The organism is Shewanella sp. ANA-3, from assembly GCF_000203935.1.
Lineage (GTDB): Bacteria > Pseudomonadota > Gammaproteobacteria > Enterobacterales > Shewanellaceae > Shewanella.
The window spans coordinates 4,262,188-4,319,858 of the sequence record NC_008577.1 but is presented as its reverse complement, the minus strand read 5'-3'; the positions used below and the strand labels follow the sequence as shown (position 1 = coordinate 4,319,858).

Here is a 57,671-nt window from a genome sequence, read left to right as displayed (position 1 = left end):
GCGGCATGACTTAGCCAGTGCTGGAAGTGTGGGGTTAAATAGGTCGGCTATCAGTACTAAAAAATCCATTTAGTGTCCTTAAGTTAGGCATCCATCGATTGACTATACCTGCTCGAAATATCAACTGGCCAGTGAAGTTTGAGTGATTTTAAGACAACAAAAAAGGAGCCTAGGCTCCTTTTTTAATGCGTTTGTTTAAATCTGCTTAACCTAACGGCTTAGGTTTGGCGATTACTCTTCGCGTGGTTTACGTGGTCTACGCTCGCCTGCAGGCTTGTCTGAACGTGGTTTGCGGTCTGCAAACGGCTTGTCACCAGAGGCTGAACGTGGTTTACGCTCGCCCATCGGACGATCACCACGTGGACGACGGTCGCTACGTGCGCCACGGCCAGAGTCTACAAATACTTGATCGCCAGCTTCACGGATGTTCAGTGGCTTGCCACATACGCGCACTTTCTTCAGGTGCTGCAGTACTTCTTTTGGCATGCCGTCTGGCAGGTCAACGGTAGTCACTGCGTCGTATAACTGGATAGCACCAATGTAACGGCTGTCGATGTTAGCTTCGTTTGCAATAGCGCCAACGATGTTGCCCACACCCACGCCATTGTCACGACCCACGTCGATAACATAACGGCACATCTTCAGATCTGGATTGTCTTTTAACGCTTCAGCGCTACCAAGGCTTGCTGGCATTGGGCGTGATTCACGGCTACGGCGTTCACCGCGCTCGCCACGTTCAGCACCACGTTCGCTGCGCTCATCGCGAGTACGTTCTTGAATCGCTGGCAACTGCAGTGGACGCTCTTGCTGAACTTGGTGTAGCAGGGCTGCGGCCAGCAGATCGGTATCCACTTCCAGTTGTTGACATAACTGGGCAACCGCTTCGCGCATAAAGTCCAGATCTTGAGTCATGGTTTGCGCTAACTGCTCACCTAAGCGAGACAGACGACGTTCTGCAACCGTCTCTGGGCTTGGCACTTTCATTGGCGAAATACGGCTATTAGTTGCGCGCTCGATGGTGCGCAGCATACGCATTTCTCGGCTGGTCACGAACAGAATCGCCATACCAGTACGGCCAGCCCGGCCAGTACGACCGATACGGTGTACGTAAGCTTCAGTATCGTAAGGGATATCGTAGTTCACTACGTGGCCGATACGCTCAACGTCCAGACCACGGGCCGCAACGTCGGTCGCGATCAGAATGTCTAACTTACCGCTTTTCAGCTGCTCAACCGCACGCTCACGGGCTTGCTGGTTCATATCACCGTGCAGTGGTGATGAGGCATAGCCACGGGCTTCGAGTTTTTCTGCTAATTCAACGCATGAGTTACGGGTACGAACGAAGATGATGATACCTTCAGTATTTTCAACTTCTAATACGCGAACTAAAGCTTCTAACTTGTTGTGCTGAGACACTTGCACGAAACGTTGCTCGATAGAGTCAACTGTGGTGTGGCTCGCAGCGATGCTGATGTTAGTCGCATCTTTTAAGTGCTTGTTAGCAACACGCTTGATTTGTTCTGGCATAGTGGCCGAGAACAGTGCCAGTTGGCGCTGCTCTGGTGTGTGTTCCAGAATCCATTCGATATCGTCGATAAAGCCCATTTTTAACATTTCGTCGGCTTCGTCGAGTACCAGCGCTTGCAGGGTTTCCAGCTTTAAAGTGCCACGGCGCATATGGTCCATAACACGGCCCGGTGTACCCACGATAACCTGTGGGCCACGCTTCAGGGCGTTTAATTGCTGATGCATGCTCTGACCGCCATAGATTGGCAGTACATGGAAACCTTTCATAAATTTCGCGTAGCTGCTGAAAGCTTCTGCGACTTGCACCGCTAATTCGCGGGTTGGCGCTAATACTAAAATTTGTGGGACAGCTTGGCTGGTCACTTTGTTGAGCAGGGGCAGGGCGAAGGCGCCAGTTTTACCTGTACCTGTTTGTGCCTGACCTAAAATATCTTTGCCAGCCATTAATGGGTCGATACTGGCTGATTGGATTGGCGTTGGGTTTTCGTAACCTAGCTCGTCAAGAGCACGCAACAAATTCTCGGACAAGCCGAGTTCACGGAAAGTTCTTTCACTGGATGACATTGGGTTGTAGCCTTGTGGATGCGCCCGGATTGGCGCTTAAGTTTCACAGACAGAAAATCAACCCCGTGTCGATTTCCCGCACCGAAAACGCCAGATTATAGCAGCATTTTAGCCGCTTTACCAAGTGACTCTCGGATAAATACAGGGTTTTGCGTGGATTTTTTTGCCAAAACTGAGCAAGAAACGCGCCACTTCGATTAATTTTTCAAAAAGTCGCCATTGAGTCGTAGGATTTCGAAGGCGGATTCCGTCACCGCCGCGAGAAACACATAATCCAAAGTGTCTGGGGTATCTTCCGGGGTATGGTATTGCGGATGAGTGGGAACGCCAAAATAGAGCCAAGGGATCTTAGCTTTATGGAAAGGATAATGATCCGAGGCTCTGAGCCAATCTGTGCTCTGGATGCTTCGTCCCACGGGTTTGGGATGACTTAACTTAATGCAGAGGCGATTATTCGCGTTTAGCATCGGCCTAAATTGCGGAAATTGATAGAAGTTGCGGCTACCCTCGAGGTAAATGGCGTAGGGGCGGCTCGGGTGGCCAATCATATCGAGATTGAGCATCAGTTCAAATTGCGCCTCGGGCATTCGCTGCTTGAGTTGCTCGACGAGGGCCGTACTGCCATACAGCCCAGGCTCTTCGGCATCGGTCGCGACAAACATTAAGTTAATGTTGGGCAGAGAATCGTGGGCGGCGTTTAGCTGCGCTTGCCAGTGGGCGGCGAGAGCCAACAGGGCGGCAACCCCTGAGGCGTTATCATCGGCGCCGTGGTAAATCTTGCTGCCACTCATGCCGAGATGATCGTAGTGAGCCACCACAATACGCCATCGATGAGTGGGTTGGCGTGCGGGGACTAACGCCACCATATTGCTTCCTGTCTCTTGGCTAAAAAGCGTGGCATATTCGAAGGGTACCTCGAAAGTCTCTCCCCAAGGAGTAAGCCCAAGTTGTTGAAACTGGCTGTGCAGATAGTCGCGTGCCTTGGCGGCACCTTCGGTTTGGGTTTTACGCCCCATTAATTCTGCGGCGCTGAGTGTTGCTACTGTTTGCTTAAGAGCTTCTGGTTCGGCCCAATTCAATCGAATTGCCTCAAGTGAGCAAGTGTATTCGGCGGGTTGATTGGCGCAGGCGGCAAGGCTTAAACATAAGCTAAGGATAAACAAGCGCAATAAGCTCAAGCCTATGCGGTGAGGCTGGGAGCGAGTGATTACTGTGAATGGGTGCGCCAAATTGCCCATGGCTATCCTTAAGGTTGGCAATAGGATGATCAATCCTAAGCCTAACAGGGATTTAGCTTGGCTGCATGGGCCGTAATGCTGAATCAGTCTAAGACGCGGATCTCGGGGGAGAGTGTCGCCTCCTGATGACGGCTTAAATGAAAGTGCTCCAAGCCAGAGACCAAATGGGTTCGTGAGCAAATAGTGACTTGGGCGTTTTTGGTGAGACCGCCTTGATCTAAGGTGGTGATCCGGCCATCGGGCAAGGCGAGCAGGCTGCTATTGGCTGAGCTGTCTAACACTGTCACTTGTAAACGTGTGGGTTGACCGATAAGCGGATCGACAGCGGCGACAACCAATGCCACAAGCGTTAACCCGAGGCAGGCGATGAGTAATAGATTGGCGCGACTTAAGCTCGTCAAACTCGGGCGATGCGTTGGCAACATGTTCTCCTCGATTGATAACGGCGAATGGCTTGCCTGAGAGGGTTTTATACCTCGATAGGGTGTAATTACAGCGCCTTGGAGATACCAAGGCACTACTGACACTTTATATTATGACTGCTTGGCTAGCTTAGCATCCCGCTCCAGCAGCGGCTTTAAGAAGCGCGCGGTATGGGATGTAGGATGCTGCGCCACATCTTCTGGCGTACCGGTTGCTAGGATAGTACCGCCGCCGCCTCCGCCTTCTGGGCCTAAGTCGATAATCCAGTCTGCGGTTTTAATCACATCCAGATTATGCTCAATCACCACGATAGTATTGCCGTGGGATTTGAGGCGATGCAGTACATCGAGCAGTAATTGGATATCGGCAAAGTGCAAGCCCGTTGTCGGTTCATCCAGAATATACAAGGTCTTACCCGTATCGCGCTTAGAGAGCTCCTTCGCAAGTTTCACCCGCTGGGCTTCACCGCCCGACAGCGTGGTCGCGCTCTGGCCTAAACGTACGTAGGACAAACCTACATCCATTAGGGTTTGCAGTTTGCGAGCAATGGCTGGCACTGCATCGAAAAACTCCCGCGCATCTTCCACTGTCATTTGCAGCACTTCGTGGATGTTCTTGCCTTTGTAGCGCACCTCTAAGGTTTCGCGGTTATAGCGTTTACCTTTACAGGCATCGCAGGGCACATACACATCGGGCAGGAAGTGCATTTCGACCTTAATTAAGCCATCGCCTTGGCAGGCCTCACAGCGACCGCCTTTCACGTTAAAGGAGAAGCGGCCCACCTGATAACCACGGGTACGGGATTCCTGCGTCGCGGCAAAAATCTCCCGAATAGGCGTAAAGATGCCAGTATAAGTGGCGGGGTTAGAGCGCGGAGTACGACCAATCGGGCTTTGGTCGATATCGACCACTTTATCGCATTGCTCCATGCCGACGATGCGATCGTAAGGTGCGGGCTCATCGACTGTGGCACCGTTGAGTTGCTTATGGGCAATTCTAAAAAAGGTGTCGTTAATCAGCGTCGATTTACCTGAACCCGATACTCCGGTCACGCAGGTGAACAGGCCTACGGGAACCGTTAAGTCGACGTTGCGTAGGTTATTGCCACGGGCGCCGTAAAGCTCAATCACTTGTTTGGGGTCGTAAGGCGTACGTGGGGTGCTGATATGGATATTGCGTTTGCCAGAAATATATTGACCTGTGACGGACTCGTCGCAGGCGACAATTTTCTCAATCGGACCGTCGCAAATCACTTCGCCGCCGTGTACACCAGCGCCGGGGCCGATATCGATAATATGATCCGCGATACGAATCGCATCTTCATCATGCTCCACCACGATCACTGTGTTACCTAAATCCCGCAAGTGGATTAAGGTCTGCAATAACCGCTCGTTATCCCGTTGGTGCAAGCCGATAGATGGCTCGTCGAGCACGTACATCACACCAACGAGTCCTGCGCCGATTTGGCTGGCGAGACGAATACGCTGCGCTTCACCGCCTGATAGAGTTTCGGCCGAACGCGACAGACTTAAATAGTTGAGGCCGACGTTAACGAGGAAGCCTAAGCGATCGCGTACTTCCTTCAGTACCTTCTCGGCGATCTGTGCCTTTTGGCCGCTGAACTCGAGTTTGTCGAAGTATTCGAGGGCTTCACCTATCGACCAAACGGTGAGTTTGGGCAGGTTAAGATCGCCAATAAACACGTTACGGGCTTCTTCACGCAGGCGCGAGCCGCCACAGCTTTGGCAGGCTTGAGTGTTGATAAACTTGGCTAATTCTTCGCGTACCGCGTTGCTTTCGGTCTCGCGGTAGCGCCGGTCCATATTATTTAAGATGCCTTCGAAGGGGTGATTACGCACCACCACATCGCCACGGTCGTTGATGTATTTGAAGGCGATACTGTCTTTGCCTGAGCCGTAGAGGACGATTTTTCTCACCTTATCCGACAGCTGTTCGAAGGGCACTTCGACATCGAACTTATAGTGGTCGGCGAGTGAACTCAGCATCTGGAAGTAATAAAAGTTACGTCTATCCCAGCCACGAATCGCGCCGCCCGCAAGGGATAACTCAGGGTTAGTGATCACTCTGTCTGGGTCGAAAAATTGTTGTACCCCTAAACCATCACAGGTTGGGCAAGCGCCCGCCGGATTGTTAAAGGAGAAAATCCGTGGCTCAAGCTCTGCCATCGAATAACCGCAGTGCGGACAGGCAAAATTTGCTGAGAAGATTAATTCTTCTGTGGTGCCTTCATCCATGCTGGCGACCACGGCAATCCCGCCAGAGAGTTCGAGCGCGGTTTCAAAGGATTCGGCGAGACGCTGCTGGATATCGCTGCGGACTTTAAAGCGGTCGACCACCACTTCGATAGTGTGCTTAACGTGTAAATCGAGTGCTGGTGGATCGGTTAAGTCGCAGACTTCACCGTCGATTCGGGCGCGGATATAGCCCTGCGCCGATAAGCCTTCGAGTAATTTTACGTGCTCACCCTTACGACCATTGACTACGGGCGCCAGCAGCATCAAGCGGCTGTCTTCGGGCATTTCTAACACTTTATCGACCATCTGACTCACGGTTTGCGCCGCAAGTGGTTGGCCGTGAGTTGGGCAGCGTGGTTCTCCCACGCGGGCAAACAACAGACGCAGATAGTCGTAAATTTCGGTAATAGTCCCGACGGTAGAGCGCGGGTTATGGGATGTCGATTTTTGTTCGATGGAAATCGCCGGGCTCAAGCCTTCGATATGGTCGACATCGGGCTTTTCCATCAAGCTTAAGAATTGGCGGGCATAGGCAGAAAGAGACTCAACATAACGTCGTTGGCCTTCGGCATATAAGGTATCAAATGCTAGGGAAGATTTGCCTGAACCCGATAACCCTGTGATAACGATTAACTTATCCCTTGGGATAGTCAGGTTGATATTTTTGAGATTGTGGGTCCGTGCGCCGCGTATTTCAATCTTATCCATCTATCGCTCAAGTCTTATGCTTAAAAAAAATGAGCCTAAGTATCGCACAGTTCGGCGGCCGAGTTTAGTCGATTCTGTGATCTTGCTGACACGCCCAATGGGCGCGGTTGTGGGGCCGGTATTGCTGATAAAGGTGATGCAGTTAGCGGATTAACGAAGATTAATCCGTCTATTGGCTGTGAACTTAGCCAAGTTCTGTAAGCATCGAGTTAACTATTTGTAGCCAATGGGCTTTTAGATAAGCCTTAAAAATAAAGGCCTAAGCGTACGCTAACGTGCGAGCATCAGCATTGGTGCGGGGCAAAACCTGCTGTTTTACACTCTCGGCGTGGGCGGTTTTTCCTTTTGAGCAAACGCTTTTGGGTGTGTTAACATGCGCCCCCTAAAAGACTTCAATCCAGGGCAAAATCATGGGTAACAACGGACTTTCAGGAACCGAGAAAAAAGTCGCGTTTTCTTTAGCCAGCGTATTTGGTTTACGTATGATGGGCTTGTTTATGATCATGCCCGTCTTTGCACTCTATGGTCAGCATTTAGAAGGTTTTTCTCCCCTTTGGGTGGGGATTGCCATTGGTGCCTATGGCTTGACTCAGGCCGTTTTGCAGATCCCTATGGGGATTTTATCCGACAAGTATGGTCGTAAACCTGTCATCCTCGCTGGCCTAGTATTGTTCGCCATCGGCAGCTTAATTGCCGCCAATGCCGATACGATTTACGGGGTGGTATTTGGCCGTGCCGTGCAAGGTATGGGGGCTATTGCCGCCGCCGTGTTGGCCTTAGCGGCGGACTTAACCCGAGATGAGCAGCGCACTAAGGTGATGGCCATTATCGGCATGTGTATCGGCGGCTCTTTTGCCCTGTCGTTACTCGTGGGCCCAATTGTGGCGCAGCATTTAGGCTTATCGGGTTTATTCCTGCTAACCGCAGGCCTTGCGGTACTTGGCATGTTGATTGTGCAGTTATTAGTGCCGAATCCGATTTCCCATGCACCTAAGGGCGATACCTTAGCGGCGCCCGCCAAGCTCAAGCGTATGTTGACCGATCCGCAGCTGTTTAGGCTCGATGCGGGTATTTTTATTCTGCACTTAGTGTTAACTGCGGTGTTTGTCGCCTTGCCACTCGATTTAGTCGATGCGGGTCTGGTGAAGGAAAAACATTGGATGCTGTATTTCCCCGCGTTTGTGGGCGCATTCTTCTTGATGGTGCCGTTAATCATCATCGGGGTGAAGCGTAAGAATACTAAGGCAATGTTCCAGATTGCTTTAGTGATCATGATGTTTGCCCTTGCGGCGATGGCGATTTTTTCGAACAACCTCTGGGTATTGAGCGTAGCGGTATTGCTGTTTTTTACCGGCTTTAACTACCTTGAAGCGTCGCTGCCGAGTTTGATTGCGAAATTCTGCCCCGTAGGCGAAAAAGGCTCGGCCATGGGGGTTTATTCGACTAGCCAATTCTTAGGCGCATTCTGTGGCGGTATGCTCGGTGGCGGTGCGTTCCAATTAGTCGGCGCCGTGGGCGTGTTTATCGTTGCGCTGGTATTGATGGGTGTTTGGTTATTATTGACCCTAGGGATGAAAAATCCTGTGCTGCTTAAGAGTTACACCTTAGAAGCAGCCGTAAAAGATAAGGCCCAAGCGCGGGATATGGCATCGCAGCTGTCACAATTGATGGGTGTGGTCGAAGCGATTGTGGTGCTAGATGAGAAAGTTGCTTACCTCAAAGTTGATGAGCATTTCGATTTAAGAGAAGCCCGAGCTGTGTTAGGCTCTGCTCAATAATATGTGTTATTGCCGCTAGTTTTAGGGAAGCGGATTTTCCCTTGCGGCAACAATTATAAACAACATACTGAATTAATAGATTATTTAAAGAATCGCAGGAGATTTCAATGGCCAGTCGTGGTGTTAACAAGGTAATTTTGGTTGGCAATTTGGGACAAGATCCAGAAGTACGTTACATGCCAAACGGTAACGCAGTCGCTAACATCACAGTAGCGACCAGCGAATCGTGGAAAGACCAACAAGGTCAACAGCAAGAGCGTACTGAATGGCACCGTGTGGTTCTGTTTGGCAAGTTGGCTGAAATTACGGGTGAGTACCTGCGTAAAGGTTCACAGGTTTACCTCGAAGGTAAACTGCAGACGCGTAAGTGGAAAGACCAAAGCGGTCAAGATCGTTACAGCACTGAAGTGGTTATCGACCAAAGCGGTAGCATGCAAATGTTAGGTGGTCGCAATCAAGGCCAAAGTCAAGGTCAAGGCCAAGGTGCACCTATGGGTGGCATGCAACAAAACGCGGGTTACCAAGCGGCTCCGGCTCAAACTGCGCCAGCGCAAAACCAATACGCGCCAGCACAGCAAAGTTACCAAGCACCTGCACAGCAGCCACAATCTGGCTACAATCAGCAGCCTGCTCAGCAAAGCTATGGCCAGCAACAGCAATCCCATGCTCAGCCACAGCAAAGTGGTTATGCGCCTAAGCCTGCTGCACCAGCCTATCAAGCACCAGCGGCACCTGCACAACGTCCAGCACCACAGCCACAACAAAACTTTACCCCAGATTTGGATGACGGTTGGGACGACGATATCCCGTTCTAATTTTCCTAGTTTTACAGTGTAAATAATCGTTTTTTAAAAGCCCTGCCATATTGTGCAGGGCTTTTTGTTTATATATGGCTTGTCTGTCCTTGAATAATTTTCTTTGCGTAGTTGTTAACAGTTGTTATGATTTAGGGTGGGTTGTTTGGGTTCACTAAAGGACTCTAACTTTTGGAAATAAATTAACGTTATGACAATTACTACTAAAAGAAAGGAATTCTTCCATGGAAGATGTAATAAGTCAGGAAAGTAATCCATTAAAAAGTGATGAAAAACAAATAACAGTAGATAGCAATATTCAGAGAATTCCACTGTTTCACGTTTCTCTTGCTAAATTGACAATTATGTTTGTTGCCACCTTTGGTCTATATCAAATTTATTGGTTTTATAAGCAATGGCAGGCATTAAAAGAGTATTATGATTTAGATGCATGGCCTATTGCTCGATGCATTTTTACGGTATTTTTTACGCACTCTTTGTTCGTTTATGTTAGTGAATATATTAAAGAAGATAATAGAAGCTATCGTTGGAATCATTCAGCTTTAGCGACAGCTTACGTTTTACTTATCGTAGTCTCTAGTATTCTTAATAAAATTGAAGTTTTACCAACATTTTTTATTTTAATTTCTATTTTTATACCTTTAGCAGTTTTGTATCCATTGTATGAAGCTCAAAAAGCAATTAACTTTGCGCTTGAACCTTTAGAATATGAGGATAATTCAAGTTTAACTTGGTTGAATTGGATCTGGATTGCTCTTTTTGGTTTCTATTGGGCTATGGTTATCTATGCATTAACTGTGTTAGTCAGACTTGCTTAATTTAGAATAAAACAGGCTTTAATTAAGCCTGTTCTGAATTGCCAATGTGCGGCAGTGTGACAGAGGAATATTTTTATAAAGTTAACAACGAGTTTTCCCTCATAAACTTTCAAGCTCTAATATTATTTTTTCTTATTGATTCATGGTTTTGATATTTTTGGTACGGTGTAAGGTATTGATTTTGTGACTTAAAGCTTTTTAGCGGCTATAGTAAAAAGTCAATTTATCAGTACTGAGGTAAGCATTTTCTCCGGTTAATGAACCCAATTGGGGGGAGAAAATGAATTTTTATGAATAATTTCAAGCGAATCCAGTTTAAACACCTGTGGCTATGGCTGCTATTTATCAGCGTGGCCTTCCCCTTAAGGGCGGTTGAAGCGCCTCTGTGGCCTGAGTCGGCCGATTTACCCTTAAGTCCGCGAGTACACACAGGCACCCTGGCTAATGGGTTGCACTATCTGTTGGTAAACAATAAAACCCCTGAACAGGCGGTTATCGTCCGTATGCGGGTGGATGTGGGATCTGTGATGGAAACGGATGCCGAGCAAGGTCTAGTGCATTTCTTAGAGCATATGGCCTTTAATGGCTCTACCGGACTCGCGGCGGAGGAGATGATCCCGACCTTACAACGCTTAGGTTTAAGTTTTGGAGCCGATACCAATGCGGTGACTGAATTCCAGCAGACGGTTTATCAGTTTAATTTACCGAGCAATAGCCAAGATAAAGTCGATACCGCTTTGTTTTTAATGCGCGAAATCGCCAGTAACCTGTTGCTGGATCCCACCCTTATCGAGCGTGAAAAGGCGGTGGTCTTGTCTGAACTGCGTGAGCGCAGTAGCGCCGATTTAGAAAACTATCGCCACCAGTTAACCTTTTTAATGCCGCAAACCTTGCTATCGCAGCGCTTTCCCGTGGGAGAGGCGACGAGCATTCAAAATGCGAATCGTGACAAGTTATTGTCCCTCTATCAGCGTTTTTATACGCCATCCCGCACCAGCTTAATTGTGGTGGGGGATATTGATGTCGGTCGTATCGAGCACAAGATCAAACAGCAATTTACCGACTGGCAAGCCGCGCCGCAGGCTGCTGGGGTGAAGGCCCAATCCATAGGCACGGTACAGGCTAAAACCGCTGTTGAGGCGGCGGCATTTTTTGACCCAAGCCTGCAAACCTCGGTTTCCCTCGGGCTGTTAAAACCGCAAACCCCTAAACCAGATACGATTGCGCTGCGTGAGCAGGAGATTTTATTAGAGCTTGCCCATGGTATTTTGTATCGCCGCCTAGAATCACAGTTGCTGCACAGCCAAGGCTTATACGGCGTAAGCTTACAAATCGGCCCACAATACGATATTGCCTACGGCACGCAAATGACCTTGGGGACGCAGGAAAACAACTGGCAGCAAGGACTTGCACTATTAGAGCAAACCTTGCGTCAGGCGCTGGAATTTGGTTTTAGCCAACAGGAAATTGACCAGCAACTTAAGCGGATGCACAAGGGCTATCAGCTTAGTGCCGCTGGCAGTAACACCATTCACAGCGTTAATATTGCCGAAAGTCTAGTGAATACAGTGGCGAGCCGACGTATGCCAGTGGAGCCCGCATGGCAATTGGCGCTGTTTGAAAAGCTGATGCCGAGTATCACGCCGCAAAAACTGCAGCAGTCGTTTAAACAGGCTTGGGAAGGGACGCCTTATCTGTATCTCACCAATAGCAAACCCATTGAAAATGTTGAAAAACAACTCTTAGCCGCCTACGGCGCGAGCCGAAAGCAAGCCGTAAAAGCACCCGAAACCAAGAGCATTGCCGAGTTTGCCTATAGTCAATTTGGTGAGCCGGGGCAGATTGTTGCCGATCAGCGCGATGCCACAACTGGGATCCGTAAGCTAGAGTTTGCTAACGGTGTGCGCCTCAATGTAAAACCCACCCCCTTTAATCAGGGGATGACGCTGGTAAGTCTCAATATCGGTTTTGGCGAGGTGCCATTCCCCGAGCTAGATGGTTTGTCTTACCTGTTTAATAGCGCCTTTGTGCAGGGCGGTTTAGGGCTGCACGATTGGGACAGTTTGCAGGATATTTTTGCTGGCCAAGATATCTCGGTGGGCTTGAGTTTGCGTGAACAGAGTTTTGGCGGCGAGATCAGCACCAATGCTGCCGAACTTCGCACTCAATTAGGCGTGCTAACGGCTTATCTTGTTGACCCGGGGATGGATCAACAGGCCGAGCAGTTATTCCGTGAGCAAGTGATAGCCGAGCAGCAGAGCATTCATAGCAATCCGCAACTGGAGTTTTCGAATCAGTTTGCCCGTATTGCTCACAATGGCGACAAACGTTATGGCTACGGTAATCCTGATGAAATCCTCAAACGTCAGTTTGCTGAACTCGCGCCTAGCTTCCATTCTGCCGTTCAGCAGGGGGTGATTGAACTGGCGATTGTTGGGGATTTTGATGAAAACAAAGCGATTGCTGAGGTTGCACAAACCCTAGGAGCCATTGCGCGACAGCCGATCCCTAAGGGGCAGACGATTGTGCCTGTATTTCCCAAAGTGCCGGCACAAATGAACCTGACCCATTATGGTCAAGTCGATATGGCGGCACTCGCGCAGGTATGGCCGACGACGGATATGAGCAATCCCCGTGAGCTGGTGGGTTTAGGTTTACTCGAGCAGGTACTCAATATCCTACTCACTGAAAATGTACGCGAAAAAGCCGGTGCGAGTTATTCACCCTCGGCATTTTCATACAGTGACTTAAATCCAACGGGTTATGGTTATCTTGGCTTATTTAGTGTGACAACTAAGCCTATGTTGCCGGAGGTGGCTAAGTATTACGCCGCCGCAGTTAAGCAGGTTAAAGCGCCTTCGGGTATCAGTGAGGATTTACTCAATCGCGCCCGCCAACCTGTGTTGGAGTGGATGCATATGGCGCCGCAAAGTAATAACTTTTGGTTAGATTTGGCCTCAACCGCCCAAAGCCAACCGGAGCGTTTTGCGGGCTTTAACCAACGATTGGCACTGGTACAGCAAATAACCCCCGCCGAGTTAAGCCAATTGGCGCAGAAATACCTCAAAGATGATAAGCGCTTAACCATCGAAACCTTACCTGCACCCATCACGGCTCAGTGAGCGATTAAACCATAATCCCTTTGAAGATCTCCCTCCTGTGATACTCGTTTCACAGGAGGTTTGGTTTTATTGATCATTGCAATATCTCTCGGTCGTAATTGGAAATCGCTGTTGTCGAAAATGCCACTCACGTTTAAGCCGCGCTCACATTAGGCTAAACGCAACTTTTTGCAGGGTGTTCATGTCATGTTTCGATATCTTTTATGTTGCTTTGGTTTGGTCCTAATGTACCCGACAGGGATAGATATGTACTTGGTGGGATTGCCACAAATCGCCAATCAACTTGGGGCGACTGAGGCGCAGCTGCACATTGCGTTTTCTGTATATCTTGCGGGCATGGCGACGACTATGCTGTTTGCGGGCAGTTTAGCCGATAGGATTGGGCGTAAACCTATCACGCTCTTTAGTGCCTTACTGTTTGCGTTAGCCTCCTACTTTGCAGCGCGCTCGCAAAGCAGTGATCTGTTTTTAGTCGCTCGCTTTGTGCAAGGAGTCGGGGCGGGTTGTTGTTATGTCGTCGCGTTTGCGATTTTGCGTGATGCCTTAGACGATAAGCGTCGCGCTAAAGTGCTCTCAATGGTGAATGGCGTGACCTGTATTATCCCGGTGATTGCGCCTGTAATTGGGCATTTGATCATGCTTAGGTTTCCATGGCCGAGTTTGTTTTACACTATGGCGGTAATGGGATTGCTGGTGTTTGGACTATGTCTGTTCGTCTTGCGTGAGACTTATTCTAAAGCGTCATTTCACAGTCAAACTTTGCCTAGAGTACAAACTGAATCCTTTAAACAAGGCTTTTTTATCAGCCGCGTGGTTATAACGACCTTAGGCGTAACCACGATTTTAAGCTATGTGAATGTGTCTCCCATGCTGATTATGGGGCAGATGGGGTTTGACCGAGGCCAATATTCCAACACTATGGCGATGACTGCATTGGTAAGTATGCTGGCCTCATTTTCGACGCCCTTTTTGCTTAACCAGTTTAAAGAAAAATCGCTAATTTTGTTCTCTCAGACATTATTTGCCGCAGCAGCGCTGGTGTTCATCTTGACCCAATTGGGCTGGTTGGGTCAGTTATTCAATCTGCTCGGTTTTGGTTTGGTATGTTCAGGGTTTGCGATTGGATTTGGGGTGACCATGAGTCAGGCGCTCAGTCCATTTGTGGCGCGGGCAGGGGTGGCTAGCTCATTACTGGGGATAGCCCAAGTCTGTACTTCGGCCTTGTATATTTGGGTGATGGGGCTGCTCGAAGTGAGTGCGATTAATATATTATTAGCTATCCTCGCCGTTGGAGCGCTGATAAGTATCACGCTAATGTTAGCTGTGCCTAAATTGTCGGAAATGGTAGCGAATGAGCAAATCCCTGAGTCGGCTTGACCTCAATCTGTTGTTTACTTTTCAGTTGTTATCGCAGGAGCGGAGCGTATCTAAGGCCGCCAAAAAGCTCAATGTGACGCCATCGACCGTGAGTAAATCGTTGGCGAAGTTGCGCGATTGGTTTGATGATCCGTTATTCATTAAAACGCCTCAAGGATTGCAGCTCACACCATTAGCCCAAAGCATGGAGCAAGACTTAGCCGATTGGTTGCAAATGGGCAAACAGCTCATGGGTAAGCGTGGGGATGATATGGCGAAAGGGCTCAGCTTCGAGCTGATGCTTGAGTCTCCTTTGTCGCTCATTATGCTTAATCAATTAACGCAAGCCATTTACCAGCACTACCCAGATGCAAAAGTGAAGGTGCGTAATTGGGATTATGATTCACTCGAGGCCATTGTTCGCGGTGAGGCCGACATGGGGTTTACTGGCCGAGAGAGTCATCCACGCTCCAAGGAATCCCTTGATTTACTGCCTTATTTTATCGATTTTGAGGTTTTATTTACCGATCTCCCTCGGGTGTACTTACGCCGCGATCATCCCGCCTTGCAAGAAGAGTGGAACATAGACACTTTTCTTAAATATCCGCATATCAATATCTTGTGGGAAAAGAGCGAAACCTGGGCCTTGGATGATGTACTTATCGAACTTGGGTTAACTCGCAATATAGTGCTGACCTTAGCCAGTTTTGAGCAGTCACTGTTTGTCGCGGCAGAGCCTCACCACAGCATGATGGCGGTAGCGCCGCAATATTGTGAGCAATATGCTCGTCAATTACACCCTGATTTAGTGAGTCGTTCCATCCCGATAAGTGGCGAATATCTTGATAAACTCGCCATTCCTTTTACCTTAATTTGGCATAAGAGAAACAGCCATAACCCCAAAATCACTTGGCTGCGAAACAGGATAAAAGCCATTTTTCAGCCACAGACGCAGGATTAAAGCTGATATTTACCGTGTTTACTTTATAGTGCAATGTCTAATTGCTGGCACAAAGGTTGTTTGGAGAGCATTCATTGTTGGTGTCGCAGACGGGGATAAATTCTATCTCGGTATGCAGCAGGCGTTTATAGATATCAATATCAAAAGTTCGCCCACAGCCCTGATTTGTCGATTAAATATTGTTCAATAGTGGCTAGCATCACAGCATATTCAATTCACATGCTGAACATAGGCACATCAGACGATACCGCCTTTGTCTTCAATCTTATTTGTATCAATTCAGCGCTTAAAAAATGTGATTTGTATCAACTTTGACGTTGTTATTGAAATGTTTGTTAAGTTGTTGAGTTTGTGAAATATTTGTTTTTGTTTTGAGTGGAAATTGCCATTGTTGTCATTGTATAACTGCGTAGACTGAACTGAATTTTTTGTCTGCTAATGAGGGATACGATGCTTAACAATAAACTAAAAGGATTCGCGGTTTTGACTTTCGCCTGTTTGGGCGTGACCGCTTGTGGTGGCTCCGATAATAAAAAGGATGAGGACACCTCGAAGACCGATACCTATGTGCAATTTTACAATGCTTCGGCTGGAAGTACGGCTACCGCACTGAAGATTGGTGATAAAACCTATGAGAGCGTGAGCTACGCCGATGCGATGCCAAGGTTCACTTCAACGCCAGGCGTCAGTGCCGTCGAGGTGATGGGTAAAGATGCATCGAACAAAGATATCTCACTCTATAAAGAGGATATCGATTTAAAAACCGCGACAGACCATTTCTTTGTCTTGCATGGGGATTTTGCCTCGCCATCGCTGCTGAATATCAATTACTCCCGTACTGAACTCGATAAACAAAACGCCGAAGCGGACAAGAGTAAAATGCAATTATTGATCGCCCATACGGCGATGAATGCGCCCGCCTACGATGCCTATATTGCTAAAGCCGACCAAGGCTTTGCCGATGCGGTGATGCTTGGCAGTGTCTCCTACGGTGAGGTCTCAACACCGCAGATTTTGGACACTGGGGATTACAAGGTTTACCTCGCTCCCGCGGGAACCACTAATGTGAGCTACACCACGGCAAGCATTAACTTTAAGACTAAGGTGCCCTATAAGTTGATTTTACGGGAAAGCTTTGGCGCTTCGGATGCCAAAATCAGCTTAGATAGCGTCGATTCGACCACCAATGTGCGTAATCATGTCGCCCTCGAAAGCAGCGTCGATTTTAGGGTATTCAATGGTTTGGCAACGCACAATGTCGATGTCAAAGTCGTGAGTAATAAACAAGAAGCTCTATTTAGCAATGTGGCTCCCTTTGGCGTGACTGCCTATCAAGGCGCTGAGTTTAATGACTTTGGCGTGAGCGTATTTGATCATACTAGCCAAGCCAAATTGCTCGACAATGTGTTGATTACCCTTAATCAGGACGATATCAAAACCATCTTCATCTACGAGCAAACTACCGAAGAAGGTAGCCAAGTGAAGGCGATGGAGATGAAGCAAACGCAAACGCCGAGTCCCTACAGCTTTAAGTTTGATATCGTCAGTTTTGCCGACAAGAGTAACCTGACGTTGTACTTCTTAAAGGCGAACGACACCATTGAAACTGCAGCCTATAAGATCAGTGCGGTTAATCCAACGGCGCCGCAGTCGTTAGTGGTGCCAAAAGGTGAGTATTCCATCAAGGTGATCGCGGTGGAAAATGGCACTAAGACCGTGGTTTATGCATCAGAGATGATGGATTTTAATAACGAAGATAATGTCACTATGGTGCTGAATAAGGACGCTTCAACCAGCTTTGGCTATAACCTCGTTAAGCTTTAATCGCTAAATAGATTAGGGCAATAAAAAAGCACTACCTTGGTAGTGCTTTTTCGTCTTAGCCGTCTTTATTCCGACAGTTTTAGCTCTTGGCCAGACTTAATAATGCTCTTGGCATTCAGCTGGTTCCATTTCATTAAATCCGCGAGTTTCACTTTGTTTTTACGCGCGATTTTATCTAACGAGTCACCGGACTTCACCTTGTAAGTACTGGCTTTCGCGGTGGGCTTGTCAGCGGTTTTACTGCTGGTTTTAGCCTTTGCCGCTTGAGACGTTGTTTGAGCTTTGCTCTGCTTTGGCGTCTCGGTCGAGGTGTTATCTTCGCTGCTCATCGGCGTTAACAGGGTCAACTCTTGGCCGATTTTGATTCTATCGGAGTTGAGGTTATTTGCCTGCTTTAACTCTTTGACTGAGATATCAAATTTCGCGGCAATTGTGCCTAGGCTATCGCCGGATTTCACAATATAGCTCTGGCTGTCGTAACGTGTTTGCGCGGACAACTGGTGCTGATTTTCTTGATATTGGCCGATGTTTTCAATCGGCAGGGCGATTTGGTATTTGCCCTTACTTGGGATCACGCTTTGGCGATAACCAGGGTTATAGGTTTTAAACTCCGCCTTAGTGAGTCCCGCAGCATTGGCGATTTGGCTGAGTTCAACCCCGTTAGGTGCAGGTAAACGCTCCAAAAATGGGCGGTTGGCAATCGGCATCACCTTGAGATTGTAATGGCTAGGTGCGCGGATAATTTGAATAAAGGCCAGCCATTTAGGCACGGTTTGCACTTGGCGAGCCGGAATATTCAGCGACCAGAAATCCGTGGGTTTGCCTTTAGCTTTGTTTCTATCGATAGCGGCTTTGATCACTAGCTCGCCACTGTTATAACCCGCAACGGCGTTGATCCAGTCGTTACCTAAGGTGTCATGCAAGTGTTGTAAATAGTCGAGCACGGCATCGGTCGAGGCCAGTGCATCTTTACGGCCATCGTAGGCCGAGTTGATGGTCAGGCCAAAATTACGTCCCGTCGCAGGGATCATTTGCCAGAGCCCTGCGGGGCCATTTGCCTGAGCTAGCGGGTTATAACCACTCTCAACAATCGGCAGGAGTGCCAGTTCGAGCGGCATGTTGCGGGCTTCGAGTTGGCTGACAATATAGTATAAAAATGGCTCGGCGCGCTGGGTCACCTGAGTCATAAACTTTTGCTTATCATCGAAAAAGTTACGCTGTTTGCGGACTTCGGCATCGTCATGCACATCAATGGTGCGGGCGTGTTGAATTTTTTCCCACACATCGGCGTAACGCTCGTCGATAACTTCCGTTTCAAAATGCTGAGGTTGTGCTGTCTCTTCACTATTGCCCTGGGCGTCAGGCAAGGTTGCAGCGTATTCCGTAGGCGACGTTTGCGCCGACGTGGTTGCGCAGCCGCTTAGCTGGCCCATCAAGATGGCGACCACGAGCGCAGCTAAGGCATGGGGTTGGCGAAAGGTTTTCCGCATGATTGTCCTGTAATCTGTGATGACTTGGTATTCCATGATTTGGCACATGCTAATCTGTTTTCGCATTTGTGAATAGCTTTGCTTAAAATTTGACCGCGTTAGTTACGTTTAGCTTTGGCGCTAAATACGCTAAGATAGCGGCGGTTTTTTATTGCAGTGGATGAGAGAGTGCAGACGTTAGCGCAGTTAAAAGCGGGACAATTACAAGGGGTTACCCGTTTACAGTTGGTTGAGAATTTAACCGAGTTTCCGCGGGAGATCTTCGATTTAGCCGATACCCTTGAGATCCTCGACTTATCCAATAACCAGCTCTGTTCACTGCCTGAAGATTTGCATCGCTTAACCCAGTTGAAGATCTTGTTTGCTTCCAATAACCGCTTTGAAGTGTTGCCAGAAGTGTTAGGTCAGTGCCCCAAACTGGAGATGATTGGCTTTAAGGCGAATCAAATTCGTTCGGTTCCTGAGGCGTCATTGCCCTTGCATACCCGCTGGTTGATCTTAACGGATAACCAAATAACCGCCTTGCCCGCACGTATGGGGCAGTTGTATCGCCTGCAAAAATTAGCCTTAGCGGGCAATCGCTTAACCTCGCTACCAGCATCCATGGCCCAATGCCATAACCTAGAGCTAGTGCGTTTATCGGCAAATGCTTTAGCCGCGCTGCCGAATTGGTTGCTTAAGCTGCCTAAACTCACTTGGCTGGCGTTTGCGGGCAATCCCTTTAGCCATACGCTAGTCGACCCCCATGCCGATGTGGCCAGTGTACCCAATGTGTCATTAGCGGATATTGCCCTCGGTGACAAATTGGGTGAGGGCGCCTCGGGTATTATTTATCAGGGGCGTTGGTTAAATCCTGCGATGGTTGCCGCCACGGGGACTGAGCAGATCGCGGTGAAGTTATTTAAGGGGGAGGTGACCAGTGACGGTTATCCAGCAGATGAGCTGGATTGTTGTTTAACCACGGGTGAGCACCCAAATCTTATCAAGGTCTTAGCGCATATCAGCCAGAAGGATCAGCTCGGGCTAGTGATGGCGTTAATTCCCCAAGGATTTTATAACTTAGGCTTACCGCCTTCCTTTGAAACCTGCACCCGCGACACCTTTAAGGCGGGGACCGAATTCAGCCTTAAGGGCATAGTTAAGATAGCCTTGCAGTTGTCTGAGACTCTCGCGCATATGCACGCCCAGCATATCAGCCATGGTGATGTGTATGCGCACAATATGATGATTAATCAGCAAATGTCACTGCTGTTCGGTGACTTCGGCGCCGCCTCAAACTTAGCAAAATTATCTACATCGGAGCGTAGTGCCATGCAGGCCATTGAGGTGCGGGCCCTAGGCTGCTTGATTGATGATTTATTGCCCTTTGCTGGCGCCGATAGAGCCGGCGCGCTGCGAGTTCAACTGCGACAGTTAACAGAGCTATGTATGCAACCTGAGTTATCTTGCCGTCCAGCTTTTAGCGATATCGCGAAGTTATTAGCCAGATTGTGGCAAGCTCAAGCATGCGAAGTGTAGGAAAACTCAAGGGGTGGTTCCATTGGTGAAAACCGATGCAGGGACATTACAGCAAGAGCGACTTAATCTCATCAGCAATGGAGAGCTGGCATTATGAGTTCGATTTCCAAACTGTTTTGGCTAAGCCTCTGCTTAAGCGCGTTGCTCTCTGTATCCGTTTGGGTGGGATTTGGGGATAAGTTATGGCAGCGGGAACTGCCCGCCGACCAAACTACACCGCCCAAAACAGCGCAGCGTTTCGAGTTTACAGGGACTTTACCCGCCCACACTCAGCTCGAATTAGTCGGCTATTACACTTCCTCCGTGTGTACCCGCAAAGAAATCCGTTTTCCGAGTGGTGATATTGCCAACCCCTATCGCGCTACGCTGAATAAGAGTTCGCTTCTGCGGCAATCCCTCGATACGACCGATAATACCAAGCCTTTCAGCCTGACTTTAGCCCTGCAAGGCGGTGGAGATTGCGATTGGCAGTTGGAGGATTTAGTCCTCGACCTTACCCTGCAGCCAAGTCATCCCATCTGGAAAAAGGTTAAGTCATTAAAAGACAAATATTTACAGACGTCACCGCTATTAACATCGAGCGAATCCGCGACTAAAGCCTCACCCCATGATGGGTTTTATTTGAGTCAGGAACTGACTATCGAGCCAGTGCTTGCTGGCAGCGAAGAAGATACCAATCTGGTTGCGGCGTTGCCGCTTAGCCTCAATCCCGTGTATTACCCTGTGGTGATTTACAGCCCTAAGACCGACAGCCCCTTTGAGGTAAAGCTTAAGAGTAATCTGCAGTCGACTAGCCGTTTATGGTCGAGCACTGTGACGCAAATGGTGCGTTTCGATAAAGAGGCCGTGCTGCGGGTGCAGTTTAATCCTGAAATTCTATCTGATTATCAAGTGAATGTGTGGCGACAGCCCGAGCATATCTCGGTTCATTATCCCGATGGCACTGAGTATCGTTATCCACGTAGGGATGTGCACCTCTATGCCTATGGTAAGCCTGAATCTATGCTCAATACCTTAAGCACAAGCACCAAGGCCGAAGATAAGCGATTGTTAGCACAAATTTATTGGGCAGGTAATGCGCTGGCAAAGGATGAAGAAAAAGCGCGCAAATTCTACCGAGAGGCGGCCGAGGGCGATGACTTGATTGCTATTCAGTGGATGCAATCACAGGCAGCCTATGCGGGCGAGGTTGAGCAAAGCCGTTATTGGCTACAACGCGCGGCAAGGCTTGGGGATGTCGAGGCCAAACTGGAGCTTATTCGTCAACCACTTGAGGATATCCTGCGTGGTAAATTGAATACTGCCGAAGCAAAAAGCGCGGAAGTTAAGGCTTGGGAACAATTAAATGTCTTAGTTAATCAAGGTGTGCCCGAGGCCATAAGTATGATGGCGCTGTACCAAGCATTGCCTTGGTCGCCCTACCATGATGCAACAGCGGCATTAGCCAATTACCGTTTGAGTGTGCAAGCAGACCACGCTTTGGCCCATAGCGCCGCCAGTGATTACTATTATTGGCTCGAGGATTTTGCGCAAAGTCAGGAGTTTTGGCAGATTGCCGCCGAGCGCGATCTCTATGTCGCCGCTGAGTATGCGGATATTCTGTTAAAACCCGATACGCGCGATGCGCACAAAGCGCGTACCTGGCTCGAAAAAGTGGTTTCGCAGGGTGATAAACAAGGCATGCAGCGGGACGTGTTGGGTCGTGCCTATTTTCAGCTTGCGAGCCTACTCGATGCGGGCGAAGGTGGCAGCGTTGAGCCAGAGCGTGCCCTTGTGTTCTATCAGCACAGCATTGAACTGGCTAAATCCTTTACGAATGATTACGAAGCTAAGGCCAAGGCTAGAGCACAAGCGTTGGAAAAGCTTTGAGAGTCATGTCTGTTTTAGTGTTTGAACTTGGGATAGTCTAGCCCGATCAAAGCTTTGATTATCGTTTATCCCCATATCCAGCTATGCATGAAATGGCCGCTAACCCGTGCAATGTAGACTGCTTTGTTAGCGGCAGTATTCTGTTCTATCGATAGGACCCGACTAGGAGCCCGTTATGTCCGAATTACCCCATGATTACACGCATATTTATCTTGAGCAGCCCGGTGAGCCTGAGGTGATGCAGCTGACACGCTCGCCATTGCCCGTACCGAGTGCAGGCCAAGTCTTAATTCGTAACCGCGCCGCCGGGGTGAATGGACCCGATATCAAACAAAGGATGGGAGTGTATCCGCCACCACCTGGGGCATCGCCGATTATTGGACTAGAAGTCGCGGGGGAGATCTGCGCCTTAGGCGAGGGTGTAACCCAATGGCAGCTGGGGGATAAGGTTTGCGCCTTAGTGCCCGGCGGCGGCTATGGCGAGTACAGCTTAACCTATGCCGAGCATTGTTTACCTATCCCAAAGGGCTTTTCTGAGGTGCAAGCGGCTGCGTTGCCCGAAACCTTTTTCACTGTGTGGGGCAACCTCTTTATGCGCGCGGGACTCAAGGCGGGTGAAACCGTGTTGGTCCACGGTGGTTCGGGTGGCATCGGCAGCACGGCGATTTCCCTTGCTAAGCACCTTGGCGCGACAGTGATTGCGACCACGGGACAAGATGCCAAGCGCGACTATTGCGCCGGATTAGGCGCCCATCTGGTAGTGAATTACAACACCCAGAACTTCGTTGAAGAAGTCATGGCCTTTACCCAAGGTAAGGGCGTCAACGTGGTGTTTGATATTGCTGGTGGCGACTTTATCAACTTGAATCTTCAAGCATTAGCGCTAGATGGTCGCATGGTGTCTGTATCGACCCAACGTAGCGGCAAGGCAGAGGTGAGCATTCTGCAGTTGATGGCCAAGCGTATTGTGTGGACAGGGTCGACCTTAAGGCCGCAGAGCGTTGCAGCAAAAGCCGAAATTGCCAAGCAATTACGTGAGCGTGTTTGGCCTTTGCTCGATAGCCAGCAAATCGTGCCGCATATCTGTGCCACCTTTCCACTGGCCGAGGCGGCCAAGGCCCATGCGTTGATGCAGTCGGGAGAACATAGAGGCAAAGTCGTATTAACCTTGTGATCCCGCCTAGCTACATCTGTGTAAACGCACTCGCCTCAATCCTTTGATGGAGGCGGGCAACCGAATTAAAACTTGTTGTGATGTTTTTTTAGACTAAAGTCGTTAATGACAAAATTTTTTAGAGACTTTGGCCGAAATTAATGCGTAATAAGTGAAAATTTCATGGTATGAGGCATTGATTATCGGAAATATTCTGTAAAAATACCCAGTTGAAAACGTCAGAGACTTTCCGGCGCGATTCGTGGATCAAAGCAAGCGACGCTTCGCTTATTCAGACTAAAAAACTCATAGTGTATGTGTTGATTTAAGGGTATTGGCATATATGTATAACACAGCAAAGAAACAGGTTTGGTATGGTGAGCTGAGAACATCGAAGGGCACCGCGATTGTCGTCCATGACAACCAGCTGCCAGAGGCTTCCCCTGGACGAATCTACCTCTACAATACCGAACGTGATGCTATTGTTGAGTATGTAGAAGACATCGTAAAAGTGAACCTACATGACTTAGATGATGCAGCGGTAAAAGCGGCTGAAGCTAAGTTTAGCGGCGCATGGAAAGCAGCTCGAGCTCAATTTATGGGTAAGCATCAAGCTCGTATCGACCTGAACAATGTGAAAGATTCAGGCCCTGTTCGTAAGGCTAAAGCCGAAGTTGAGCCTGAAATTGAAACCGATGCCATTGGCGCCGATTTTGATGAAGATTGGGGCGATGATTTCGACGATTAACACTGAGTTTGCCTAGTGCAAATTGGGTTAGGGTAAGGAATAAACCACTTTATTCCTTACCAGCTTTTCCTTCCTTTATTCGACAAACTTATCCCAAAACGCACTCATTTTAGCCTTCAATATCAAATTGATAGCGGCTGATATGATGGTAGATTTTCCCCGGTACTAACCAAGCGTCATCACCCAATTGGGGTTGATTCGGCGAGTCAGGCAATTTTTGCGGCTCAATACACACGCCTTGATACTGAGCCAAACTTTGCTGGTTTCGCCCTAAGGTTCCCGCTAAAAAGTTAGCGCAGTAGAGCTGCACGCCGGGCTGATTAGTAAAGACAGTCATGGCGCGGCCACTGACAGGGCTCGATAGGCAGCCAAAGCGGCGCAGCGCGCCATCGGGATTATCCAGCAGATAACAATGATCATAACCTTGGGTGCGGACCAGCGCCGGATCTTGGAGTTTGTCCCCAAAAGTAACGCCCTGAGTTAAATCGAAAATACTGTTTTTGACCTCAGCAATCCCCGTAGGCACGCCCACCTCATTCATGGTGAGGTAGCGCGTAGCATCGATTTGCATCCGATGCTGATGATTATTTGGTAAGCCATCGAGGTTGAAGTAGGAATGCTGCGTCAGACTGACGGGGCAGGGTTTATCCACCGAGGCGAGGATTTCCACATAGAGATTATTGGCGGCGAGGCGATAGTCTAACTGGACAGTGCAATTGCCGGGGAAACCCATGTCCCCATCTGGGCTGACTAACGATAAACGCACACCGTCGGGAAGTTGGCCTAAGTGCCAGTTCTTTCGATTAAAACCTTCGCGGCCACCGTGCAAGCAGTTGCTGGCCTGATTGATATCCAGTTGATACTCTTGCTCTTGATATTGCAGCTTGCCCATCGCAATACGGTTGGCAAAGCGCCCTGCGATAGCGCCAAGGTGGGCGTTTTGGGTTAGATAATCTTCGGCACTGTCGCAGCCAAGCACGATATTGGCGCGTTGCCCCTGTTTATCGGGCGTCCAAAGTGAGCGAATGATGCCACCTAAACTGAGCACTTCTAAGGCGATGATGCCATTGTCTATCCGCACACGTTCGATTTCACCGCCGCGGGGATCGGTCCAAGGATCTAGTACACTGAAACGCACCATTTAGCTTCCCTCTAATGTGATTTAACCGCTTGATTTTGCCTCTTAAAAACAACAAATACCATAGGATTCAAGGTTGAATTCGTATGGTATTTGTCTGGAAGAATGGATAGAGCGTGATTGACGGACTAGCTGTCGATGCGCCCCGCGCCAGCACTCGCCGAGCAGAGATACACAGTGGCATCGATTCCGGTCTGCTCATAAAATGCATGCTCGACCGCCGAGACCACGGCATCGGTGAGTTCGTGATCCACTAAGGCGACAACACAACCGTCGGTCATGCGAATGCCGCCACGCTCTCCAATCACTTGGCTGACTATGTCTACCAAGGTATCAAATTCGGGCAACGTCACCTCAAAATCATCCCGTAGAGATTGATGGGACTGTGCCATTAACAAACTGAATTTAGATAGATTATTTTGCTCTAGCGCTCGAGCGGCACTCTGGGTGCGCTTGTTTTCGGTGACAACGTGTTTGGCACGGCGATACAGGGTGTCATCCAATTGATCTTTAGCACTTTCGAGCTGACGCTGGTCGAGGTGACGCAGGGCATCGAGGCCAAAAAAGTCGGCGGCCTGTGCGCATTCTTCGCGGCGTTGTTGATTTATCGCCGCTAAGCGTTGTTTCTCGATATGGGCATCGATAATGATCAGGCTAAGGTTTTCAGGGATCGCAATAGGTTCGCTATCCAGATCCAGACAATCGATGAGCAAGGCATGATCCGGTTCGCCCATGGCGCAGACCATATGGTCCATAATGCTGCAAGCCGATGAGACATAGCGATATTCACCACGCTGAGCGAGTTGTGCCACCGCCATAGGAGACAGATGCAGTTGGCTGCTGTCGCTGATAGCAGTGCCAAAAGCGACGACTAAGGCGCCGGAGGAAGACAGACCCGCAGCTAATGGCACATCGCCGACGACCGCTAAGTCTAACCCTTTGGCGATAAGGCCAGTATTGGCCATGGCTACCGTCAGGCCCTTGAGATAATTGACCCAACCATCTTCGGGATTGATTTCAGTGTCTTTACCGAAGCTCCATTCCTTGATTTGCCCCGGAAAGGCGTCGGCAACGGCGCGAAACTTATTGTCCTCTCGGCGTTTTACTGCAATAACCGTATGAAAATTAATGGCGGCGGGCAGCACGAAGCCGTCGTTGTAATCCGTATATTCACCGATCAAATTCACCCGACCTGGGGCTTGGTATAAATCATCGGCTTTAGTGCCAAAGGTTTGGACAAATAACTTAGTGGCGCGCTGCGCAGGGTTCGACATGCTGGGAAGACTTCCAAAAAAGCTGGGCTAAATTGCGTTCTTGTCTTCGATTTATATCACGACTAACTCAGTGTTGTAACTGAGATTTTGTAGGGCATAGACGATAGTCTTGTCAGGGAAAATCGATACAGAACAAGCAACCAATTATCTACTTCTATCGCATACTTGCAATTGTTTGATTTTGATTGTTTTTAACATTTTGAGGTGAGAAATAAGTTGGCTCAGGAGGTTTGCTTTCCTGAGCCAACATTAGCTTAAATAAGATGAGTTTTATTCATCACTAAAATGAGTGACTGCTGAACTAAAGCCTATTCAGCAACGCCATTTTTAGGCGAGGGCAGAGCCTTGTTTTTGAGTCTCTTCCTGAGCTTCGGCATCGGCCTTAGTTTCAGAGTCTGGCAATAGCTCATGAACCACATGGTCGACGAAACCCGCACCCGCCGCTTCGTACAAGTTATACACACTGTGCACGCCTGAGCTTCTCAGTGACGCGGCATCATCGCCGTATTGCACTATGGCGCTGAGTTTGCCTTGATAATTCAGCTTCTTGAGCTGCTCAACGGCGAACAGATTCCCCGCATGGTGTGGCATCGCTAGCAGCACTAACTCAAGGTTTGGTGCTCTATCTAGCTTCTCCCAAAAGTCGGTGTCCGAAGCATCCCCTTGCACCACGTTGCGGCCATTGGCGCGGTGTAAATCGACCAATTCCTGCTTGTGTTCAATCCCGAGGATTTCACCGTCGAAACGAGCGCGCAGTTCATCGTAGGCACCGCTACCAATACGACCCATACCTAAGATTAAAAAGCGCGGATTGCCAATGGCAATCGGTCTGTCTTCTGGGTGCAGTGGTGGCTTCTCGAGTCGTACCAGACGTTGTTGGAATCGTTGGTAAATATTCCCCACTGCCGTATTGAGTGGCGCGGCAAATAGGAAGCTGAAACTTAAGGCAACGGCGATAATCACCAGCCATTGTGGTGGTAGCCAACCTTTGCTGGTGGCGACCGCTGCGACGATAAGGCCGAACTCAGAGAAGTTACCTAAGTTAAATGAGGCCAGCATAGAGGTGCGCGAACGCAGTTTAAATCGCGTCAGAAGGTAGACGAATAACAGGATTTTTAACGGCACTAACAGCACTAATAAGGCCGCGAGCACCACATCGGATACCGTAGGTAAACCATTGAGGCCAATGGTTAGGAAGAAGGCAACAAGGAAGAGTTCTTTAAAGTAGAACAAGGATTTAGCCAGCTCGGAGGCCTTTTTATGCCCAGCGAGTAAAATGCCTATGATAAGCGCGCCAAGATCCGGTTTGAGGCCGACGGACTCAAACAACCAAGCGCCGACAACCAGCGCCATCACTAATCCGAATAACACTAAGAGCTCGCCGTGACCAACACGGTCGAAGGCTTTGTAAATCAGTGGTTTTGCTAGAGGTAACAGCAATAACGCCAGTGCCCAAACCGATGGAACAGCGCCCTTAGAAATGGTTAAGAAGATGACGGCAAAAATATCCTGCATAATCAGGATACCAATGGCGACACGGCCATAGAGGGACTGCACGTCGCCTTTATCTTCCAATACCTTAATCGCGAATACCGTACTGGAGAAGCTGAGCGCAAAGGCGATTAAAGACAGTTGTGCAATGCCCAAACCATCGAGTTGGCTAAGGCCAATAAAGCCGAAGATTTTGAGGATAGGAATAAACAGCACCATAGAGAGCACTAAATGTATGCTCGACCCGGCCCAGACTTCGGCCTTAAAGAGGCTGCGAATATCCAGTTTAAGACCAATGGCAAAGAGTAATAAGGTGACCCCAAGGTTAGCGAGTTCTTGCAGCAGGGGCAGGCTTTCTTTCTCAATACCAAAAACAAAGAGTACAAAGCCTGCCACTAAGTAGCCGATCAGGGGAGGCAGCCCTATGCGGCTAACCAGCATGCCGCAGATAAGTGTAATGATAAGAATAGCCGGTTCCATAATGCTCCAATCTAAAAAGTCCACGTTAAACAGGGATTGTATAAGAAATCGATGACAGCGTGATAAAAAAGCGGACTTTTAATGAAAAAAGTCCGCTTTTTATTGGTTTTACGCTAAAACGGCGCAGAGATAAATTGGCGTTTTAGCTGAGATTATTTCACTAAGTGATCTAAATGGGCGGCAAATTCCTTCGGTCCCATAAAGCCAGTCACTCTTAAATCTTCCCTCTGCTCACCTTGCTCGTTAAACATCAGCAGCGTCGGTAGGCCCAGCACATTGTATTTCTCTAGCAGTGCCACATCCACGGCATCGCTCTTAGTCACGTCGGCCTGTAATAACACTATCTTGTTCATCCGCACTAGCACTTCGGCGTCCTTAAAGGTGATGGCCTCAAACTCTTTACAGGCCACACACCAATCGGCGTAGAGATCCAGCATCACAGGCTTACCCGCAGCGGTTGCGGCGGCGATTTCACGGTCTAAATCTTCAATAGATTTAATCCGTTTAAAGCCGTGCTCCTGCTCGGTTGTCGCCACAGTGCCCATTGGCGCATGGGTAAAGCCAAAGTGGCCCATGACCGCTTGGAAACCGTAGGAGAAACTGGCCAACAGCGTGAGTGTCAGCAGCACTGAGCGCACGGTTTGTTTCCAGTTGAAGGCGCTGAGTTTGTTTTGGTGCATCAGGTAACCGGTGAAGCTAATGCCCCAGAGTGACCAGAGCACATCGGAAACCACACCCGTCCAAATACGGCCAAGCATCACAATCGATACGGCAATCAGGAGGAAACCGAACACGGTTTTAATGATGTTCATCCAAGCGCCAGCGCGTGGCAGTAACTTACCACCCGAGGTACCAATGATAAGTAGCGGCACACCCATACCCATGCTCAGCACGTAGAGCGCGAGGAAACCTTGCAATAAATCACCGGTTTGCGCCACATAGACTAAGGCGCCTGAAAGTGGGGCCGTTGTACAAGGTGAGGCCACTAATCCCGATATCACCCCCATCAAAAACACGCCAACTAAATTGCCGCCCTTTTGATTGTTTGAAATCGAGTTCATCTTCTCCTGCCAGCTTGAAGGCAGTTTGAGATCGTACAAGCCAAACATGGATAAACTGAGTACAAAGAACAGGATAGCTAAAAAGATCAGCACGGCGGGATGTTGCAGCGCCGCTTGATATTTCATCCCCGCAGAGGCAACCACTAGACCTAAAATCGAGTAGGTGATCGCCATACCCTGCACATAGGCCATCGACAGGGTAAAGGCCTTAGCGGTCGAGAGTTTTTGCCCTTGGCCAACAATAATGCCCGATAGGATCGGGTACATAGGGAAGACGCAAGGCGTGAGCGCCAGACCAATCCCTAGGCCGAAGAAGATCACTAAGGTCCAGAGTAAACTGTCGTTAGACAGCATCTGGCTTAGGCTATCCTGCTGGGTAATAGGTTGGCTTGGGACGCTGCTAGTTTGCTTAGCGTCAGCAGTGGCGGCAGACTCAGAATTTTCGCTGCTGTCTGTACCAGTCGCGATTTGGCCATCATTGGCCGCGACAGCTTTTAGGGTGACATCGCGCTTGGTCGGTGGATAACAGAGTTTACCCTCGGCGCAGCCCATAAAGGTCACGGTTAAGGTGCCGTTATCATCGGCTTGTTTCAGGCCAACGGGAATATCGATATAGGTGTAGTACACCTCTTGCTCACCGAAATATTCGTCGTTGTGGGGTTTGCCCTTTGGCAGATCTATGGTGCCAAGTTCGGCGCCATTGACACTAAACTTAAGCTTATCCCGATACATATAGTAGCCGTCGGCAATGACCCAATTGAGGGTGACCTTATTGCCTTCCTGCTTAAAATCGAAGGCAAAGGCTTGATCGACAGGCATTAACTCTGGCTCACTTTTTAGAAAACCGAAGCTATTGGCGAAGGCATTGCTACTTTGAGTTAAGGGCGCAAGCAGCAGTAATGCGGTGAAGATAAAGCTAAGTAGTTTTTTCATGGCTGAGTGTTATCTTTTATCCAATCTAAATAGGCTGGTAGCCCGTGAGTGACGGGTACGGCAATAATTTCAGGCACTTGATAAGGGTGGAGTTGAAGCACAAGCTGTTCTAACTCGGCATAGCGGCTTTGTAAACATTTAATGTGTAAGCTAATTTCTTGCTCCTCACAGATTTTTCCTTCCCATGCATACACTGAGCGGATCGGCGCCGAGATATGCACGCAAGCGGCAATACGCGCTTCCACTAAGGCGTGGGCGATGCGCTTTGCCTGAACTTCATCTGGGCAACTGGTGCTGACCACTAAATACTGAGCTTGCATGGTGTGAGGTATCGTCCCTTAACAATCTTAAACTTCGCTTAAGCCTATTAGGCTAAGCTACTTTACGTGCTTTTATGGTCTCATACATTAACTGGGTAACAAAAGAGTGAACTAAATATCAGAAGTTTCACTCCTTTACAGACTGCTCCTGCCGAATGACTTGAATTAAGACCGGATAGCCCCCATTTAGTTTTCAAGTAAGCGAGATAAATCTGAGGTCGGTATGTTTTTAATCCTGTTTTTATTATTTGTGCTGATCCCAGTTGTCGAACTGTCAGTGTTAATCCGCGTGGGCGAAGTGCTCGGCACTTGGACCACCATTGGTCTGGTATTATTCACCGCCGTATTGGGTGTGTCCCTCGTGCGTAGCCAAGGGCTGAGCACGCTGATGCAAGTACAGCAAAAACTCACGCGAGGTGAGGCGCCTGGGCAGGAAATTGTCGAAGGCATGATGTTAGCCATGGCGGGGGTATTGCTGGTTATTCCAGGCTTTGTGACTGATTTTATTGGCCTATTATTACTCACACCCTTAACGCGCCGCCCGATTGCCGCCTTAGTGTTTAAGCGTATGCAGCTGCGGGTGGTATCCGGTTTACAGGGTGGTATGCACGGCGGTTTTGGTGCAGGCCCATTTGGTCCGCATTCTGGCTCGCAATCGAATCCATTTGGGCAGAATCCCTTCGAGCAACATACGCACTCCGACGGCAATGTGTACGAAGGGGACTTTGAGCATAAGGCTGATCCGAGCGATAAACGCCCCGAGAGTCATCAATTAACGGAGAAAGACTGTGACGCGAAAGTGCATGAGCCTAACGACACTCAGCCCAAAGATCCAAAATCTTAATCATTTATCCTGACAGATTAAGCCGTTACTCACGCAATATTCTACAAGCTCCCACTGGTGCAAACCTCTGGGAGCTTGTTTTTATGCGCGTTGTCGCATGGGTAGCTTAAGTCGGTTTGCTTCAACTTAACGACGTACTATAGTAAAGCTCGAACATATTATTCATGGAGGTTGAATATGAATCTGACTAAGTTAAAGCTGATTTCGGGATTGTTGTCTGTCGTAACTTGCTCGCTGATTACCTATAGCGCAGTCGCAGGGCCCTTAGATCCTAATTGCGACCCTGAAAAAGTCGCCAAGAATGCGGCGGTCAAGGCGACTACGGGCGTGAGTGGCCGCTGTACACCAGAAAAAGCCGCCGAACGTACGGCGAAAGATGCTAAAGATGCCGTTGGCGATGCTAAGGATAAAGTCACTGATTCGGTCAGTGATAAGGTCGATGATATCAAACCCGACGATAAGTTATCCGACAAAGCTGCCGATGCGCTTAAGCAAGACAAGCACGATAAAAAAGAGGGTGTCGATGCCAAGAAAGTGGTGAAAAAGGTCGTCAACTAATACCTAGCACTATGGTCATCCGCCCTTACTGCGCCTAGATTTTGTCGATAACCAAGATGAAATCTAGGCGTTTTTGTTTTTGAGGTTAAGTGGTTAATTGAAGGGAAGAAAGGGCCAATCGATGAGTCATACCACATCGATCGGCCACGCCGGGAAGCGTTTAGGGGGAGTGGCGGGCTAGTGCTGCTCGCTCGCCACCGCATTCGGTTTGATATTAAAGGCGAGGCTGTACATCACTGGCAGCACAATAAGGGTCAGCAGCGACGCAAAACCTAAACCAAAGATGATAGTGATCGCCATCGAGCCGAAAAAGGCGTCGGGGATCAGCGGGATCATCCCGAGCATGGTCGTGATCGCTGCCATCATCACGGGGCGTACACGGCTGACACTCGAATCGACTAAGGCGATATAGGCCGGCTTGCCTTCGTCAAGTTCTAGGTTGATTTGATCGACTAACACAATGCCGTTTTTAATCACCATGCCCGATAGACTCAGCAGCCCCAGCAGTGCCATAAAGCTAAAGGGCGCGTCGAAAATCAGTAATCCCGCCGAGACCCCAATCAAGGCCAGTGGTACGGTAAACCAAATCACTAAGGGTTGGCGTACCGAGTTAAACAGGAACACTGTGATTAAAAACATCGCCAAGTAGCCTAATGGAATCGAGCTAAATACCGCAGTTTGGGCTTCGCCAGCGGTCTCATACTCGCCGCCCCATTCGAGGTGATAACCCGCGGGGATACTGATGGCTTCAACCTTATCCTTCACTTTACGGAGCACAGAATCGGCGGTTTCATCGCTGCCAAGCTTTGGATCGGCCAGAACCGCTAACATCCGCATCCGGTCACGACGTTTCACTAAGGGGTTTTCCCACTGGGTTTCAAACTGGCTTACCACTTGGGTAGCTGGCACAAAGGTGCTGTGCTCGCTACTCCAGATTTGCAGTTTCCACAGGCTGTCCGCCTGCAAACGCTCTTCGGCGGGGGCACGGGCAACGATGGGCAGTAAATGGCTGGTTTCGCGGTAAAGGCCAATCTGTTTGCCGCTAAAGTTGATAAGCAGCGCATTATCCAGATCCTGCTTACTGATCCCGGTTTCCCTCGCCTGCGCATTTTGCAGCTGTGGACGAATTAAAGGCACTTGGTTGCGCCAATCATGGCGAACGCCATCCATACTCGGCTCAGCATGGAAAATCGCTTCGGCTTGAGCGCCCAGAGCACGCAGCACTTCAGGATCATCACCGTAGAAACGCGCCTCAATCTTCGCGGCCGGAGACGGGCCGTTTTCCATATTCTTGAATCGATATTGTGCCTGCGGGAACCGTTGATTTAGCTGTCTTTCTAACTCAGACATATAGACTTTGAGCGACGCTAGATCCTCCATCTCGATGATCAACTGGGCAAAGGCGGGGTAACCTTTTTCCGGTTGATAGGGCAGGACGAAACGCTGTGCACCTTGGCCAATCACTGTGGTTAAGTGTTTAAGGCCACTGTGTTGCTCCTCGGCTTGCTTGAGTAGCAGCTGCTCAATATCGGCGGTGAAACGTTCTGTACCTTTGATATCCGTGCCTTCAGGCATCCAAATATCGACAAAGAAGATGGGCGTGTTTGACGCTGGGAAGAACACATTTTTGATATGGCCAAAGCCAATTACCGCGGTAACAAGCATAGCGCCGACCAATAAAATGCTGGCTATTCTAAAACGTAGGGCAAAGGTTAAACTCGCGCGGTATAAGCTGAAGAACCAACCTTTGTAAGGATCCTGCTCTTCATCGTCTGCTGGGGCGTCTTTAAACAGCAAGTGACAGAAGAAAGGTGTCAGGGTGATCGCGGTAATCCAACTGATAAATAAAGAGATCATCAACACTTGGAACAGCGAGCGACAAAACTCACCCGCGGCATTTTGCGATAAACCAATCGGCGCGAAGGCGATAATCGCGATCACTGTGGCGCCAAGCAGCGGCCACTGGGTTTGCGTCACAATTTGTTTAGCGGCTTCGAGGCGAGTCTTACCCCGGCGCAGGCCAATCAAAATACCTTCCGTCACCACAATGGCGTTATCGACCAACATACCAAGTGCAATAATCAGGGCGCCGAGGGAGATCAGTTGCAGCTCAATACCCAGTACTTTCATCACGATAAAAGTGCCGAGAATCGTCAGCAGCAGGATTAAGCCCATCAGTAAGCCTGAGCGCAGGCCCATAAACAGCAGCAGTACGGCAATAACGATGGCGATTGATTCTAATAGGTTGATCAAAAAGCCATTTACAGTGTCATCCACCGCCAGGCTTTGGTTATAGACCGTATCTAAGTTCATCCCAATTGGGCGTTGTGACTCCAACTCGGCAAGGCGCTCACTAACGCTTTTACCTACTTCGACTACGTTGACGCCACTCGAAAACGAAATCCCCAAGGAGAGGGCGGCTTCGCCACGGTTGTGATAGAGCACATCTGGGGTTTCATCGTAATCTTTTTCTATATGGGCAATGTCGCCAAGATAGATAAGCTCGGTGCTGCCGGGCGGACTGACGATCAGACGCGCAAGATCCTGCACACTGCTAAATTCGCCCGTGGGATGAATGCGAATACGATTATCGCCAACCACTAAACTGCCCGCATTAGAAACCACGTTCTGATTGTTAATCAGGCCGTAGATATAGCTTTGATCTAACCCCAATGCAGAGAGTTTTTGTTGTGATATTTCAATCACTACCTGTTCGGTTACGCTGCCCGCGACAGAGACTTTTTTGACCCCAGGCACCAGTACCAGTTCGCGGCGCAAATAGTCGGCATAGTTGCTTAATTCGCGGTTGCTATAGTCAGGCCCTGAGAGATTAAACAAAATGCCGTACACGTCGCCAAAGTCGTCATAAACCTTGGGCGTACTAGTGCCGGGAGGCAGTTGTCCTGCGGTGTCGTTCACCTTACGACGCACCTCATCCCACACCTGTGGCAGGCTGGTTTTATCGTAGGTTTCTTTGATCTCTATTTGGATCTGCGACAGGCCCGCACTATTGATTGAGGTCACGTGCTTAACCGCATCGAGTTGCTGCAGTGCATCTTCGAGGGGAAGGGTGACTTCTTCTTCCACTTGCTCGGGTGAGGCCCCCGGATAGGCGGTGATCACTAGGGCTTCTTTAATGGTAAATTCTGGAAATTCTAATTGCCCAAGACCGGTAAAACTCACACCACCGCCCACGAGCAGCAGTAGCACAAACATCCAGCTAATCACTTTGTGGCGGATGGAATACTCAGCAATGTTCATGAATTACACTCCGCGTTGCCAGCGTAGTGGCTTCACTTTCATTCCGTCGGATAATTGGGATACCCCCGCGCTGACAATCAAGTCACCTTTGTTGATGCCGCCTAAGACTTCAATGCCTTCGGTGGTGACTCGGCCTAAGGTCACTGCCGTGGGTTTAACTTCGCCCGATTGCGCTTGATAGACCCAGACTTGAACTTGGCCATCCTGATCGCGTTTATCGATGGCGGTGACTGGCACTATGGCCGATGCGGTTTGATCTGGGGTTTTCACTAAGGCGAGGGTTAACTCGGCGCTCATGCCCGGAAGTAATTGAATATCTTTAGGTTGAGGTAAGGAAAACACCACTTCATAGGCCTGAGTACCCGGGGTCACTTGGGTCGAGTATTCTTTGAATTTCGCATCAAACTCCATCCCTGCTAATGCGCTAAAACGCACCTTAGCGGTAAAGTTTTGCTGCTGAATATAGTTGTTTAAGCTTGCCGCCATCGCCTCGGGAACTTGAATGCTAACATCGAGCAAGCTGTTGTTTTGCAGCGTTAAAATCCCTTGGTTGGCCTGTACGATTTGGTGGTTATCCACTAAACGTTTGGCCACAGTGCCACTAAAGGGAGCAATAAGCTTGGTATAACTTAACTGATCACGGGCGGCGGCCAAGGCCGCTTTGGCCGATTTAAGCTGCGCTTGGGCGCTATCAAACTCGGCTTGGGAGATTAACTTGCGCTTGAGGAGTTCGGTTTTACGCTGAAAATCCGCCGCCAAGAGTTCATGCTCGGCTTCGCGGGTCATTAAATTGTTATAGGCATCCCTGTCGTCGAGCTTAGCCAAGAGGCTGCCTTGGCGGATCTGTTGCCCTTCCACTAATGCGAGATCTGTCAGCTCGCCTGAAATCCTAAAGGATAACTCGGCGCGGCTATTGGCACTGACGCGGGCCGGAAATGTCCTAAAATCTCCCCCTTCGAGTTGCATCACCTCAAAGAGTTTTACCGGACGAATAGCACTCGCCTGTACTGAGCTTTCCGCGGGTGTACAGGCCGTCAGTAGGGCAGGCAACAAAGCCGCCAAGGGGAGCAGTCGATATGATTTCATGGTAGGGGAGTCCTCGATAACAATTTATCAGCATTTCAGGGGCGCGAAGATAACAGCTAAATTTGTTGCAATAAACGGGATACTTTTGGATTATGAATCCCACATAATGAGATTGAAATTAAGTTAAAGATGAAGACAGAGGACTTAGCGTTATTTCACCGCATAGCCGAAACCGGCAGTTTGATTGAAGCTGCTGATTTGCTTAACTTACCTAAATCGACCGTGAGTCGCCGCTTGCAGGCGTTGGAAGATGAACTGAATATCAAGCTATTCCACCGTCAGAGTCGTTCGATGACGCTCACCTCCGCGGGGAGCCATTTTTATCAACGCTCGTTAAATATCTTGGCGCAGCTCGATGAAACCCTGTTCGAGATGACCAATGATGATGCCGAGATCAGCGGTCATCTGCGGATCCAAATGTTCCCTATCCACAGTATGAATGTGTTGATGCGGGCGATTTTCCGCTTTATGGATTTACACCCAAGATTGACGGTGGAAGTGATCAACAGCGCCGAATCCGTGGATATGGTGAAGAACAACCTCGATGTGGCCTTTGTGGTGGAACCCGCGCTAGATACCTTAGATCTAGTAGTGCGGCCTATCTTCACCACGGATCTGCGCTTCTATGCCAGCCCTGAATACCTCGCCGAGCACGGCACGCCGAGAACTCCGCAGGAGATTGAGTCCCACAATGTGTCCTTGTTTAGACTCTCAAATGGCAAAATCTTCAATGAGTTATGGATTGGTGCCGAGCAGGAAGTGAGAGTGAGAGGCAATTTTTGCTCTAACAGCGTCGAAGTCGCGGTGGAGTTTGCCCTGCAAGGGCGCGGAATTGTCTATGCCCCGACCGAAGTGGTGGCCGAGTATGTGGCAGCAGGGCAGCTAGTTACCCTGCTACCCGAGATTGACCCACATCCTGGTGAATTTTATTTAGCTTATCCATCAAGACGTTATGTTAGTCTTGCCAGCCGTCGATTTATTGATTTTATCTTGCAAGAACTCGCGCCTGGCGGCGTGCCCACCAATATGAGTCAAGAGGGGATCGCCACTCGCCGAGTTTGTAAGGCCTCCGAAGAACCCTTCCTGCAAAATGATTTACGCTTTCGCCAAAAAAGCACTTCTTAAATAGCGTCGGCGGTCGTCACCTTAGCGGGTTCGCAAATGCGCTGCGCCAGATAATAACAAGCAATCCCCATCAAGAGGTTGGTGATGGGGAGCGCGAGCAACAAGCCTTTCACCCCATCGATATAAGACCCCAGCGCCGCCAACGGCAGCATCAGCAGCACTAAGCGGCACAGGTTAATCACTAACGAGCTCATGGGTCTGTGGTACGCATTCAGTGCCGTGGCAAAGATGATCACTATGCCGAGCGGGCCGTAGGCGCAGGGCAAGACCAGAATATAAAAACTTAACCACTCTAGCACCTGCGGATCGGTACTGAATAAATGGGCAAGTGGCTGGGCGAAAAATGCCAGCGGAATATAGAGTAAGGTTTGGAATACAAAGATAAATTTAAGCGATAACAGCAACGCCTGTTTCGCCCTTTGAGTTTGGCCTGCCCCGAGGTTTTGCGCGATAAACGGCATCAGGCTCGACGAGAGCGCCATCACCACAATCAAGAGCACAGATTCTAAACGGGTGCCCGCACCAAAGGCCGCGACGGCACTGTGGTCGATATGCGCCAGCATCGCCATAATCACCGCATTGGCGAGTGGGTTGATTAAATTCATCAGAGCTGCGGGCTGGGCGATATGGGCGAGTTTACTCCAGTTGGCGCGCATTCTATCGATATCAAATGCCGCCCATTCCAACATATTGCGCTTAATAATCAACAAATAACCCGAGAGCGACAGGGCTATCAGCCAAGAGAACAGGGTTGCAATCGCCGCGCCTTGGATCTCCAAGCGTGGGAAGGGCCCAATGCCGAAGATTAATAAGGGATCGAGTATTAAGTTAATGATCGCCGCCAGCGCCATAATCATCGCAGGGGAGCGAGTATCCCCAGTCGAGCGCAGGCCTTGATTACCCACCATCAATAGCACCAACAGCGGCGCGCCCACATACCAATACATCATATAGTCGTGGATCAGCGGCAAGCTGGTGTCATTGGCGCCAAGCAAACTAAAGAGCGGCTTAATAAAAATGCTACCTAGGGCGGATAAGCTGGCGATAAGGATAAAGGTTAGCAGCAGCGCATCGTGCAGAAACACCTTGGCGCGTGGGGCATTGCCCGAGCCTATCAGCCTGCCAAGGTTAGTGGAAACGCCGGCACCAATCCCAATGGCGATGCTGGAAATAATCAAAGTCACCGGAAAGGTAAAACTGATCGCCGCTAAGGCTTCGGTCCCTAACTGACTGATAAAAAAAGTGTCAGCGAGGCTAAAACCTAGAATGGTCATAATGCCAATCAAGTTGGGGAGGCTCATGTTGAGCAGTACACGACCAATTGGCGCGCTAAGCAGCCCGTGTCTGTCTTTCATGGGGAAAATGGTGCCTTGTTTGCGAGCGGAGGCCGAATTCTAGCAGGATTGTGCCCGCTTGAAAAAACTGACATCAAAAATTTGAATTTTTTTTTGTAAAGGCACTTGGATCTGGCAGGGGCTAACCCCATATCACAGACATCAAAGGGGACGCCGAAAACGCTTCCTCTTTTTCATCACAAAATCGCCTCGATTGTTGGGCATTAAATCATTAGGAGAGTTCATAGATGAATATTCGTCCATTACATGACCGCGTAATCGTTAAGCGTTTAGAAGTTGAATCAACTTCAGCGGGTGGCATTGTATTAACCGGTAGCGCCGCTGAAAAATCGACTCGCGGAGAAGTACTGGCAGTAGGCAACGGCCGTATTCTCGAAAATGGCACTGTAAGACCACTGGATGTGAAAGTAGGTGATGTAGTGATCTTCAATGAAGGTTACGGTGTGAAGAAAGAAAAAATCGACGGTCAAGAAGTCTTGATCCTGTCAGAAGCTGACCTGATGGCCATCGTAGGTTAATCCACGACATCAATTCGACATTCCAATTAATCATCAAAAATTTAAAGGATACTCAATATGGCAGCTAAAGAAGTTGTATTCGGTAATGACGCACGCGTAAAAATGCTGGCTGGTGTAAACATTCTGGCTAACGCAGTAAAAGTGACCCTAGGCCCTAAAGGCCGTAACGTGGTATTAGACAAGAGCTTTGGCTCACCACTGATCACTAAAGACGGTGTGTCTGTTGCAAAAGAAATCGAATTAGAAGACAAGTTCGAAAACATGGGCGCGCAAATGGTGAAAGAAGTTGCTTCTAAAGCCAACGACGCCGCCGGTGACGGTACCACTACTGCAACCGTTCTGGCACAAGCCATTGTGACTGAAGGTTTAAAAGCCGTTGCAGCGGGTATGAACCCAATGGATTTAAAGCGCGGTATCGATAAAGCTGTTGCTGCAGCCGTTATCGAGCTGAAAAACCTTTCTCAAGATTGCGCCGACTCAAAAGCTATCGCTCAAGTAGGTACTATCTCTGCTAACTCTGACGAGTCAATCGGCCAAATCATTGCTACTGCAATGGAAAAAGTCGGTAAAGAAGGCGTGATCACCGTTGAAGAAGGTCAAGCACTGGAAAACGAACTGGACGTAGTAGAAGGTATGCAGTTCGACCGTGGTTACCTGTCTCCATACTTCATCAACAAGCCAGAAACTGGCAGCGTTGAATTAGATCACCCATTCGTACTGTTAGTAGACAAGAAAATCTCTAACATTCGCGAACTGTTACCAATCCTTGAAGGTCTGGCAAAAACTGGTAAGCCATTACTGATCGTTGCCGAAGATGTTGAAGGCGAAGCCTTAGCAACCTTAGTTGTGAACAACATGCGCGGTATCGTGAAAGTGGCCGCGGTTAAAGCGCCAGGCTTTGGTGACCGTCGTAAGGCAATGCTGCAAGACGTGGCGATTTTAACTGGCGGTACTGTAATCGCTGAAGAAATCGGCTTAGAGCTTGAAAAAGCAACCTTAGAAGACTTAGGTACTGCTAAACGTGTTGTGATCACTAAAGACAACACCACCATCATCGATGGTAACGGTGAGCAAGCGCAAATCGAAGCGCGTGTTAGCCAAATCAAGCAACAAATCGAAGAATCAACTTCAGACTACGACAAAGAAAAACTGCAAGAGCGTATGGCTAAACTCGCTGGCGGTGTTGCGGTCATCAAAGTCGGTGCAGCGACCGAAGTTGAAATGAAAGAGAAAAAAGCTCGCGTAGAAGACGCGCTGCACGCAACTCGTGCTGCGGTTGAAGAAGGCGTGGTACCAGGCGGCGGTGTAGCGCTGGTACGTGTAGCTTCTAAGATTGCTGACGTTGAAGTGGCTAACGAAGACCAAAAACACGGTGTGGTTATTGCCCTACGTGCAATGGAAGCGCCACTGCGTCAAATCGCAACCAACGCAGGCGAAGAAGCCTCTGTTGTGGCTAACACTGTGAAGAACGGCAGCGGTAACTACGGTTACAACGCGGGTAACGACACCTACGGTGATATGTTAGAAATGGGTATCCTTGACCCAACTAAAGTAACCCGTAGCGCACTGCAATTCGCAGCGTCTATCGCAGGCCTGATGATCACCACCGAAGCTATGGTAGCTGAACTGCCAAAAGCTGATGCGCCAGATATGGGCGGAATGGGTGGAATGGGCGGAATGGGCGGTATGATGTAATTTTTGCTGGTTTAAATCGGTGATTACGGCGTTGCTGCTCGCTCACATACAAACAACGTATGCTACGCTCACAGCGCCTTGTACTAACACGATTTATCCTGCGCAAAAACATCTGCGGTCTTTAGCTTAATCGCTTAAAACCCAAATTCTTATAAATAAAAACCCCGATACTGGCAACAGTATCGGGGTTTTGTTTTTGGCGCTGATTGCGCCAGAGTGCCTGATAGTTTCTTTTTGTATTTGTGTTGCTAATAACGTGCAGCATCGCTGCTAAGGTCTGTGTCCCCTAATTGCTTGCCGCAGGCTCTCGCACTGTTACACCAGTGACACGCCGTAGATACGTCCGTGTAGGCTCTACTAAAACATCCATGTTTTAGAAGGTCACTGGTGCAACAATGCTAGTTTTGGTGTAACCATTGAATGAAGAGTTATACCTGCACATCTTTCATTGACCACGACATCTTTTAGAAGGGTTGCTTGTTAAATTTCTTTGAGTGAAATTTATCTCTTTTGATTATCATCGAGTAAATCTTTTTCGTCATTCAAAGAGTCTATAGCTTCATTAACTTTACTATCTTGTTCTTTTAGCTGATGTGTATTTTTTTCAACTAATTTTTGAGCTACCTTTCGTACTCCTGGTATTTTTGATAATTTTTCTATTGAAGTAGCTAACTGAGAGCTTCTATCTAAAACCTCCATCAAAGGATGGTCACTTTTGTCATAGTTTGATATTAGTTTTCCTGGGTTTTCTGCGTTTACATCTAATAAATTAAATAATAGTTTGTTTTTTAATTGAGAGTGAGATATTTCTTCTTTTATATTGTTTATTTGGGTTGATAAGCCTTCATATGTTTTACTTAACACTTCTTTATGGGTGTATTCTTCTATTAATCTTTTTGATAGATTTATTTTCTTGTTATTTGAAATAGCAAGCCACATAATAGGTAGGTAAGCTGGCAGTAAACCTAAAATGACCTGCGGTGTATCTTTTAATGCTTCAGTTAATTCCTTGCCATTTATTACCATGAAAATATTAATTCCTATAGGGATTAATGATATTGCCATTAGGCCTAAAATACATTTTACGAATGTTTTGCTTAAATTTAGGTAATTTTCCTCTTCCGCCTCTTTTTTAGCTTGATATGCAGAGCTTAGACCAGTTGTTAATGCTCTTGGCAGTAAAGAGTTTATCTTCCCCTCGATTGATTTTATTAACTCTTCTTTTTCTGTTATAAATTTATCAATTTTATTAATGCTTGTGCTTATAATCGAGTTTAGCTCTTCAGTGTTAGTCTTTTTATATTTTGATAACTCTGTGTCTAATGTTGAAATTTTTTCATTTAGTTCTTCATATACATTTTCGAGTAGTGCTAGTTTACCCTCATTAACCGAAATGTTTCCATCTTCATCTTCTTCCTCGAAACCATATATTTCAGTGTAAGCTTCATCAATCTTGTTTTTTAATTCCATAGAAGATGTAACAATGGATTTTACCTTGTTACTATTTGTTTGTATTAGATTAGCAGATGAGACTGTATTCTCTAAAATATTTTCAAGGTCTGTGTATTTTTCTAATATTTCTGATATTGATGAATACTTATCTTGACTGCATTCAATCCATTCATCCAATTCTTTTATTTTAATTTCTGCGCTGGAGTGAAGTTTTTCTGCGTCTGAGGCTAAAGAACTTGCGTTTGTTACCGTGTCTTGGAAAATTATAAACTCATTTGTTACTTTGTTTTTTATAATTAGAATTTCTTCGCTTGTTTTAATTGCTTCATTTTTTGATTCCAAAGCTCTATTTTTGTATTCAGTTACTTTTCTTGAGGAGTAATTTGCGTCTCTTTGGGCCTCTGAAGCTGATTTTAAAATTTCACTTTCTAGTGTTGAGAATTTTTCATCTATAAGTCTTTCAATGTCAGCAAATTTATTCCATATGTGCTTTTTTTCGTTGTCAAACTTATCCATTTAATTGCCTTTTTAAGGTGGTTTTGTTGTTTTGTAAGATTGGTTAATTTGCATTTAACCGACTTTCCGCACCTGATTTAGGAATAAATTTGCCGATACCGTTCGCCTAACACGTCGAGAATGATCTGCTGGTCCACTGTGAGTCCTGTGACTTGAGGTGGCGCCTCTCCCAACTGGTACTCGTGCACCCCGCCAAAGCGTAAAAAAATCCACCGCGCAGTCGGTTTTTGCGTGGGTTTCTTTTTCATGTCCGCCACACTCCGGTTCTGCTCTACTAAGCCCTGCCGGATCCGGTGCTCCAGCGCCGCATAAATCATCAGGCTACAGGTCATCACCATCAGCAACGCTTCGATACGTTCCGGTTTTTTAAGATATAACGAGGAGGTTAAAAATTCGGGACTTTTCAGAAACCTAAAACCACGCTCGACATTCTGCTGGGCTTTATAGGTAGCCAACAGCTCAGCCATGGTGAGCGTTTCACTGTGATCATTGGTCGCGAGGATGAACACCCCTGTCTGGTTGCGCGCCTCAGCCACCCGCGCCAAGCTACTTGCGGCTAACCCCTTGATGTGAAATTGGTAGTTCACCGGCATTTCACCCTTTTGGGGCCTTCCGCGCCCTGCATAGATAGGTTCACTCACGACTTCTGCTTCTAGTTGCAGCAGATTTAAGCTGACAGCAAAACGGGCTAATTCAGCCTGCGCATCGGTCTCGCAGGCAAAACGCTGGGCACATAATTTGTTGAAGGCTTTCAGTTCACGCGTGCTGTCTTTCAGTAGGTTTTTGGCTAATGTTTGCTGCTCACGGTGGCTGGCCTGTTCGCTGCGCACCAGCAACCAACGCTGCGCGACGTCGGCATAATTGGCGCTTTGCCAACAGCCATGATAGCCATTGCCCAGCGCAACCAGCGACTGGGTGCCAATGGTTGCCACGGCTCGCTTGGCTTCATTGAGGGTGACAGGCACACGAGTCACGAACAACTGTTGCTGTTGTGCCAGTAGTTGCAAGGTGTCGGCGCAATACAGCGCCGCATCGCCGACCAGATAACGACTCTCCTGCGCGGCCTTGAGACTGCTCAAGTGGCGCCGTACCGTCTGGGCAAAGGCCTTGGTATCATTAATATTACCACTCAAGGCTTGCATGTAGATGGGCAGGCCGGCCTGATTTTCACAGATAAGCTCCAGGATAACCTGGTTTAGCTCTGGCCGATGGTCGCGGCTATAGCCCCGTACCAATTGCAACTTACCGAGCTGCTCGCCATCGGCTTGGTCATAGGCGCCATCGACGTGGAAGCTGGTGATATCGAGGTGTACTGCAGTACTTTTGAGCCCCAATCGTTCAACGACCTGCTCCGCCATCACCTGATAAAGCGTGCTGACATCGGCCTCAAAGAGGGCATCAAGGCAGCGGCCGAGCACATCATCATTGAGGTCATCGGCACAGATCCCCGGGCCAATCAGGCGTTCTACAGGCTTGTTGGCAAAGAATTGCGGGAACATGTGCAAGGTCGAACTATGAAAGCCAAGACCGTTCAGTATCATCGCCACCAACGCTTCACCATGTGAGACTTTGTAGGGCGGCGTTTTGGGTAGCACCGCATCAATCATGCGAGCAATGCCGAGTTCTTGGCAAAGTGCAGCGACCAAACCAAGGTGGTCGAGGTTACGGATAGAGATAGCGGGAGCGGCCATGATGAATTACCTGCAAAAGAGAGTAATAGATCAGAATGACCGATCGCCGTCAAGTTTTTTAAATCGAAAATTAGGTGCGGAATGACGGATTTAATTTAATGGCAGGTTTCATCTTCCATTCTTCTTTGCGCGTTTGATATCTCTTACCCATAGCACTGAGCCGTGGGTTTTACGCATTTCGAAGAGATCGATTGCGGCAAAGAGATCGCTGAGTTTTTTAAATCCGTAGTTTCGCTGATCGAACGAGCTGTGATTGGAGATATGTGAACCAATTGGGCCGAGTTGTGCCCAGCCATCTTCCTCTTCGGTTGCTTCTATGGCCTGTCGCAACATATTGAGCAGTTTGGTGTCACTTTTTAAATTACATTTTTGTGGTGTGGCGATTTTGGGCTGAGCTTGCTCGGTTTTACTGATTGAGTCAGGTGCCGTTGGTGGAGGCTGAGTGGCTTCTGATATCACTTCAATTTCTTCTGCGACGACTACAGGTTCAGCGTCGAGGTAGAGGAAGCGAGAGCAGCTATTTACGAAAGCGGCTGGCGCTTTACGTTCTCCGAAACCAAAAACGGTTTTACCGTCGGCTAAGGCTCTGGTTACAAGGGGAGTAAAGTCGCAATCCGAAGAAATTAAGCAAATAATGTCTATATCCTTTGTGTAAAGAATATCCATAACATCAATAACTAAAGCGATATCACTGGCATTTTTACCTTTGGTTAAATCGAATTGTTGGATGGGCTGAATGGCATATTCATGGAGAATTTCTTCCCATGGCTTTAGGTTCGGGCTTTTCCAGTTGCCATAGGCCTTTCGAATACTGATGAGACCGTGTTTTGCAAGCTCAGCGAGTACCACGTCAAACTTTCTGGCTGGCGCATTATCGGCATCAATAAACACCGCAATTTTTTCTTTATTCTGCATGTGGGTTCCAACGAATGTAGTTGTTTTACTCGTTCATAAGCAGGGAGGTCGGTTTTAGCTTTGAGTTAATGACGGTGCTTTTATCCAAGTATGTAAGCACGCTACCGCCCATGGCACTTGCTACCAGACAGCAAATACAGACAATAAATTTTAAGAAAAACAATAGTAAAGCTATCAGTTAATCGTCGAATGAACTTTAGCCAGAATCACAATTGTTTGAGAGGGGAGCATTGTTAAGGTGGGGATTGAAAACTTATCCTTGCATAGCTCACTTTTGATGAGCTGCTCTTCCCTGACTCATTTCATCGCTATTTTGATTAGCGAAATTTAGCGTTAACACTAAATCGGTATTGATTAAGCAACATCTTAACTACTGTTTATTAATCAAAATTTAACCTAGCGTACAGCATGTGGTGAATAGCGGCAAGAGAGATTCAAGAGGGACTGTAATCACTTCTCTTATGCAAGTTTCAGGTGTAGGTGTTCGCATTTGGAGTGGATATAAGTTTAGGCTTATATCCACTGATAAATAAAACCGAATGATTTAAGTTCACCTGCCCTAGAGGATTACTAACACTCGCTTCTATAGCTCATAGTGATTCATTGGTACTTGGCTTAGGTTGTCCAGTCGCCATGCGCCTTGCTCATAGATAAAGTTTAGGCTCTGTAGATCATCTTTAAAGTCATAGCGCTCGTTGGAAGGACTGAGTCTGTCCTTAAACTCAATTTGGATATTTTTATAACCATCGGCCAATTTCTGCTGACCTAAGTGATTAGGGAGCGTGATAAGGCGAGAGAGGGCGCTATCCAGCTCCTTATCTTGTATTGGCAACCGTTCTTGTTTAAAGCGCTCACTAAAAAGGGCGGAGAACTTTTGTTTATCTTTGCTATGACTGTAGGCGGCTAGCGTCCAGTTGGCGAGCACGAGTTCAAACGTGCTGTCGGCTTGGTTGAGTGCTGCAAAGGGCGTTTTATCCTTGTTCGACAAATAATCTTGGAAGATAGGGGATGCATTTTGGTAGCTGTCTTTAAGGATTTTGATGATTTCGTCGAGTTTCGGCTGATTATAGGTTTTAAACTGTGCGGCCAGCGCGTCGATAGCCTCACCTTTTTGCTCCCAGCTTAAGCGGCCTTCTGCAATTACTCTTAAATCTTTCTTGTGGGGTGTGACTAGTGGTTTGAGATCGGGGTTTTGATTCATGATGTTGCGGATGTTGTCACCAATCCCTTCCATAAATGCTGTGGATTGTAAGTTGGCTTTACTCTCAAACAATAATCCCGCGCCGCTATAAGGGTCGACCCAGAGATCTGGATTGTTGATTTCGGTCATGCGGTTTGCATCGAGTGCTTTTATATCAGCCACCTTAGTATACAGCTGGCTGAGTGCAGCTTGATGTTTAAGGGTGAAAGCGGAGCGTTCGGCTTTGGCTGTTGCATCAATTTGGCTGTATTGCTGAGCGAGTGATATTAGTTCTGCATCATCTTGGATCCGTTGGTGCGAGTAGTAACCGCAGCGGCTATCGCAGGCGTAGTTAGCCAGTGTTGAAATGCTGTCTAACTCTATATGCTTGGTTTGCACAAACACTAGGCTGCTATAAAGGTAAAGTGGTGTATCCATGCTCTTATCGACCAGATAAACCTTATTATTGGGGTTATGTTGGCCTGTGACATTGAGATCTTTCTTGGTGGCACAGACACTAAATTGATGTGCACTTACGGGAATATCCCGCTGATAGACTGAGACAAACAGTTTATCTAGGCTGATGTTAGCCGGAACTTCGCCTTTGATCTCGACATCGCATGTCTGTGCGAGGGCCAAGTGAGAAGAGCTGCCAAGGAGTATGGCTGAGAGAATCAGTCCTTTGTTCATAGAAAGCATCCTTATTTCTACCAATTTACTGTGTATAAGCGAGTGTAATATTGCGTTGTTAAAAATGGTTTGTATCTTGTTAATCGCATCCCAATCAGACTGGGACTAGGTGGAAACTGAGCTTATTGTGCGGGGGCGTTATCAGCAGAATCCATTCATAACTTGATAATAAACAAACCCATAGTACCTAAGTAACGGCAAAAAGTTAAACTTGAGATTGAATTTATGTAAAGGGTAGCGTTATAGACTCACCCGTGACTGTGATACTGCGACTGTGATACTGCGACTGTATTTCTGGGAAGTGTTTTACGGGTGCAATGGTTACATTGACACCCATTGTTGAAGCTCGAATTAGCAATTATTGCCTATGTAAAGCCTTTATCTTGGCTTTTATTTCTTCTCTGATTTTTTTATGCAGGGGATTTTTAATTTGTCGTTTGTGATACACCAAATGATAGGGAATTAAATCGGTATTAATGGGGCAAGTTAATATTTGCAGATTTAATTTTGCTGCCCATTGCTCGGCAAAGGAGCGAGCGATAACGGCAATTGAATCACTCTGAGAAATATTCAAGGCAATGCTGGCAATCGAATGACAGATTAATGCCATTTTGCGTTCTTCAATGGGTTCGTTGGCAAAGAGTTCGAAGCCACGGATCTTTTCCCACGTGCCGCTATAAAACACATGATCTTCACGATAAAAGGCGTCTTTGGTGATGCTTTGCTGAATTCGTGGATGGTCTTTTCGGCAAATCACCACTAAGGGCTCTAAGAGAATTTCCTCCACCATAAATGCACTGTCTCGAGTCAACATACTATCGACAATAATGTCGGTTTTCTCTTGGCGCAGGTGTTCAAACAGCTGGTTTTTCTCCGGCGGAGATTCTTGCAAGTTAATGTTATCAATGGGGAATAAGGTATTTATCAGCGACTCATTACAGTAAACATTAAACTGCTTTCGCATATTCATCGCATTTTCGATAATGCTGACAGCTTGACGAAAGGAGGGGATAAGTTGCTGCCCTTTGCTGGAGAGTTCTATGCCTCGCCCTTGCTTGATAAACAGATTTTCACCGTAGAGTTTTTCTAATCGCTTAATGGCGGCGCTAATCGCGGGCTGGGTCAATTGCATACGTTCGGCGGCCTTGGTATAGGACTGGCACTCTGCCACCACTAAAAATGTACGTACTAAATTTAAATCCATAATCTTCAATTCATAAATTTGATTTATGTATCGTAAAACATTTTGTTGATTGTTTCTTGTGCGTTTTGCGCCTAATCTGGATGGGATGTTTATATTTTGTGCGAGATGAGATAACCACCCACCGTAAAAAATGGAGTCTTTATGAGTACAGGAAAAAAACCGCGCTCAAATAAGTTTGTGCTAAATGCTTGCACATTGGCTTTGAGCGCCGCGTCAGTGACAGCCTATGCTGCAGATAAACCAAATATTCTGGTTATTTTTGGTGATGATGTGGGTTACTGGAACTTAAGTACCTACAACAATGGAATGTTGGCATATAGCACGCCCAATATTGACAGTATTGCCGCAGAAGGAACTAAGTTTACTAACTTCTATGCTCTGCAGAGTTCTACCGCGGGTCGTAGTGCTTTTATTACAGGCCAAATGCCTAAGCGTACAGGTCTCTCTAAAGTCGGTATGCCAGGCGCGCCTGAAGGGATTAGCGAAAAAGATCCCACAATTGCCACTATGCTAAAAAATTTAGGTTATGCCACGGGCCAATTTGGTAAAACCACTTAGGCGATCGCGACGAGCATTTGCCGACTAACCATGGTTTCGACGAGTTCTTTGGTAACTTGTACCACCTCAATGCCGAAGAAGAGCCCGAAAACGTTGATTATCCTAAAGATCCTGCCTTCCGTAAGAAGTTTGGCCCTCGCGGCGTTATCCATTCCTATGCCGATGGCAAAATCGAAGATACAGGCCCACTAACCCGTAAGCGTATGGAAACCGTCGATGGCGAGTTCCTCGATGCGGCTGGAGCCTTTATCGAGAAGCAAGTTAAGGCCGATAAACCCTTCTTCACTTGGTTTAACACTACGCGCATGCACAACTATACCCACGTGCCTGATTCCTATGCCGGTAAAACCGGTGCCGGATTCTATGCCGATGGTATGAAGCAGCACGACGATGAGGTGGGTAAATTACTGAAGAAGATTAAAGATCTGGGTATTGATGATAACACTATCATCATCTACACCTCGGATAACGGTCCAATGGTCGACATGTGGCCTGATGCGGGTGTGACGCCCTTCCGCAGTGAGAAAAACACCGGTTGGGAAGGTGCATTCCGTGTGCCCGGCATGATCAAATGGCCTGGACACATCAAGCCGGGAACCACTAAAAACGGTATTGTCTCCTTGGAAGACTTTTTCCCAACCTTAGTCGCCGCAGCGGGCGGTGAAGGGGTTGAGAAAGAATTACTCAAGGGTAAAAAGGTCGGTAAACAAACCTACAAAGTGCACCTCGATGGTTACAACCAACTGCCTTATTTCACCGATAAGACCCAAGAATCGGCTCGTAAAGAGTTCGTTTACTGGAGTGATGACGGTGACTTATTGGCATTGCGTTACAACCAATACAAGTTCCACTTCATGATCCAAGAACATGAAACGGGCTTTGCGGTTTGGCAATATCCATTCACTAAGTTGCGTGTACCTTTGATTTTCGACCTCAGTGTCGATCCATTTGAGAAGGGTGACAAAGGTATGGGTTACAACACTTGGATGTACGAACGTGCATTCTTGATGGGCCCCGCCATGGCTAAGGTCGGTGAAGTCATGGAAAGCTTTAAAGAGTTCCCACCGAGGATGGAAGCTGGTACGTTTGTTCCAAGATAAACAAGCTGTTTTTAAATAGAAATTGGCTGACGTTTATCTGAACGTCAGCCAATACAAGGAAGTCTGCATGACAAAAACTTCAATGCGAGCATCAACGATACTCGATGTCGTACCGTTAAAATCAGCTGCAAAGGCGCTTGGAGAGCATCCCGATTACCAACGTCGTTTCCACGTGATGGCCAAACCCGGTGGGGCGAAATGTAACATCGATTGCCAATATTGTTTTTATCTGCACAAAGAAGGCTTATTGCATCAACCTAAGCAACCTGAGATGGATGATGCGACCCTCGAGGCCTATGTTAAAGGTTATATCGAAAGCCAAGATGGCGACGAAATCGTATTCTCATGGCAGGGTGGCGAGCCGACCCTGTTGGGCGTGGACTATTTTCGCAAAGTAGTTCAGCTACAGAAAAAATATCGGCCCCTAGGCGTTAACATTGAAAACGATCTGCAAACCAACGGCATTCTATTAAACGATGAATGGTGCCAGTTTCTTGCCGAGCATAATTTCCTTGTGGGGTTATCCATCGACGGTCCCGAAGAACTCCATAACAAATATCGTGTGACCCGCAGCGGCAAGCCTACCTTTCATTTAGTGATGGCCGCGGTCGAAAAACTCAAACAATACAAGGTGCGTTTTAATGCCTTAGTGACGGTTAACCGCCACAATGTGAAGTACCCGCTCGAAGTTTACCGCTTTGTCACCAAAGAGTTGGGTGCGACCTATATCCAGTTCAATCCTGTGGTCGAACCTAGCGATTTTAAAACCACGGCGCCGCAGTTTTGGAACAGCAGCATGATACCCACGGTCGGCAGCGAGCTGGCGAAACCTGGGCATCCTATGTCTGTGGTGACGGATTGGTCAGTCGATGCCGATGACTGGGGCAAGTTCCTCATCGTCACCTTTGAAGAGTGGATCAACAACGACCTTGGCCGAGTGCTGGTTAACCTGTTTGAGACGGCGGTCGCCCAAGTGATGGGCAAACCGGCGCAGCTTTGTATTACCGCTGAGTTTTGCGGTAAGGGCTTAGCCATTGAACATAATGGCGATGTCTTTAGTTGTGACCATTACGTTTACCCCGAATATAAGATTGCCAATGTGCACGAGCGCCCACTCAATGAAATGGCGTTCTCGACCCGGCAATTAACCTTCGGCTTAGCCAAGCGTGATTCGTTACCCCAATACTGTAAAGACTGCCCTTATCTCAAACTCTGTTGGGGCGAATGCCCTAAAAATCGCCTGCTGAAAACCCCAGATGGGGAAGAAGGGCTCAATTATCTGTGTCCAGGGATTAAAGCATTTTTCGATTATTCGTTGCCGATTCTCACGGGATTGGCCGTATTGCTAGGACAACCACATGGAACCAATGGCTAACACACAAACGCGTGCGCACGGGGATATTCTCGCCTTAATTGAACAGGTTGAATCTCAAGTCGTTGGGCAACGCACAGTGATCCGCAGTCTGATTTTGGGCTTACTTTGCAGCGGTCATGTGCTGCTCGAAGGTTTGCCCGGAACGGCCAAAACCCGCTCGGTTAAAGCCTTGGCCAATGCCTTGGCGATTTCCTTTGGCAGGATCCAGTTTACGCCGGATCTCTTGCCCTCCGATGTCACGGGCACTGAGGTGCTCCACGAGGCTGAGGGTAAATCGACACTCAGGTTTCAGCCGGGGCCAGTATTTAACCAAATTGTGCTGGCCGATGAAATTAACCGTGCCCCCGCAAAGGTGCAGGCGGCGCTGTTAGAGGCTATGGCCGAAGGCACTATTACCGTGGCGGGGCAAACCCATGTGCTGCCCGAACTCTTTATGGTGCTGGCAACACAAAACCCCATCGAGCAGGAGGGTACCTATCCGCTGCCCGAAGCGCAGATGGACCGTTTCCTGATCAAAGCGTCGGTGGAATACCCCACAAAAGAAGCAGAGCGTGACATCGTACGCCTCGTTCGCAGTGAGGAAAACGGCGTTTTTAGCGCCGACAAACCACAAACCATCACCATAGATCCCGCCAGTATTCTCAAGGCGCGGCAGCAAATTGCGGCCGTGACGCTATCGGATATGGTGGAGAACTATATTATCGATTTAGTGATGGCGACGCGCCAGCCGGAGCAATATCCCCTGTCTAAGTTAGCCAGTTGGCTGATGATTGGCGCCAGCCCACGGGCATCGATTGCGTTGGACAAATGTGCCCGCGCCTTGGCTTGGCTCAATGGCCGTGACCATGTGCTGGTGGACGATGTGCGTGAGGTGGCGATTTTAGTGTTGAGCCATAGGTTGAGCCTCTCCTACGAGGCATTAGCGGACGGGGTCAATCAGCGCGATCTGGTGCATGAACTGCTCGATGTGGTCAGTATTGGATAACGGCTATGGCGCTCGCATCTCTGGCCGCATCCTCTCGATCTCAGTCGTCCCTATCTTCAGCTAAGCAAGAGGATCCCCGTATCTATGCCAGTTTGCCGCAACTGGTGCGATTGCAGGGACAGACGACGCAAATCAAACTGCTTAGCCTGCGTTACTCTCGGGCGCACCTTTCTGGCCGTTATCAATCGCACCAACGGGGACGCGGGCTGAACTTTGAGGAGCTGCGCCACTACCAACTGGGTGATGATATTCGCCAAATGGATTGGAAGGTCACCCAGCGCACGGGTAAGCCTCATGTGCGCAGTTACACCGAAGAGAAAGATCGCCAAGTGATCCTCTGTGTTGACCAACGTAGCTCCATGTATTTTGGCTCGGTGAGCCATATGAAATCCGTCGTGGCCGCCGAAATTGCGGCCTTAATGGGTTGGCTCGCGCTGGCCAATAACGACAGGGTTGGGCTGTTGATATCCGCGACTCAGCAGCTGCATTGGTGCTCGGCAAAGCGTGGTACGGCGCATTTTTTAATGGGATTAGATAGGCTTATCCAAGCAAATCATTCCCTGAGCGCGGCGAGCCGAGATAGCAAACGGGTAAGCTTCGCCCAGTGGATGCAGATCTTAAGTCAGCGCCGCCTCAAGGCCGCAACGCTAATGATTGTCAGCGACTTTGCCGATGCCGATAACCAATCCCTCAAACAGTTAAAGTACCTGCAGCAGCATAATGATGTGCTGTGTATTTTTATCTCTGATCCGATGGAAACCCATGTGCCAGAGGACAGTGTCAGCAGCACTTGGGTGGTGGGTGATGGCCAATATCAGTTGGCATTACAGAAGGGGCAACAAACGGCCGAGGTGAATAAGGCGCTGCAAAAACAATATCTTGAAAAACAAACCCAACTCAAAAATCTGATGGCGATGCAGCGTATGCCTTTTATTGAAATCGGCACACAAGGCGATCATCTGCTGCAACTGGCTCGTACCCTGAGTGATATCCAATGACAGCAATCTTACTGCTTGGCGCAACTCAGTCTCCTCCTAGCAGCTACATGCTGAGGGAGTTAAAAGACGTGGCTCAGCCCGATCCTGTGAGCTGGTGGCCACAGACTCTAGGTTGGCAGATATTACTGCTGATGTTGCTGCTGTATCTGGGTTATCGACTGTATCTCAAGGGGATTTTCTGGTGGCGTAACCGTTACCGCCAAGAGGCGATAACGGCCTTGCAGAGTCTGTCGGCGGAGGATCCGCATTGGCCGACGCAGATGATGAAGATTATTAAAATCGTGATGGTCTACTTAGAGCCGAAAAACGCCTCCCTATACGGTGCTCCCTTGCTCGAGCAGATGGGGCGCTACCATACGAAGGCTCAGCTAGCGAACGATGAATCGTTTCAGCAGTGGCTAAAATGCCTTGAAGATCCTAATGCCGCTCGCCCCGACTTTAGCGTTGTGCGCCAAGGGCTAAGCCTGTGGTTAAGCGGGCATCACTTGCCGGAGGCAGGCCATGGATCAGCTTGAGTTTGCCTATCCTTGGGCGTTTATCCTGTTGCCGCTGCCCGTGCTGGTGTACTGGTTTGTGCCCGCGTACCGTAGCCGCGAAGACGCGATCAAAGTGCCGTTCTTTACCGAAATCCTACGGGCATTGAATGAGACTCCAAAAGTCGCCGCTGGCCTGCTTAGCCCAAAACATTGGCAGCGGGGCATGCTGATCCTCTCTTGGATGTTGATTGTCAGCGCATTGGCTAAACCCAGTATCCTCGGTGAAGTGCAAACCCGCGAAGACTTCGGGCGGGACGTCCTCATGTTGGTGGACTTGTCTGGCTCCATGGATGAGGCGGATTTTACCACCGCCGATGGCAGCACCTTAACCCGCTTAAATGCGGCGAAAAACGTCTTAAAAACATTTATCGCCAAACGCAGTGGCGATAGGTTTGGACTGATTTTGTTTGGGGATGCCGCCTTTATCCAAACGCCATTTACCGCCGATCAGCAGGTGTGGTTAAGCTTGCTAGAGGAGGCGCAAACGGGGATGGCTGGGCAGAGCACTCATCTTGGCGATGCGATTGGTCTTGGCATTAAAGTGTTCGAGCAAAATCCACAGCCATCGGAGCAGCAGGTGATGATAGTGCTGACCGATGGTAACGATACCGGCAGTTTTGTCGAACCCGTGGATGCCGCCAAGATTGCCGCCGCAAGGGGCATCAAGATTTACACTATCGCCATGGGCGATCCAACCCATGTGGGCGAGCAGCCAATGGATATGGAGGTGGTCCAAAGGGTGTCTCAGCTCACTCAGGCGCGCGCCTTTATCGCCATCGACCAAGCGGAATTGGATAAGGCGTATCAGCTGATCGATAAGCTGGAGCCGCAGCAATACAGCAGCGCCAGTTTCCGCCCGAAAATTACCCTGCATTACTACCTGATTGCCATCGTACTCGCCCTGCACTTGTTGATTTTCAGTTGGATGACGCTGCGGCAAATGTTTAGTCGCGCCGAGGTGGCCAATGAGTGATTGGCATTTAGAACTGCAAATGTTGGCGCAGTTTCATTTTATTCGGCCACTCTGGTTATTAACCCTCATTCCACTCGCCATTGTGCTGATGCTGCGCTGGCGCCGGGATGATGTGCAGCAGCGGCTGGTGTTTTTCCCCAATCATTTACGCAGTGCGCTCACGCTGAATCAAGGCGGTTGGCGCAGTCAATTACCGTTGAAAATCTTAATGTTATTGCTGTTATTGGCGGTGATTATCTGTGCGGGACCGACCTGGGAGCGCGAAGCGTCGCCCTTCGGCGAGGATGATGCCGCGCTTATGGTGTTACTCGACAGCAGTGAGAGCATGAAACAGCAGGACGTGGCACCGGATAGACTCAGTCGCGCTAAACATAAGATCTTGGATTTAATCGCAGCGCGAAGCGGCGGTAAGACGGGGTTGATGGTGTTTGCGGGCAGCGCCCATGTGGCTATGCCCGTCACCAGCGATGCTAAGGTGTTGCAGCCTTACCTTGAGGCGATCAGCCCTGAGGTGATGCCGTTATCGGGCAAGGCGGCGCAAACAGCATTGAGTCAGCTCGCTGAGCAATTACCCGCGAATGCAGGCAACAGTGTTTTACTGCTCACAGACGGCGTTGATCAACTCACTATCGATGCGTTTGAGCGGTATTTTACCGAGCAGTTTGAACAGCCTCCCTATCAACTGTTGATCTTGGCGATCGGCGATCCCGATGTTCAATCGCAGGTGCCGGTGGACTTTGACTCCCTTGCCAACTTGGCCGATAGCACGGGCGGTAGTCTGTATCGCATGACAATAGATGATGCGGATATTCAGGCACTTGAGCGCAAAATTGAGCGCTTTAGCATGCTCAATAATGACTCCAGCATGCCTTGGTTAGATGAAGGCTATTGGTTGCTTTGGCCCTTAGCTTTGCTCAGTTTGTTGTGGTTTCGTCGGGGCTGGTTGGTGAAGTGGAGCCTAGTGTTAGCCTTAACGCTACCAAGTATTGTGCCGCAACAGGCCTATGCCGAAATCACCGTTTCTAAGGCGGCCACCGAGATCCAAGTGACACAAGTCAGCTTTGCCGAGCGGAGTTGGCAATGGTGGTTGGATCTGTGGCTAACGCCGGATCAACAAGGCGCATTCTGGTTTAATCAGGGCGAATTTGCTAAGGCGGCAGCGGCTTACCATTCGGTGCTCAACAAGGGCATCGCCTACTACTATGGCGGTGAGTATAAGCTCGCCCATTCGGCCTTTATGCAGGTCCAAACCGATCTTGGCGCCTATTACGCCGCCAGCGCATTAGCGCGGCAGCGGGAATATATTGCGGCGCGTAAGCTCTTGAGGACGCTGGCGAAAAAGCAGGATATTGCTCCCGAGCTAAAAGCCGATATCGAACATAATCTTAAGGTTATTGAGGGGCTTATAGATGAAATCAATCAAGCGAGTGCCTCCCAAGCCAACAGTATGGACGATCAGGAAACCTCCATCGAGTTGCCGGACGATCAGCCGCAGACCGCCGAAGGCGCCGATGAACAAACCTCACAGGATAAAATGCAGTCGCAAAACCTGACGGCGGAGCAGATGTTGGGCGATCCTAAATTGGCTGAAGTTTGGCTTAAGCGAGTCGAGGCCAATCCCGAACAATTTTTGCGGGCGAAGTTTCAGCTGCAAAATCTGCAACCTAAGGGCGAACAAGGTACCGATAACGCCAAGGGAGGATTGCAGCCATGAGTTATGCAATCAGTGCACTGAGCCGCGACAAAACGCTATCTGGCAGCAGAGTGCGAGTGCCGATAAGGCCTGTCATCGACGGTGTGAGATTGATGGCCAGAAGAGTCATCGCTTTGATGTTCATCAGCTTAGTATTGAATGGTTTGCTGCTCGCAACCCATGCCCATGCGCAGATGGACGATGCCCTACCAACCGAGCCGGCCACAGCGGTCAAAGTGAAGGCCTGGTTGGGTGAAAAACCGGATGGAACTGAAAAGCTATGGGCGCCCACGGAGCAGATCTTGTTGCAGATTGAGGTGTCGACCAATCGTTGGTTTACCTCGGGCACTCAGATAAAGGGCATTGAAATCCCCAATGTGTTAGTGAAGCAACGCAATACCTTTGCCGTTAACTATACCGAGCAGGAAAACGGCCAAACTTGGTCACGGCAGCGCTGGGAAATCGCCCTCTATCCACAAACCAGCGGTGACTTTTCCGT

At 48.6% G+C, this 57,671-nt stretch carries 43 protein-coding genes and 1 pseudogene (2 of these 44 only partly in view); 25 read left to right on the top strand and 19 right to left on the bottom strand.

All coding sequences use genetic code 11. The features are described 5' to 3' along the window. The 5 genes from SHEWANA3_RS23660 to uvrA all read right to left on the bottom strand — a co-directional run. Window positions 1–69 carry the beginning of a hypothetical protein gene (locus SHEWANA3_RS23660; protein ID WP_166485363.1) on the bottom strand. The gene continues 87 nt to the left of window position 1, outside the view, so the window shows 69 of its 156 coding nt (coding positions 1–69); the start codon lies at window positions 67–69; its stop codon lies beyond the left edge, outside the window. Window positions 70–231: 162 nt separating this feature from the next. Beyond that, the gene (locus tag SHEWANA3_RS18790) at window positions 232–2,091 is read right to left on the bottom strand and encodes a DEAD/DEAH box helicase (protein ID WP_011718375.1); all 1,860 of its coding nucleotides are present in this window, start codon (window positions 2,089–2,091) and stop codon (window positions 232–234) included. Between the two features lie 197 nt (window positions 2,092–2,288). After that, window positions 2,289–3,329: a M28 family peptidase gene (locus SHEWANA3_RS18785; protein ID WP_011718374.1), complete on the bottom strand. Its 1,041-nt coding sequence runs from the start codon at window positions 3,327–3,329 to the stop codon at window positions 2,289–2,291. A gap of 83 nt (window positions 3,330–3,412) precedes the next feature. Beyond that, window positions 3,413–3,754, bottom strand: a complete 342-nt coding sequence (locus SHEWANA3_RS18780; protein ID WP_011718373.1) for a hypothetical protein — start codon at window positions 3,752–3,754, stop codon at window positions 3,413–3,415. Between the two features lie 108 nt (window positions 3,755–3,862). Next, complete coding sequence (gene uvrA, locus SHEWANA3_RS18775) at window positions 3,863–6,715, bottom strand: excinuclease ABC subunit UvrA (protein WP_011718372.1); 2,853 nt, start codon at window positions 6,713–6,715, stop codon at window positions 3,863–3,865. 16 nt (window positions 6,716–6,731) lie between these two features. Between uvrA and SHEWANA3_RS23655 the strand changes: the two genes are divergently transcribed. From SHEWANA3_RS23655 to SHEWANA3_RS18740, 8 genes are all read left to right on the top strand, one after another. Further along, window positions 6,732–6,869, top strand: a complete 138-nt coding sequence (locus tag SHEWANA3_RS23655) for a hypothetical protein (protein WP_166485362.1) — start codon at window positions 6,732–6,734, stop codon at window positions 6,867–6,869. Between the two features lie 256 nt (window positions 6,870–7,125). After that, window positions 7,126–8,493 carry an MFS transporter gene (locus SHEWANA3_RS18770; protein ID WP_011718371.1) on the top strand — a complete coding sequence of 456 codons (1,368 nt, stop codon included), beginning with the start codon at window positions 7,126–7,128 and terminating at the stop codon, window positions 8,491–8,493. Between the two features lie 107 nt (window positions 8,494–8,600). Further along, window positions 8,601–9,308: a single-stranded DNA-binding protein gene (ssb, locus tag SHEWANA3_RS18765; protein ID WP_011718370.1), complete on the top strand. Its 708-nt coding sequence runs from the start codon at window positions 8,601–8,603 to the stop codon at window positions 9,306–9,308. A gap of 224 nt (window positions 9,309–9,532) precedes the next feature. After that, a complete protein-coding gene (locus SHEWANA3_RS18760) occupies window positions 9,533–10,126 on the top strand; it encodes a hypothetical protein (protein WP_011718369.1) in 594 nt (197 codons plus the stop codon). A 290-nt stretch (window positions 10,127–10,416) separates the two neighbouring features. After that, window positions 10,417–13,248 carry a M16 family metallopeptidase gene (locus SHEWANA3_RS18755; protein ID WP_011718368.1) on the top strand — a complete coding sequence of 944 codons (2,832 nt, stop codon included), beginning with the start codon at window positions 10,417–10,419 and terminating at the stop codon, window positions 13,246–13,248. A gap of 186 nt (window positions 13,249–13,434) precedes the next feature. Then, window positions 13,435–14,625 carry an MFS transporter gene (locus SHEWANA3_RS18750; protein WP_011718367.1) on the top strand — a complete coding sequence of 397 codons (1,191 nt, stop codon included), beginning with the start codon at window positions 13,435–13,437 and terminating at the stop codon, window positions 14,623–14,625. Continuing rightward, window positions 14,600–15,565: an HTH-type transcriptional regulator YidZ gene (gene yidZ, locus SHEWANA3_RS18745; protein ID WP_011718366.1), complete on the top strand. Its 966-nt coding sequence runs from the start codon at window positions 14,600–14,602 to the stop codon at window positions 15,563–15,565. Before SHEWANA3_RS18750 ends, yidZ begins: the two co-directional genes overlap by 26 nt. 450 nt (window positions 15,566–16,015) lie before the next feature. After that, window positions 16,016–17,389: a DUF4397 domain-containing protein gene (locus tag SHEWANA3_RS18740; protein ID WP_011718365.1), complete on the top strand. Its 1,374-nt coding sequence runs from the start codon at window positions 16,016–16,018 to the stop codon at window positions 17,387–17,389. A 65-nt stretch (window positions 17,390–17,454) separates the two neighbouring features. Here SHEWANA3_RS18740 and SHEWANA3_RS18735 read toward each other — a convergent pair whose 3' ends face one another. Then, window positions 17,455–18,879, bottom strand: a complete 1,425-nt coding sequence (locus tag SHEWANA3_RS18735) for a LysM peptidoglycan-binding domain-containing protein (protein ID WP_011718364.1) — start codon at window positions 18,877–18,879, stop codon at window positions 17,455–17,457. A 168-nt stretch (window positions 18,880–19,047) separates the two neighbouring features. On the opposite strand from SHEWANA3_RS18735, the gene SHEWANA3_RS18730 reads away from it, so the two are divergent. The 4 genes from SHEWANA3_RS18730 (at window position 19,048) to SHEWANA3_RS18715 (ending at window position 24,167) form a co-directional block, all read left to right on the top strand. Further along, window positions 19,048–20,397, top strand: coding sequence for a leucine-rich repeat-containing protein kinase family protein (locus SHEWANA3_RS18730; protein ID WP_041412807.1), 1,350 nt, complete (start codon window positions 19,048–19,050; stop codon window positions 20,395–20,397). A 93-nt stretch (window positions 20,398–20,490) separates the two neighbouring features. Next, the gene (locus tag SHEWANA3_RS18725; protein ID WP_011718362.1) at window positions 20,491–22,266 is read left to right on the top strand and encodes a sel1 repeat family protein; all 1,776 of its coding nucleotides are present in this window, start codon (window positions 20,491–20,493) and stop codon (window positions 22,264–22,266) included. A 175-nt stretch (window positions 22,267–22,441) separates the two neighbouring features. Beyond that, the gene (locus tag SHEWANA3_RS18720; RefSeq protein WP_011718361.1) at window positions 22,442–23,440 is read left to right on the top strand and encodes an NAD(P)H-quinone oxidoreductase; all 999 of its coding nucleotides are present in this window, start codon (window positions 22,442–22,444) and stop codon (window positions 23,438–23,440) included. 322 nt (window positions 23,441–23,762) lie between these two features. After that, the gene (locus tag SHEWANA3_RS18715; RefSeq protein WP_011718360.1) at window positions 23,763–24,167 is read left to right on the top strand and encodes a hypothetical protein; all 405 of its coding nucleotides are present in this window, start codon (window positions 23,763–23,765) and stop codon (window positions 24,165–24,167) included. A gap of 109 nt (window positions 24,168–24,276) precedes the next feature. Here SHEWANA3_RS18715 and SHEWANA3_RS18710 read toward each other — a convergent pair whose 3' ends face one another. The 5 genes from SHEWANA3_RS18710 to cutA form a co-directional block, all read right to left on the bottom strand. Then, the gene (locus SHEWANA3_RS18710; protein WP_011718359.1) at window positions 24,277–25,308 is read right to left on the bottom strand and encodes an aldose epimerase family protein; all 1,032 of its coding nucleotides are present in this window, start codon (window positions 25,306–25,308) and stop codon (window positions 24,277–24,279) included. Between the two features lie 125 nt (window positions 25,309–25,433). Next, the gene (galK, locus tag SHEWANA3_RS18705; RefSeq protein ID WP_011718358.1) at window positions 25,434–26,579 is read right to left on the bottom strand and encodes a galactokinase; all 1,146 of its coding nucleotides are present in this window, start codon (window positions 26,577–26,579) and stop codon (window positions 25,434–25,436) included. Window positions 26,580–26,906: 327 nt separating this feature from the next. Further along, complete coding sequence (locus tag SHEWANA3_RS18700) at window positions 26,907–28,550, bottom strand: cation:proton antiporter family protein (protein WP_011718357.1); 1,644 nt, start codon at window positions 28,548–28,550, stop codon at window positions 26,907–26,909. A 152-nt stretch (window positions 28,551–28,702) separates the two neighbouring features. Next, a complete protein-coding gene (locus SHEWANA3_RS18695) occupies window positions 28,703–30,544 on the bottom strand; it encodes a protein-disulfide reductase DsbD (RefSeq protein ID WP_011718356.1) in 1,842 nt (613 codons plus the stop codon). Next, window positions 30,541–30,864 (bottom strand): divalent-cation tolerance protein CutA, encoded by a 324-nt coding sequence (gene cutA / locus SHEWANA3_RS18690; RefSeq protein ID WP_011718355.1) that lies wholly within the window; start codon window positions 30,862–30,864, stop codon window positions 30,541–30,543. The genes SHEWANA3_RS18695 and cutA overlap by 4 nt, the downstream gene beginning before the upstream one ends. Before the next feature lie 223 nt (window positions 30,865–31,087). Here cutA and SHEWANA3_RS18685 point away from each other — a divergent pair, with 223 nt between their 5' ends. Both SHEWANA3_RS18685 and SHEWANA3_RS18680 read left to right on the top strand, forming a co-directional pair. After that, window positions 31,088–31,708, top strand: a complete 621-nt coding sequence (locus SHEWANA3_RS18685) for an FxsA family protein (protein ID WP_011718354.1) — start codon at window positions 31,088–31,090, stop codon at window positions 31,706–31,708. 177 nt (window positions 31,709–31,885) lie between these two features. Beyond that, the gene (locus tag SHEWANA3_RS18680) at window positions 31,886–32,266 is read left to right on the top strand and encodes a hypothetical protein (protein WP_011718353.1); all 381 of its coding nucleotides are present in this window, start codon (window positions 31,886–31,888) and stop codon (window positions 32,264–32,266) included. A gap of 177 nt (window positions 32,267–32,443) precedes the next feature. Here SHEWANA3_RS18680 and SHEWANA3_RS18675 read toward each other — a convergent pair whose 3' ends face one another. Next, the gene (locus tag SHEWANA3_RS18675) at window positions 32,444–35,527 is read right to left on the bottom strand and encodes an efflux RND transporter permease subunit (protein ID WP_011718352.1); all 3,084 of its coding nucleotides are present in this window, start codon (window positions 35,525–35,527) and stop codon (window positions 32,444–32,446) included. Between the two features lie 3 nt (window positions 35,528–35,530). Next, the gene (locus SHEWANA3_RS18670; protein ID WP_011718351.1) at window positions 35,531–36,613 is read right to left on the bottom strand and encodes an efflux RND transporter periplasmic adaptor subunit; all 1,083 of its coding nucleotides are present in this window, start codon (window positions 36,611–36,613) and stop codon (window positions 35,531–35,533) included. Between the two features lie 129 nt (window positions 36,614–36,742). Between SHEWANA3_RS18670 and SHEWANA3_RS18665 the strand changes: the two genes are divergently transcribed. Next, a complete protein-coding gene (locus tag SHEWANA3_RS18665) occupies window positions 36,743–37,738 on the top strand; it encodes a LysR family transcriptional regulator (RefSeq protein WP_011718350.1) in 996 nt (331 codons plus the stop codon). Here SHEWANA3_RS18665 and SHEWANA3_RS18660 read toward each other — a convergent pair. After that, window positions 37,735–39,093: an MATE family efflux transporter gene (locus SHEWANA3_RS18660; RefSeq protein WP_011718349.1), complete on the bottom strand. Its 1,359-nt coding sequence runs from the start codon at window positions 39,091–39,093 to the stop codon at window positions 37,735–37,737. The genes SHEWANA3_RS18665 and SHEWANA3_RS18660 overlap by 4 nt on opposite strands. A 227-nt stretch (window positions 39,094–39,320) precedes the next feature. On the opposite strand from SHEWANA3_RS18660, the gene SHEWANA3_RS18655 reads away from it, so the two are divergent. Both SHEWANA3_RS18655 and groL read left to right on the top strand, forming a co-directional pair. Beyond that, window positions 39,321–39,611 (top strand): co-chaperone GroES, encoded by a 291-nt coding sequence (locus tag SHEWANA3_RS18655; protein WP_011071021.1) that lies wholly within the window; start codon window positions 39,321–39,323, stop codon window positions 39,609–39,611. 57 nt (window positions 39,612–39,668) lie between these two features. Further along, on the top strand, window positions 39,669–41,306 hold the full coding sequence (gene groL, locus SHEWANA3_RS18650; protein WP_011718348.1) for a chaperonin GroEL: 1,638 nt from the start codon (window positions 39,669–39,671) through the stop codon (window positions 41,304–41,306). Window positions 41,307–41,807: 501 nt separating this feature from the next. Here groL and SHEWANA3_RS18645 read toward each other — a convergent pair. From SHEWANA3_RS18645 to SHEWANA3_RS18625, 5 genes are all read right to left on the bottom strand, one after another. Then, complete coding sequence (locus SHEWANA3_RS18645) at window positions 41,808–43,274, bottom strand: hypothetical protein (RefSeq protein ID WP_011718347.1); 1,467 nt, start codon at window positions 43,272–43,274, stop codon at window positions 41,808–41,810. A 77-nt stretch (window positions 43,275–43,351) separates the two neighbouring features. Beyond that, complete coding sequence (locus SHEWANA3_RS18640; RefSeq protein WP_011715680.1) at window positions 43,352–44,965, bottom strand: IS1634-like element ISShes12 family transposase; 1,614 nt, start codon at window positions 44,963–44,965, stop codon at window positions 43,352–43,354. Between the two features lie 108 nt (window positions 44,966–45,073). Then, a complete protein-coding gene (locus SHEWANA3_RS18635) occupies window positions 45,074–45,880 on the bottom strand; it encodes an NYN domain-containing protein (protein WP_011718346.1) in 807 nt (268 codons plus the stop codon). 583 nt (window positions 45,881–46,463) lie between these two features. After that, on the bottom strand, window positions 46,464–47,750 hold the full coding sequence (locus SHEWANA3_RS18630; protein ID WP_011718345.1) for a hypothetical protein: 1,287 nt from the start codon (window positions 47,748–47,750) through the stop codon (window positions 46,464–46,466). Window positions 47,751–48,108: 358 nt separating this feature from the next. Then, window positions 48,109–48,954, bottom strand: a complete 846-nt coding sequence (locus SHEWANA3_RS18625; RefSeq protein ID WP_011718344.1) for a LysR family transcriptional regulator — start codon at window positions 48,952–48,954, stop codon at window positions 48,109–48,111. Window positions 48,955–49,095: 141 nt separating this feature from the next. Here SHEWANA3_RS18625 and SHEWANA3_RS18620 point away from each other — a divergent pair. The 8 genes and pseudogenes from SHEWANA3_RS18620 to SHEWANA3_RS18585 form a co-directional block, all read left to right on the top strand. Beyond that, window positions 49,096–50,612, top strand: a pseudogene (locus SHEWANA3_RS18620) (arylsulfatase). Between the two features lie 67 nt (window positions 50,613–50,679). After that, window positions 50,680–51,987, top strand: a complete 1,308-nt coding sequence (locus SHEWANA3_RS18615) for an anaerobic sulfatase maturase (RefSeq protein ID WP_011718343.1) — start codon at window positions 50,680–50,682, stop codon at window positions 51,985–51,987. After that, window positions 51,971–52,972, top strand: a complete 1,002-nt coding sequence (locus SHEWANA3_RS18610) for a MoxR family ATPase (protein ID WP_011718342.1) — start codon at window positions 51,971–51,973, stop codon at window positions 52,970–52,972. Before SHEWANA3_RS18615 ends, SHEWANA3_RS18610 begins: the two co-directional genes overlap by 17 nt. A 5-nt stretch (window positions 52,973–52,977) precedes the next feature. Continuing rightward, a complete protein-coding gene (locus SHEWANA3_RS18605; RefSeq protein ID WP_011718341.1) occupies window positions 52,978–53,970 on the top strand; it encodes a DUF58 domain-containing protein in 993 nt (330 codons plus the stop codon). After that, window positions 53,967–54,485: a DUF4381 domain-containing protein gene (locus tag SHEWANA3_RS18600; protein WP_011718340.1), complete on the top strand. Its 519-nt coding sequence runs from the start codon at window positions 53,967–53,969 to the stop codon at window positions 54,483–54,485. The genes SHEWANA3_RS18605 and SHEWANA3_RS18600 overlap by 4 nt, the downstream gene beginning before the upstream one ends. Further along, on the top strand, window positions 54,472–55,479 hold the full coding sequence (locus SHEWANA3_RS18595; RefSeq protein ID WP_011718339.1) for a VWA domain-containing protein: 1,008 nt from the start codon (window positions 54,472–54,474) through the stop codon (window positions 55,477–55,479). Before SHEWANA3_RS18600 ends, SHEWANA3_RS18595 begins: the two co-directional genes overlap by 14 nt. Then, a complete protein-coding gene (locus SHEWANA3_RS18590; RefSeq protein WP_011718338.1) occupies window positions 55,472–57,193 on the top strand; it encodes a VWA domain-containing protein in 1,722 nt (573 codons plus the stop codon). The genes SHEWANA3_RS18595 and SHEWANA3_RS18590 overlap by 8 nt, the downstream gene beginning before the upstream one ends. Continuing rightward, window positions 57,190–57,671 carry the 5' portion of a BatD family protein gene (locus SHEWANA3_RS18585; RefSeq protein ID WP_011718337.1) on the top strand. It continues 937 nt past the right edge of the window, so only the first 482 of its 1,419 coding nucleotides appear in the window; it begins with the start codon at window positions 57,190–57,192; its stop codon lies off the right edge, out of view. The genes SHEWANA3_RS18590 and SHEWANA3_RS18585 overlap by 4 nt, the downstream gene beginning before the upstream one ends.

What these genes read in the sequence shown, in the direction of transcription:
- SHEWANA3_RS18790 (WP_011718375.1), bottom strand. Translation starts at nt 2,091, where the DNA reads ATGTCATCCAGTGAAAGAACTTTCCGTGAACTCGGCTTGTCCGAGAAT.
- SHEWANA3_RS18785 (WP_011718374.1), bottom strand. Translation starts at nt 3,329, where the DNA reads ATGGGCAATTTGGCGCACCCATTCACAGTAATCACTCGCTCCCAGCCT.
- SHEWANA3_RS18780 (WP_011718373.1), bottom strand. Translation starts at nt 3,754, where the DNA reads ATGTTGCCAACGCATCGCCCGAGTTTGACGAGCTTAAGTCGCGCCAAT.
- uvrA (WP_011718372.1), bottom strand. Translation starts at nt 6,715, where the DNA reads ATGGATAAGATTGAAATACGCGGCGCACGGACCCACAATCTCAAAAAT.
- SHEWANA3_RS23655 (WP_166485362.1), top strand. Translation starts at nt 6,732, where the DNA reads ATGCTTAAAAAAAATGAGCCTAAGTATCGCACAGTTCGGCGGCCGAGT.
- SHEWANA3_RS18770 (WP_011718371.1), top strand. Translation starts at nt 7,126, where the DNA reads ATGGGTAACAACGGACTTTCAGGAACCGAGAAAAAAGTCGCGTTTTCT.
- ssb (WP_011718370.1), top strand. Translation starts at nt 8,601, where the DNA reads ATGGCCAGTCGTGGTGTTAACAAGGTAATTTTGGTTGGCAATTTGGGA.
- SHEWANA3_RS18760 (WP_011718369.1), top strand. Translation starts at nt 9,533, where the DNA reads ATGGAAGATGTAATAAGTCAGGAAAGTAATCCATTAAAAAGTGATGAA.
- SHEWANA3_RS18755 (WP_011718368.1), top strand. Translation starts at nt 10,417, where the DNA reads ATGAATAATTTCAAGCGAATCCAGTTTAAACACCTGTGGCTATGGCTG.
- SHEWANA3_RS18750 (WP_011718367.1), top strand. Translation starts at nt 13,435, where the DNA reads ATGTTTCGATATCTTTTATGTTGCTTTGGTTTGGTCCTAATGTACCCG.
- yidZ (WP_011718366.1), top strand. Translation starts at nt 14,600, where the DNA reads ATGAGCAAATCCCTGAGTCGGCTTGACCTCAATCTGTTGTTTACTTTT.
- SHEWANA3_RS18740 (WP_011718365.1), top strand. Translation starts at nt 16,016, where the DNA reads ATGCTTAACAATAAACTAAAAGGATTCGCGGTTTTGACTTTCGCCTGT.
- SHEWANA3_RS18735 (WP_011718364.1), bottom strand. Translation starts at nt 18,879, where the DNA reads ATGCGGAAAACCTTTCGCCAACCCCATGCCTTAGCTGCGCTCGTGGTC.
- SHEWANA3_RS18725 (WP_011718362.1), top strand. Translation starts at nt 20,491, where the DNA reads ATGAGTTCGATTTCCAAACTGTTTTGGCTAAGCCTCTGCTTAAGCGCG.
- SHEWANA3_RS18720 (WP_011718361.1), top strand. Translation starts at nt 22,442, where the DNA reads ATGTCCGAATTACCCCATGATTACACGCATATTTATCTTGAGCAGCCC.
- SHEWANA3_RS18715 (WP_011718360.1), top strand. Translation starts at nt 23,763, where the DNA reads ATGTATAACACAGCAAAGAAACAGGTTTGGTATGGTGAGCTGAGAACA.
- SHEWANA3_RS18710 (WP_011718359.1), bottom strand. Translation starts at nt 25,308, where the DNA reads ATGGTGCGTTTCAGTGTACTAGATCCTTGGACCGATCCCCGCGGCGGT.
- galK (WP_011718358.1), bottom strand. Translation starts at nt 26,579, where the DNA reads ATGTCGAACCCTGCGCAGCGCGCCACTAAGTTATTTGTCCAAACCTTT.
- SHEWANA3_RS18700 (WP_011718357.1), bottom strand. Translation starts at nt 28,550, where the DNA reads ATGGAACCGGCTATTCTTATCATTACACTTATCTGCGGCATGCTGGTT.
- SHEWANA3_RS18695 (WP_011718356.1), bottom strand. Translation starts at nt 30,544, where the DNA reads ATGAAAAAACTACTTAGCTTTATCTTCACCGCATTACTGCTGCTTGCG.
- cutA (WP_011718355.1), bottom strand. Translation starts at nt 30,864, where the DNA reads ATGCAAGCTCAGTATTTAGTGGTCAGCACCAGTTGCCCAGATGAAGTT.
- SHEWANA3_RS18685 (WP_011718354.1), top strand. Translation starts at nt 31,088, where the DNA reads ATGTTTTTAATCCTGTTTTTATTATTTGTGCTGATCCCAGTTGTCGAA.
- SHEWANA3_RS18680 (WP_011718353.1), top strand. Translation starts at nt 31,886, where the DNA reads ATGAATCTGACTAAGTTAAAGCTGATTTCGGGATTGTTGTCTGTCGTA.
- SHEWANA3_RS18675 (WP_011718352.1), bottom strand. Translation starts at nt 35,527, where the DNA reads ATGAACATTGCTGAGTATTCCATCCGCCACAAAGTGATTAGCTGGATG.
- SHEWANA3_RS18670 (WP_011718351.1), bottom strand. Translation starts at nt 36,613, where the DNA reads ATGAAATCATATCGACTGCTCCCCTTGGCGGCTTTGTTGCCTGCCCTA.
- SHEWANA3_RS18665 (WP_011718350.1), top strand. Translation starts at nt 36,743, where the DNA reads ATGAAGACAGAGGACTTAGCGTTATTTCACCGCATAGCCGAAACCGGC.
- SHEWANA3_RS18660 (WP_011718349.1), bottom strand. Translation starts at nt 39,093, where the DNA reads ATGAAAGACAGACACGGGCTGCTTAGCGCGCCAATTGGTCGTGTACTG.
- SHEWANA3_RS18655 (WP_011071021.1), top strand. Translation starts at nt 39,321, where the DNA reads ATGAATATTCGTCCATTACATGACCGCGTAATCGTTAAGCGTTTAGAA.
- groL (WP_011718348.1), top strand. Translation starts at nt 39,669, where the DNA reads ATGGCAGCTAAAGAAGTTGTATTCGGTAATGACGCACGCGTAAAAATG.
- SHEWANA3_RS18645 (WP_011718347.1), bottom strand. Translation starts at nt 43,274, where the DNA reads ATGGATAAGTTTGACAACGAAAAAAAGCACATATGGAATAAATTTGCT.
- SHEWANA3_RS18640 (WP_011715680.1), bottom strand. Translation starts at nt 44,965, where the DNA reads ATGGCCGCTCCCGCTATCTCTATCCGTAACCTCGACCACCTTGGTTTG.
- SHEWANA3_RS18635 (WP_011718346.1), bottom strand. Translation starts at nt 45,880, where the DNA reads ATGCAGAATAAAGAAAAAATTGCGGTGTTTATTGATGCCGATAATGCG.
- SHEWANA3_RS18630 (WP_011718345.1), bottom strand. Translation starts at nt 47,750, where the DNA reads ATGAACAAAGGACTGATTCTCTCAGCCATACTCCTTGGCAGCTCTTCT.
- SHEWANA3_RS18625 (WP_011718344.1), bottom strand. Translation starts at nt 48,954, where the DNA reads ATGGATTTAAATTTAGTACGTACATTTTTAGTGGTGGCAGAGTGCCAG.
- SHEWANA3_RS18615 (WP_011718343.1), top strand. Translation starts at nt 50,680, where the DNA reads ATGACAAAAACTTCAATGCGAGCATCAACGATACTCGATGTCGTACCG.
- SHEWANA3_RS18610 (WP_011718342.1), top strand. Translation starts at nt 51,971, where the DNA reads ATGGAACCAATGGCTAACACACAAACGCGTGCGCACGGGGATATTCTC.
- SHEWANA3_RS18605 (WP_011718341.1), top strand. Translation starts at nt 52,978, where the DNA reads ATGGCGCTCGCATCTCTGGCCGCATCCTCTCGATCTCAGTCGTCCCTA.
- SHEWANA3_RS18600 (WP_011718340.1), top strand. Translation starts at nt 53,967, where the DNA reads ATGACAGCAATCTTACTGCTTGGCGCAACTCAGTCTCCTCCTAGCAGC.
- SHEWANA3_RS18595 (WP_011718339.1), top strand. Translation starts at nt 54,472, where the DNA reads ATGGATCAGCTTGAGTTTGCCTATCCTTGGGCGTTTATCCTGTTGCCG.
- SHEWANA3_RS18590 (WP_011718338.1), top strand. Translation starts at nt 55,472, where the DNA reads ATGAGTGATTGGCATTTAGAACTGCAAATGTTGGCGCAGTTTCATTTT.